Annotated in this window: 51 protein-coding genes, 9 tRNA genes, 2 rRNA genes and 2 pseudogenes (1 of these 64 running past the window's edge); 16 read left to right on the top strand and 48 right to left on the bottom strand. The window is 40.7% G+C overall.

Annotated elements, in window-relative coordinates; translation table 11 throughout:
- Together AC1DVK_RS14855 and AC1DVK_RS14850 are read left to right on the top strand one after the other, a co-directional pair.
- A protein-coding gene (locus AC1DVK_RS14855) for an MDR family MFS transporter (protein ID WP_089363928.1) crosses the window boundary here: on the top strand, positions 1 to 773 show its 3' portion. It extends 742 nt beyond the left edge of the window; 773 of the gene's 1,515 nt are visible here — the last part of the coding sequence; the start codon falls outside the window, past its left edge; its stop codon occupies positions 771 to 773.
- Between the two features lie 127 nt (positions 774 to 900).
- Positions 901 to 1,602, top strand: a complete 702-nt coding sequence (locus AC1DVK_RS14850; RefSeq protein ID WP_477626784.1) for an SGNH/GDSL hydrolase family protein — start codon at positions 901 to 903, stop codon at positions 1,600 to 1,602.
- Between the two features lie 45 nt (positions 1,603 to 1,647).
- Here the strand turns inward: AC1DVK_RS14850 and def are convergent, their stop codons facing one another.
- Complete coding sequence (gene def, locus AC1DVK_RS14845) at positions 1,648 to 2,226, bottom strand: peptide deformylase (RefSeq protein WP_089363926.1); 579 nt, start codon at positions 2,224 to 2,226, stop codon at positions 1,648 to 1,650.
- Positions 2,227 to 2,481: 255 nt separating this feature from the next.
- Here def and AC1DVK_RS14840 point away from each other — a divergent pair, with 255 nt between their 5' ends.
- Positions 2,482 to 4,215 carry an AAA family ATPase gene (locus AC1DVK_RS14840; RefSeq protein WP_089363925.1) on the top strand — a complete coding sequence of 578 codons (1,734 nt, stop codon included), beginning with the start codon at positions 2,482 to 2,484 and terminating at the stop codon, positions 4,213 to 4,215.
- A gap of 230 nt (positions 4,216 to 4,445) precedes the next feature.
- Here the strand turns inward: AC1DVK_RS14840 and nagE are convergent, their stop codons facing one another.
- Positions 4,446 to 6,356 (bottom strand): N-acetylglucosamine-specific PTS transporter subunit IIBC, encoded by a 1,911-nt coding sequence (nagE, locus tag AC1DVK_RS14835; RefSeq protein WP_317778534.1) that lies wholly within the window; start codon positions 6,354 to 6,356, stop codon positions 4,446 to 4,448.
- 303 nt (positions 6,357 to 6,659) lie between these two features.
- Here nagE and nagA point away from each other — a divergent pair, with 303 nt between their 5' ends.
- From nagA to AC1DVK_RS14815, 4 genes are all read left to right on the top strand, one after another.
- Positions 6,660 to 7,838, top strand: coding sequence for an N-acetylglucosamine-6-phosphate deacetylase (gene nagA, locus AC1DVK_RS14830; RefSeq protein ID WP_477626783.1), 1,179 nt, complete (start codon positions 6,660 to 6,662; stop codon positions 7,836 to 7,838).
- Complete coding sequence (gene nagB / locus AC1DVK_RS14825) at positions 7,838 to 8,572, top strand: glucosamine-6-phosphate deaminase (protein ID WP_427088328.1); 735 nt, start codon at positions 7,838 to 7,840, stop codon at positions 8,570 to 8,572. Before nagA ends, nagB begins: the two co-directional genes overlap by 1 nt.
- 15 nt (positions 8,573 to 8,587) lie before the next feature.
- Positions 8,588 to 9,310, top strand: coding sequence for a GntR family transcriptional regulator (locus tag AC1DVK_RS14820; RefSeq protein WP_410863004.1), 723 nt, complete (start codon positions 8,588 to 8,590; stop codon positions 9,308 to 9,310).
- A gap of 79 nt (positions 9,311 to 9,389) precedes the next feature.
- Positions 9,390 to 10,112, top strand: a complete 723-nt coding sequence (locus AC1DVK_RS14815; RefSeq protein ID WP_477626782.1) for an SIS domain-containing protein — start codon at positions 9,390 to 9,392, stop codon at positions 10,110 to 10,112.
- 113 nt (positions 10,113 to 10,225) lie between these two features.
- Here AC1DVK_RS14815 and AC1DVK_RS14810 read toward each other — a convergent pair.
- Positions 10,226 to 10,385, bottom strand: a pseudogene (locus AC1DVK_RS14810) (hypothetical protein); the annotation flags it as partial.
- Positions 10,386 to 10,621: 236 nt separating this feature from the next.
- On the opposite strand from AC1DVK_RS14810, the gene AC1DVK_RS14805 reads away from it, so the two are divergent.
- The gene (locus AC1DVK_RS14805; RefSeq protein WP_061461149.1) at positions 10,622 to 11,146 is read left to right on the top strand and encodes a hypothetical protein; all 525 of its coding nucleotides are present in this window, start codon (positions 10,622 to 10,624) and stop codon (positions 11,144 to 11,146) included.
- Between the two features lie 96 nt (positions 11,147 to 11,242).
- Here AC1DVK_RS14805 and AC1DVK_RS14800 read toward each other — a convergent pair.
- From AC1DVK_RS14800 to AC1DVK_RS14745, 12 genes and pseudogenes are all read right to left on the bottom strand, one after another.
- Positions 11,243 to 11,547: pseudogene (locus AC1DVK_RS14800) on the bottom strand (IS3 family transposase); the annotation flags it as partial.
- Positions 11,548 to 11,775: 228 nt separating this feature from the next.
- Positions 11,776 to 12,672, bottom strand: coding sequence for a peptidylprolyl isomerase (locus AC1DVK_RS14795; protein WP_477626781.1), 897 nt, complete (start codon positions 12,670 to 12,672; stop codon positions 11,776 to 11,778).
- Between the two features lie 296 nt (positions 12,673 to 12,968).
- Positions 12,969 to 14,042, bottom strand: a complete 1,074-nt coding sequence (locus AC1DVK_RS14790) for an ABC transporter substrate-binding protein (RefSeq protein ID WP_061461146.1) — start codon at positions 14,040 to 14,042, stop codon at positions 12,969 to 12,971.
- Positions 14,039 to 14,842, bottom strand: a complete 804-nt coding sequence (locus AC1DVK_RS14785; RefSeq protein WP_089363916.1) for an ABC transporter permease — start codon at positions 14,840 to 14,842, stop codon at positions 14,039 to 14,041. Before AC1DVK_RS14785 ends, AC1DVK_RS14790 begins: the two co-directional genes overlap by 4 nt.
- A 1-nt stretch (position 14,843) precedes the next feature.
- On the bottom strand, positions 14,844 to 15,647 hold the full coding sequence (locus AC1DVK_RS14780) for an ABC transporter permease (RefSeq protein ID WP_089363939.1): 804 nt from the start codon (positions 15,645 to 15,647) through the stop codon (positions 14,844 to 14,846).
- Positions 15,637 to 16,746 (bottom strand): ABC transporter ATP-binding protein, encoded by a 1,110-nt coding sequence (locus AC1DVK_RS14775; protein ID WP_061461144.1) that lies wholly within the window; start codon positions 16,744 to 16,746, stop codon positions 15,637 to 15,639. The genes AC1DVK_RS14780 and AC1DVK_RS14775 overlap by 11 nt, the downstream gene beginning before the upstream one ends.
- Positions 16,747 to 16,815: 69 nt before the next feature.
- The gene (locus AC1DVK_RS14770) at positions 16,816 to 17,358 is read right to left on the bottom strand and encodes a helix-turn-helix domain-containing protein (protein ID WP_477626780.1); all 543 of its coding nucleotides are present in this window, start codon (positions 17,356 to 17,358) and stop codon (positions 16,816 to 16,818) included.
- Between the two features lie 168 nt (positions 17,359 to 17,526).
- Positions 17,527 to 18,912 (bottom strand): protoporphyrinogen oxidase, encoded by a 1,386-nt coding sequence (locus AC1DVK_RS14765; protein WP_410863000.1) that lies wholly within the window; start codon positions 18,910 to 18,912, stop codon positions 17,527 to 17,529.
- Positions 18,913 to 19,084: 172 nt separating this feature from the next.
- Positions 19,085 to 19,618 carry a GNAT family N-acetyltransferase gene (locus AC1DVK_RS14760; RefSeq protein ID WP_410862998.1) on the bottom strand — a complete coding sequence of 178 codons (534 nt, stop codon included), beginning with the start codon at positions 19,616 to 19,618 and terminating at the stop codon, positions 19,085 to 19,087.
- Positions 19,619 to 19,736: 118 nt separating this feature from the next.
- Positions 19,737 to 21,770: a Na+/H+ antiporter gene (locus AC1DVK_RS14755; protein WP_477626779.1), complete on the bottom strand. Its 2,034-nt coding sequence runs from the start codon at positions 21,768 to 21,770 to the stop codon at positions 19,737 to 19,739.
- 284 nt (positions 21,771 to 22,054) lie between these two features.
- Positions 22,055 to 22,942 carry a diacylglycerol/lipid kinase family protein gene (locus AC1DVK_RS14750; protein WP_477626778.1) on the bottom strand — a complete coding sequence of 296 codons (888 nt, stop codon included), beginning with the start codon at positions 22,940 to 22,942 and terminating at the stop codon, positions 22,055 to 22,057.
- Between the two features lie 190 nt (positions 22,943 to 23,132).
- Positions 23,133 to 23,261, bottom strand: a complete 129-nt coding sequence (locus AC1DVK_RS14745) for a hypothetical protein (RefSeq protein WP_477626777.1) — start codon at positions 23,259 to 23,261, stop codon at positions 23,133 to 23,135.
- A 184-nt stretch (positions 23,262 to 23,445) separates the two neighbouring features.
- Between AC1DVK_RS14745 and AC1DVK_RS14740 the strand changes: the two genes are divergently transcribed.
- Genes AC1DVK_RS14740 through yhfH (AC1DVK_RS14725) form a run of 4 tightly spaced genes read left to right on the top strand, consistent with a single transcriptional unit; the run spans position 23,446 to position 24,098 of the window.
- Entirely contained in the window at positions 23,446 to 23,580 is a 135-nt protein-coding gene (locus AC1DVK_RS14740) for a hypothetical protein (RefSeq protein WP_317778391.1), read from the top strand.
- A gap of 44 nt (positions 23,581 to 23,624) precedes the next feature.
- Positions 23,625 to 23,762: a protein YhfH gene (gene yhfH, locus AC1DVK_RS14735; protein ID WP_081108660.1), complete on the top strand. Its 138-nt coding sequence runs from the start codon at positions 23,625 to 23,627 to the stop codon at positions 23,760 to 23,762.
- A gap of 29 nt (positions 23,763 to 23,791) precedes the next feature.
- The gene (gene yhfH / locus AC1DVK_RS14730; protein WP_081108659.1) at positions 23,792 to 23,929 is read left to right on the top strand and encodes a protein YhfH; all 138 of its coding nucleotides are present in this window, start codon (positions 23,792 to 23,794) and stop codon (positions 23,927 to 23,929) included.
- A 28-nt stretch (positions 23,930 to 23,957) separates the two neighbouring features.
- The gene (gene yhfH, locus AC1DVK_RS14725) at positions 23,958 to 24,098 is read left to right on the top strand and encodes a protein YhfH (RefSeq protein WP_081108658.1); all 141 of its coding nucleotides are present in this window, start codon (positions 23,958 to 23,960) and stop codon (positions 24,096 to 24,098) included.
- Between the two features lie 119 nt (positions 24,099 to 24,217).
- Here the strand turns inward: yhfH (AC1DVK_RS14725) and AC1DVK_RS14720 are convergent, their stop codons facing one another.
- From AC1DVK_RS14720 to AC1DVK_RS14665, 12 genes are all read right to left on the bottom strand, one after another.
- Positions 24,218 to 25,843: a PucR family transcriptional regulator gene (locus AC1DVK_RS14720; RefSeq protein WP_410862991.1), complete on the bottom strand. Its 1,626-nt coding sequence runs from the start codon at positions 25,841 to 25,843 to the stop codon at positions 24,218 to 24,220.
- Positions 25,844 to 26,111: 268 nt separating this feature from the next.
- Positions 26,112 to 26,327, bottom strand: coding sequence for a hypothetical protein (locus AC1DVK_RS14715; protein ID WP_061461137.1), 216 nt, complete (start codon positions 26,325 to 26,327; stop codon positions 26,112 to 26,114).
- Positions 26,328 to 26,343: 16 nt separating this feature from the next.
- Complete coding sequence (locus AC1DVK_RS14710) at positions 26,344 to 27,828, bottom strand: NCS1 family transporter (protein ID WP_477626776.1); 1,485 nt, start codon at positions 27,826 to 27,828, stop codon at positions 26,344 to 26,346.
- Between the two features lie 42 nt (positions 27,829 to 27,870).
- A complete protein-coding gene (hydA, locus tag AC1DVK_RS14705; RefSeq protein WP_477626775.1) occupies positions 27,871 to 29,289 on the bottom strand; it encodes a dihydropyrimidinase in 1,419 nt (472 codons plus the stop codon).
- A gap of 14 nt (positions 29,290 to 29,303) precedes the next feature.
- On the bottom strand, positions 29,304 to 30,590 hold the full coding sequence (gene preA, locus AC1DVK_RS14700) for an NAD-dependent dihydropyrimidine dehydrogenase subunit PreA (RefSeq protein ID WP_410862986.1): 1,287 nt from the start codon (positions 30,588 to 30,590) through the stop codon (positions 29,304 to 29,306).
- A 26-nt stretch (positions 30,591 to 30,616) separates the two neighbouring features.
- Positions 30,617 to 31,975, bottom strand: coding sequence for an NAD(P)-dependent oxidoreductase (locus tag AC1DVK_RS14695; RefSeq protein WP_477626790.1), 1,359 nt, complete (start codon positions 31,973 to 31,975; stop codon positions 30,617 to 30,619).
- A gap of 702 nt (positions 31,976 to 32,677) precedes the next feature.
- Positions 32,678 to 33,940, bottom strand: coding sequence for a GTPase HflX (hflX, locus tag AC1DVK_RS14690; RefSeq protein WP_089363907.1), 1,263 nt, complete (start codon positions 33,938 to 33,940; stop codon positions 32,678 to 32,680).
- A 409-nt stretch (positions 33,941 to 34,349) separates the two neighbouring features.
- The gene (locus AC1DVK_RS14685; protein WP_477626774.1) at positions 34,350 to 36,473 is read right to left on the bottom strand and encodes a heavy metal translocating P-type ATPase; all 2,124 of its coding nucleotides are present in this window, start codon (positions 36,471 to 36,473) and stop codon (positions 34,350 to 34,352) included.
- Positions 36,466 to 36,837 carry an ArsR/SmtB family transcription factor gene (locus tag AC1DVK_RS14680; RefSeq protein WP_061461131.1) on the bottom strand — a complete coding sequence of 124 codons (372 nt, stop codon included), beginning with the start codon at positions 36,835 to 36,837 and terminating at the stop codon, positions 36,466 to 36,468. The genes AC1DVK_RS14685 and AC1DVK_RS14680 overlap by 8 nt, the downstream gene beginning before the upstream one ends.
- Before the next feature lie 559 nt (positions 36,838 to 37,396).
- Positions 37,397 to 37,597 (bottom strand): cold-shock protein, encoded by a 201-nt coding sequence (locus AC1DVK_RS14675; protein WP_034304915.1) that lies wholly within the window; start codon positions 37,595 to 37,597, stop codon positions 37,397 to 37,399.
- 323 nt (positions 37,598 to 37,920) lie between these two features.
- Entirely contained in the window at positions 37,921 to 39,615 is a 1,695-nt protein-coding gene (locus AC1DVK_RS14670; RefSeq protein ID WP_477626773.1) for a methyl-accepting chemotaxis protein, read from the bottom strand.
- 13 nt (positions 39,616 to 39,628) lie between these two features.
- Positions 39,629 to 40,798, bottom strand: a complete 1,170-nt coding sequence (locus AC1DVK_RS14665; protein WP_477626772.1) for an ATP-grasp domain-containing protein — start codon at positions 40,796 to 40,798, stop codon at positions 39,629 to 39,631.
- Positions 40,799 to 41,181: 383 nt separating this feature from the next.
- On the opposite strand from AC1DVK_RS14665, the gene AC1DVK_RS14660 reads away from it, so the two are divergent.
- Genes AC1DVK_RS14660 through AC1DVK_RS14650 form a run of 3 tightly spaced genes read left to right on the top strand, consistent with a single transcriptional unit; the run spans position 41,182 to position 44,656 of the window.
- Positions 41,182 to 42,927, top strand: coding sequence for an ABC transporter ATP-binding protein (locus tag AC1DVK_RS14660; RefSeq protein ID WP_410862977.1), 1,746 nt, complete (start codon positions 41,182 to 41,184; stop codon positions 42,925 to 42,927).
- 23 nt (positions 42,928 to 42,950) lie between these two features.
- Positions 42,951 to 43,625, top strand: coding sequence for a response regulator (locus AC1DVK_RS14655; RefSeq protein ID WP_410862975.1), 675 nt, complete (start codon positions 42,951 to 42,953; stop codon positions 43,623 to 43,625).
- Entirely contained in the window at positions 43,622 to 44,656 is a 1,035-nt protein-coding gene (locus AC1DVK_RS14650) for a sensor histidine kinase (RefSeq protein ID WP_477626771.1), read from the top strand. The genes AC1DVK_RS14655 and AC1DVK_RS14650 overlap by 4 nt, the downstream gene beginning before the upstream one ends.
- A 324-nt stretch (positions 44,657 to 44,980) precedes the next feature.
- On the opposite strand, the gene AC1DVK_RS14645 is transcribed toward AC1DVK_RS14650, so the two are convergent.
- The 9 genes from AC1DVK_RS14645 to sigW all read right to left on the bottom strand — a co-directional run bounded on the left by AC1DVK_RS14645 (position 44,981) and on the right by sigW (position 54,694).
- Entirely contained in the window at positions 44,981 to 45,841 is an 861-nt protein-coding gene (locus AC1DVK_RS14645) for a lysostaphin resistance A-like protein (RefSeq protein WP_477626770.1), read from the bottom strand.
- 59 nt (positions 45,842 to 45,900) lie between these two features.
- On the bottom strand, positions 45,901 to 46,449 hold the full coding sequence (locus tag AC1DVK_RS14640; RefSeq protein ID WP_410862970.1) for a hypothetical protein: 549 nt from the start codon (positions 46,447 to 46,449) through the stop codon (positions 45,901 to 45,903).
- 331 nt (positions 46,450 to 46,780) lie between these two features.
- On the bottom strand, positions 46,781 to 47,152 hold the full coding sequence (locus AC1DVK_RS14635; RefSeq protein ID WP_336866357.1) for an iron chaperone: 372 nt from the start codon (positions 47,150 to 47,152) through the stop codon (positions 46,781 to 46,783).
- Between the two features lie 284 nt (positions 47,153 to 47,436).
- A complete protein-coding gene (gene glmS, locus AC1DVK_RS14630) occupies positions 47,437 to 49,239 on the bottom strand; it encodes a glutamine--fructose-6-phosphate transaminase (isomerizing) (RefSeq protein WP_089363897.1) in 1,803 nt (600 codons plus the stop codon).
- A gap of 465 nt (positions 49,240 to 49,704) precedes the next feature.
- A complete protein-coding gene (gene glmM / locus AC1DVK_RS14625; RefSeq protein ID WP_089363896.1) occupies positions 49,705 to 51,054 on the bottom strand; it encodes a phosphoglucosamine mutase in 1,350 nt (449 codons plus the stop codon).
- A 53-nt stretch (positions 51,055 to 51,107) separates the two neighbouring features.
- Complete coding sequence (locus AC1DVK_RS14620) at positions 51,108 to 52,454, bottom strand: CdaR family protein (protein ID WP_410862966.1); 1,347 nt, start codon at positions 52,452 to 52,454, stop codon at positions 51,108 to 51,110.
- Positions 52,447 to 53,271, bottom strand: a complete 825-nt coding sequence (gene cdaA, locus AC1DVK_RS14615) for a diadenylate cyclase CdaA (protein ID WP_061440410.1) — start codon at positions 53,269 to 53,271, stop codon at positions 52,447 to 52,449. The genes AC1DVK_RS14620 and cdaA overlap by 8 nt, the downstream gene beginning before the upstream one ends.
- Positions 53,272 to 53,490: 219 nt before the next feature.
- On the bottom strand, positions 53,491 to 54,114 hold the full coding sequence (locus AC1DVK_RS14610; protein WP_477626769.1) for an anti-sigma factor family protein: 624 nt from the start codon (positions 54,112 to 54,114) through the stop codon (positions 53,491 to 53,493).
- Between the two features lie 16 nt (positions 54,115 to 54,130).
- Positions 54,131 to 54,694: an RNA polymerase sigma factor SigW gene (gene sigW, locus AC1DVK_RS14605; RefSeq protein WP_410862964.1), complete on the bottom strand. Its 564-nt coding sequence runs from the start codon at positions 54,692 to 54,694 to the stop codon at positions 54,131 to 54,133.
- Between the two features lie 172 nt (positions 54,695 to 54,866).
- On the opposite strand from sigW, the gene AC1DVK_RS14600 reads away from it, so the two are divergent.
- The gene (locus AC1DVK_RS14600; protein ID WP_410862962.1) at positions 54,867 to 55,052 is read left to right on the top strand and encodes a Spo0E family sporulation regulatory protein-aspartic acid phosphatase; all 186 of its coding nucleotides are present in this window, start codon (positions 54,867 to 54,869) and stop codon (positions 55,050 to 55,052) included.
- A 137-nt stretch (positions 55,053 to 55,189) separates the two neighbouring features.
- On the opposite strand, the gene rocF is transcribed toward AC1DVK_RS14600, so the two are convergent.
- The 12 genes from rocF to AC1DVK_RS14540 all read right to left on the bottom strand — a co-directional run.
- Positions 55,190 to 56,092, bottom strand: coding sequence for an arginase (gene rocF, locus AC1DVK_RS14595; RefSeq protein ID WP_089363891.1), 903 nt, complete (start codon positions 56,090 to 56,092; stop codon positions 55,190 to 55,192).
- A 208-nt stretch (positions 56,093 to 56,300) separates the two neighbouring features.
- Positions 56,301 to 56,376: transfer RNA gene (locus tag AC1DVK_RS14590), tRNA-Ala, on the bottom strand.
- 19 nt (positions 56,377 to 56,395) lie between these two features.
- Positions 56,396 to 56,467 (bottom strand) — tRNA-Gly (locus AC1DVK_RS14585).
- A gap of 3 nt (positions 56,468 to 56,470) precedes the next feature.
- Positions 56,471 to 56,545 (bottom strand) — tRNA-Gln (locus AC1DVK_RS14580).
- Positions 56,546 to 56,649: 104 nt separating this feature from the next.
- Positions 56,650 to 56,733, bottom strand: a tRNA-Tyr gene (locus tag AC1DVK_RS14575).
- Between the two features lie 18 nt (positions 56,734 to 56,751).
- Positions 56,752 to 56,827: transfer RNA gene (locus AC1DVK_RS14570), tRNA-Thr, on the bottom strand.
- A gap of 14 nt (positions 56,828 to 56,841) precedes the next feature.
- Positions 56,842 to 56,917: transfer RNA gene (locus tag AC1DVK_RS14565), tRNA-Val, on the bottom strand.
- Positions 56,918 to 56,935: 18 nt separating this feature from the next.
- A tRNA-Glu gene (locus AC1DVK_RS14560) sits at positions 56,936 to 57,010 on the bottom strand.
- A 31-nt stretch (positions 57,011 to 57,041) separates the two neighbouring features.
- Positions 57,042 to 57,114 (bottom strand) — tRNA-Thr (locus tag AC1DVK_RS14555).
- 3 nt (positions 57,115 to 57,117) lie between these two features.
- Positions 57,118 to 57,192: transfer RNA gene (locus tag AC1DVK_RS14550), tRNA-Asn, on the bottom strand.
- A 45-nt stretch (positions 57,193 to 57,237) separates the two neighbouring features.
- A 5S ribosomal RNA gene (gene rrf, locus AC1DVK_RS14545) occupies positions 57,238 to 57,353 on the bottom strand.
- Between the two features lie 77 nt (positions 57,354 to 57,430).
- Positions 57,431 to 57,671, bottom strand: a 23S ribosomal RNA gene (locus AC1DVK_RS14540); the annotation flags it as partial.

Raw genomic sequence — 57,671 nt, 5'->3', positions numbered from 1 at the left:
AGGATCCAATCATCTCATTATGGCTGTTTAAAAGGCGATTATTTGCCACTTCTCAAATTTTAGCCATTCTTTATGGCGGTACATTCATTATTTTAACCGTTTATATTCCGATTTTCGTCCAAGCGGTTTACGGTGGTTCCGCAACAAATGCCGGATTGATCCTCACCCCTATGATGCTCGGTTCGGTATTCGGCAGTGCAATTGGCGGGATATTCAATACAAAGACAAGCTTTCGCAACTTAATGACGATTTCCGTCATCTGCTATTTTTCGGGTATGCTTTTATTAGGGACCATTACTCCTGATACCAGCAGGACTTTATTAACTTTATACATGATTCTGACGGGGTTTGGCATGGGCTTTTCCTTCTCCCTTTTGCCTATTGCCTCCATTCACAATTTGGAACCAAGATTCCGGGGGTCGGCCAACTCAACAAACTCATTTCTCCGTTCTTTTGGGATGACACTCGGTGTAACGATTTATGGAGCGATTCAGAACAATGTGTTCACAAGTAAAATGGCGGATGCATTTAAAGGAATGCAAGAAAGCCCGGATACAGCCGGATTAATCAAGGACCCACGTCAACTCTTCCAATCGGACGCACGTGCCGAGATTCCGGACTTTGTCCTGGATAAAATCGTTCATGCGATGTCCGATTCGATTTCACTAATATTCACCTTGGCCCTCATTCCGATTGGTCTTGCAGCAATCACTGTGTTCTTTATGGGAAAAACAAGAGTGGAAACAACTTCAAATGAGGAATCATTAAAATAAATAAAGGCGCTGGACTTCCAGCGCTTTTTATTTATTTTCATTCCTTCTATTTAGGAGGTGAAAATTACCGAAAAATCAGTCTACTACTAAAATATAAGTAACACATTCACATACCGAGGTGAGAAGTTTGAAGATTGTATGTTTTGGTGACAGTTTAACCAGAGGCATTTCTTATGTTAAGGGACGGCTTCGCATTATTAAAGAAAATTATCCGAACTCTTTAGCTAAGCTTACAGAATCATTGCCATTCGTGGAAGTTTTGAATAAAGGGGTTTTCAATGACAACTCCGACCTGTTGGTTAGCCGGATCGAGAAAGACGTGATGTCGGAAAATCCCGATATCGTATTAATAGAGGTCGGTGGAAACGACTGTAACTTCCATTGGGAAGAAGTAGCCAAGAATCCAGATGGTAACCATGAGCCCATCGTTCCAATCGAACGTTATCTGGAAAATATCACACAACTTGTCAAGCAGGTTCAGGACGAGCATGTAACACCTTTCCTTTTAACTCTCCCACCTTTGGACCCTGCCAGGTATTACAGATCCATCGCTGATAAATTCGGGCATTCGATCGGGCATTTCGTTTCCCATGTCGGAGGTATTGAACATTGGCATGGGATGTATAATCGCCAATTGAAAAACCTTGCAGAAGATCTTAAGGTGCCTTTGATTGATGTCCGTTCCCATATTAAATCCTCCGGCGACTTGGGTCTCTTGATTAGTGATGATGGCATCCACCTCACTTCCGAAGGGTATCAGCAAATGAGCATGGCCATATTCTATGATTTACAAAAGCATATGGCAGTGGAAATAGCTCCTCGGCCATAAAACAGAAAAAAAGGCAAAGCATGGCGCTTTGCCTTTTTTTGGTTTTTATAGACTTTTCACTTCCACGTTTTCCGGAAGCTTGAAAGGGTTCTCGGTATTGATCCTGTCATAAAACATCATCCCGTTCAAATGATCTAGCTCATGTTGAAAAACGATTGCAGCAAAGCCCTTCAGCCGCATCTCTATTTCCTCACCATTACCATCCACCGCTTTAATTTTAACCCGTTCATAACGCGGTACATATCCTTTAACATCACGATCGACAGAAAGGCAGCCCTCACTTTGCGGTAAATAGATCATTGTGGCAGAATGACTGATAATTTTCGGATTCACAAGGGCATATTCAAACAGCTTCCCCTTTTCGTCTGGAAAATACATGACGAACATGCGTTTATTCAAGCCTATCTGATTTGCAGACAACCCAACGCCTTCACGCAAGTTGTACTTCTTTTGGAGTTTTGGGTCCTGGCTATTTTTAAGGTATTGCATCATGCATTCCAACGTTTCACGATCTTCATCCGAAATCGGCAGGCTAACTTCATCCGTTACCTGACGCAGAATTGGATCTCCTTCTCTAACGATATCCTTCATCGTAATCATATAGTCTTTTATAAATTTACTCATAGAACTTCACACTCTTCTACCATTTTATTTTTTCATGACTTAGACCATTTCACTTTAGCATTTCGCATTTAAAAAGTCTAATAAGCAGGTTAGAATAAATTTACCTAAATCCTGGACTCCATTACTAAAATTTTCAATAATGAATTTCATTTCCTTACTCTAACATTATTTACCTTAACTTTAGGGTACAAAGACCTATATATTAAACGTTTAAAAATTCTATACTGAATATATATTCTTAAAGGAGATGAAAAATTGAATTCGAACTCTAAATTTGTTTCGAAGTTGCTGCCGTTCTTGACGGCTTTCATTGTGATAATTGCTGGAATCAGTTGGTATGTTGTTACACAGTCAAAGGAAATGGTCATTCCTTTTTCTTCTGTAGAAAAGACGATTAAAGCTCAAAATGGAGCCCCTGTCACCATTGAAGAAAAAAAGAATGGCACTCTTCACATCTCCACACCAGATGGAGAATACGTTTCTAGTATTCCTCCCAACAGTCAAATGATCAATAAACTTGTCGAAACATATAACGTTCAATATTCTTTTTCATCAACTAATAAATCAGCAATATGGATTCTAGGCGGATTGTTGGCGGCTCTCGTCGCAACCGGTGTCATTATACAGAAAAGATCAAAAGGTGGATTACGGATCGGCAGCAAGAAACAAAGCCTTTCCACCCCTAAGCCTCTACCAGAGATAACCATGGATGATGTAGGCGGTTTGCAAACCGAAATCAAACAGGAAATCCTACAGACGCTCACTACACTAAAAGAACCTGAACGTTCAGCAAAGATTGGAATTAAGCCGCCTCAAGGCATTTTATTATACGGCCCCCCTGGGACGGGGAAAACGTTGCTTGCCCAGGCAATCGCAAAAGAGCTTGGTTCAAACTTCTTCTCTACGAGCGGTTCGGCCTTCAACGAAATGTTTGTTGGAGTCGGTGCAGCCCGTGTCCGCAGTCTTTTCCAAAATGCACGTAAGCAATCGCCAGCTGTCATTTTCATCGATGAAGTGGATGCGTTGGCCGGCAAAAGGAAAGCTCATGGCGGGGAAGAAGGCGAAAAAACGTTAACTGAACTGCTTGTGCAATTGGACGGAGGCCATCCAAATGAAGGCATTTTATTCATCGCAGCGACCAACCGGAAAGATATGCTCGATGAGGCATTTCTACGTCCGGGCAGGATCGATTTCTCTTTCCAAGTTCCACTCCCAGATACACAAGGAAGAAAGGAAATCATCGATATCCATTCGAAGGGAAAGCATTTGGCAACGGATGTCCTTGCCTCCTTGGATGAATTGGCTGAAAGTACATCCGGTTTCTCCGGTGCTGACTTAAGTGCTCTATTCGATACTGCCTCACGTCATGCACTGAGGAATGAACAGGATATGATTCGTAAACAGGATCTTGATTATGCCATTGACCGTACGATACTTGGAGCCACATCACGTACTTTGAATGATGTGGATACGAAGCGGCGTGTGGCCATTCATGAAAGTGGACATGCCCTGATTGCAGCTTTGACAAAGCCTGGTTCTGTTCGAAAGGCGACCATCATTCCTCGTGGGGAAGCCCTTGGATATGTAGCGCCGATACCAAAAGAACTACATCTAGCTACAGCAAGCGAATTGCTTGATCAAGTCAAAATGATTTTAGCGGGCGGCGTGGCGGAAAGAATGTATTTAGGGGAACACAGTATTGGTGTAGGCGGAGATGTACAGCAGGCGAAACATCTACTTGAACAAATGGTCGATACGGGAATGCTTCAAGATGGATTTACCCTCACTTTCAATAAAGGTGAGAAGGAACAAAAGATGCAGGAATTATTCACCAAAGCGATTCAGGAAACGGAAATGTTGATTGATACGAATCGCCAACAGTATGATGAGCTCGTTGATGAGTTATTGAAAAAAGAGACACTCGATGGATCAGAAGTTCAGCGTATCGTTGATGCTTCAGAAATAACCAGCGTATGCTCGAATGCTTAACACTATTTTCTGCTGGAGTGTTTTAAAACCTACTCTGTGTTTGGGGCCTGTTTGAATCGAACAGGCTCTTTTTTTTGATCATATTCGGAGGCGACCCGTAAAGCTAAGAAGTGAGGAAAGGGGAAATTAACCAGAAGGAAATTCCGTCCACTCTCTGTGAGTGGATTTCAGCATATAAAAGGGCTGTCGACATTGTCGACAGCCCTTTTTCAAGGTTTGCACCTATCACTTTATAGTTTTTCCAACTGGATGATACCTGGTGTGTTTTGTTTCTGGATCCCTGCCTTTTGCAATTTCACTGCCGTTCCTTCTGGTAAGTTAGTGAATATGATAGGAGTGACCGTAGACGGAGCATTCCGTTTTATGAAATCTAAATCAATTTCCAAAAGAGGTGTTCCTTTTGTTATCTTTTGACCTTCTTGCACAAGAGATGTAAAGCCTTCTCCATTTAATTTAACTGTATCTAAGCCAACATGGATCAGAATTTCCAGTCCATTATTCATTTTCAATCCCAATGCATGATTTGTTGGGAAGATACTAAGCACTTCCCCATCGATTGGTGATACTAGTTTCCCATTGACTGGCTCGATAGCAAAGCCATCACCCATCATTTTCATCGCAAATACTTGATCGGGAACCTGCTCTATCGGCAAAACGGTTCCTTCGATTGGAAGGACAAAGTCATTTGCCCCCAAAGTTTGGTTTTCTTCCACTCTTTCCTCTGCCACTTGTGCAGATGGACCTGTTTTCACTTGAATTGGATCGACGCCATTCTTGACAAGTTGTTTCATCGCATTTGCCACAAATTCAACATTCGTTCCAACAATGACTTGCACACTTGATTTATTCAATTTCATTACACCGCGCGCACCATGCCTTTTTAAGGCGGCTTCATTCACATTACCTGTATCGGCAACTTCTAAACGTAAGCGTGTTGCACAGTTATCAATTAGCTTTATGTTTTCTTTACCGCCAAGATCTTGAATGAAAAGCGATCCCATATCGGTATATTTATCCCCTGTTTTCACAATAGTTTCTTCTTCCACATCTTCCTCATCATCTTCCCGGCCAGGTGTTTTTAAATCCATGATCTTGATGACAAAATAGAAAATCACGAAGTAAACGACAGCGTATACTAAGCCAATCGGTATTAACCATAGTGGTTTTTGCGCAATGCCAAAGTTCAAGAAATAATCAATGGCTCCTGCGGAGAATCCAAAACCGTGATGAATATCCAAAATAACAGCAAGTGCCAAAGAGACCCCGGTTAATAAGGCATGTATTACATATAACACTGGCGCGATGAACATGAACAGAAATTCAATCGGTTCAGTGATTCCTGTTAAGAACGAGGTGAAGGCTAACCCGAGCAGCATCCCCGTCACCAATTTACGTTTCTCTTTCTTAGCAGCTGCAATCATCGCTAATGCTGCAGCGGGAAGGCCGAACATCATGATTGGGAAAAAACCAGTCATGAAAGGTCCAGCAGTTGGATCACCTGCGAAGAAACGGTTTATATCACCGGTCGCTCCATTGTATTCACCAAATACGAACCATACCATACTATTCAGGACGTGATGCAAACCTACTGGAAGCAATAAGCGATTCAATACGCCAAATACTCCTGCACCTAAAGCTCCTGCACCTGTAATCCAGTCTCCGACGTTATTGATTAGATCTTGAATAGGAGGCCATACAAAACCGAATATTCCCGCAAGTAAAATCATCGCCAGAGATGTGATAATCGGAACAAATCGTTTCCCTGAAAAGAATCCAAGCCATTCAGGGAGTTTTATTTCAGAGTATCTATTATATAGGAAGGCAGCAACTATACCTGATATAATACCTCCTAATACAGCCATGTCGATATCTTTATTAATCGCTTGTGTACCATTCGTCAAAACAAAGTAACCAACAAGACCAGCTAATGCCGCAGCACCGCTCCCATCTTTGGATAATCCAATCGCTATACCTAAAGCGAACAGTATGGCAAGGTTATCAAAAATTGCTTTTCCCGAGGCAGCCATAAATGCAATATCAAGTAAATCCGGTTGCCCTAACCGAAGCAATAAAGCTGCTGCTGGTAAAACAGCAATTGGCAACATCAAAGCTTTCCCAATTTTTTGTAGAAAATTTAACATCTAACTCATCTCCCTTGTTCCTAACATCTTTTGATTCAGCAGAATGACAAGACATATAAAGCGTTTTCATTTTGTCAATAGAATAATTTTTCTTTGGCTTATACTAGCACAGAAAAGATATAGATGTCTATACCAATTTATCTGGAAATATACTATATTCTTAGAATATAAGAGAAAAATATCATCATTTACCCCTTAACTGGTCTAGACAACTATTAATAAAAACGATAAAATGAGGGCAAAATACAAGAGACCAATTCATGACTCATTCATTAAGTTTTACTTTCACAAAGGAGATTATGTATGAAAACATTCATTATTAATGATCTGATTGTTCATAGCGAAAACGAAACATACAAAAATGGGTACATTAAGGTCGTGGATGGAAAAATTGCCGAAGTTGGGCCAGTAAACCAATACAAACATGACGATGATGTTAAAGTAATCACTCTTTCATCAGATTACCAGGTAATTCCCGGTGCCATCGACATTCATATCCACGGGGCATCCAATTCCGATGCAATGGATGCCACACATGAAGCATTATCTACAATGGCAGAGACTCTTCCCAAAGAAGGAACCACCAGCTTTCTGGCCACTACAATGACTCAAACTACCGAAGCCATTGAATCAGCACTACTTAATGCTGGTAAATATATCGAAAGTCAATCTCAAGAACACGCTGAAATAATTGGAATCCATTTAGAAGGTCCTTTCATTTCACCGGTCCGTAAAGGAGCACAGCCTGAAGAGCATATCGTTGACCCTGATGTCACTCTATTTAAAAGGTGGCAGGAAATGGCCGAAAATCAAATCAAGCTTGTAACGCTTGCTCCTGAACAACCAAACGGATTAGATCTTGCCGCTCACTTAAAGGCAACTGGTGTCGTCGCTTCCATTGGACATTCAGATGCAACATATGACCAAATCTATGAAGCAATCCAAGCAGGGACTACCCACGTTACACATCTTTATAATGGGATGCGGGGACTCCATCACCGTGAACCTGGTGTTTTGGGAGCTGCTTATCTTCGAGACGAGCTATATGTTGAACTTATTGCTGACGGCATTCACTGCAGGCCGGAAATGATCAAGCTGGCATATAACCAAATTACCAGCGAACGAATGATCTTGATAACGGATTCGCTTCGTGCCAAATGGCTTGAAAAGGGAACCTATGATTTAGGTGGTCAGCCTGTGTATGTTAACGAAACGAAAGCAACGCTTTCAGATGGTACACTAGCCGGCAGTATATTGAAAATGAACGATGCCATCAAGAACACAATGGAATATACCGATTGTTCCATGACTGACATTATAAAAATGACGGCGGAAAACCCTGCCAAACAACTTCGGATTTTTGACAGAAAAGGAAGCATCCAGGTCGGCAAAGACGCCGATCTTGTAATATTGAATGACCGCTTGGACGTTGAAATGACGTTCTGCAGAGGAAATTTAGCTTTTAAAAAGGAGAATGTATAATGAATATCATACAAGTGCAGGACTACATGGAAATGAGCCGGACAGCCGCAGAAATAGTGATCGGAAAAGTCAAAGGAAATCCTGATATCAAATTGGGCCTTGCAACAGGCGGTACCCCTAAAGGAATGTACGATAATTTGATTGAAGATCATGTGCGCAATCATACTTCTTATGAACATGTAACGTCTTTTAATCTTGACGAGTATATCGGCTTAAAACCAAATGATCCAAACAGTTATCATTATTATATGAATGACTCCCTATTCACTCACATCAATATAAATAAAGAGCGCACTCACCTGCCAAATGGCACAGCAGATGACACCAACGGAGAATGTAAACGGTATGATGAAATGATTGATTCCGTCGGAGGGATCGATCTTCAGATACTTGGCATTGGGCAAAATGGCCATATTGGTTTTAATGAACCTGGAACTTCCTTCACATCAGGTACACATGTCGTGACACTCGAAGAATCCACGCGTCAAGCGAATGCACGTTATTTCGATTCCATAGACGAAGTTCCTACACATGCCGTTACGATGGGCATTTCAACAATCATGAAAAGCAAAGAAATTCTGCTGTTGATATCTGGTGAAGAAAAAGCCGAAACCTTGAAGAAATTGATACACGGTGACATTTCAGAGGAATTCCCTGCATCTATCCTAAAAAAACATAATAATGTTACAATTATCGCAGACCAAAAAGCGTTATCCGGAGTGATAATACCCTAAAAGGAGCGAAAGTCGATGATTGATAAAAACTCACCTCTTCCGATTTATTTTCAAATCGAAGAACAAATAAAAAGACAAATAGAAAACGGTGAGTTCCAAGCGCACGATGCCCTTCCATCTGAACGCGAATATGCCGAGCAATTCGGAATTAGCCGGATGACCGTCCGGCAAGCCATAAATAATTTGGTGAATGACGGATACTTATACCGTCAAAAAGGAAGGGGAACCTTTGTCGCCGATAAGAAGTTGGAGCAGCAGCTCAATGGGCTGACCAGCTTTACAGAGGATATGAAAGCCAGGGGGTTAAATCCAAGCAGTAAGCTGCTGAGCTTTGAAATCATTCCGGCTAATAAGAAAATTGCCAGTGAATTGCACATTTCCCTTCATGCTCCCGTTTATGAAATAAAACGCATTCGCTTGGCAGATGATGTTCCAATGGCACTCGAGACCGTGTACATGTCTGCTAATTTAATTAAAGGACTAACGGAAGAAATCATTAACCTTTCCCTTTACCAGTATGTGGAGAATTACATTAAACTTAAAATAGACTATGCTTCACAAACATTGGAATCAGCGATTGCTTCTGAATTGGAAGTGACCCATTTAGCGATCCCAAAGGACTCACCCATATTATTCATTCAAAGGAATACATTTTTAATAGATGGAACTCCTCTTGAATATGTTAAATCGGCTTATCGTGCAGACAGGTATAAGTTCACTATCACTATATCCAGATAATCTTAAATATTTTTGATATACAGAAGGGCCAATCACTAGAGTCTATTAATTGCTAAAGGTAATGGAGGGTGGCACATATATGAATTCATACTTTGAAGAAGTTCAGGCTTTACTCAAAATTGTGGGAGAACAGGAAAAGCAATCAATTAAGGAATCTGTGGAACATATCTCGAAAGCAGTGGTGTCGGATGGAGTCATTCATCTATTCGGAAGCGGACATTCTCATATTTTGACGGAAGAGGTATTTTACCGGGCAGGTGGGTTAGCCGCCATTCATCCTATTTTCGTTGAAGATTTGATGCTTTTTAAGGGAGCATCTAGGTCATCACAACTCGAAAGGCAAAATGACCTATCTGAGAAATTCATGCTTGATGAGGATATCCGTCCTGGCGATGTCTGTATTGTCATTTCATCGTCTGGTGTGAATCCCGTTCCCATCGATGTAGCTATAATCGCAAAAGAAAAGGGCGCCTTTGTCATTGGCCTTACATCACCGGAGTATGCAAACAGTTGTCCTTCACGGCATAAAAAGAAGCTTTATCTCCACGATGTCGTTGATATGGTCATAGACAATCATATTTCCAAAGGTGACACATTGCTGAAATCAAATAATATATCCTTTGGTTCCGGATCGACCGTAATCGGGGCCGTCCTTCTCAATATGATTTTCACACAAGTCATTGAAACGATTATTGAATCAGGAGTGACCCCTCCCGTATTTCTAAGCAGTAATATCGAAGGGGCAGATGAACACAATCAAAAGATTATCGCGAAATATAAAACAAGAATCCCCCAATTGTGAATCGGTATAGCCAAAAAGGCATACATAAGCTTTTATGTTCCACATGATGAAATAATAAAGAAGGCATCCATTCGAATGCCTTCTTTATTTTATAGTCCCTTTTAATCCTTTTTTTAAAAAAACAGCCACCAATTCGCGTTTCCAAACGTTGCAACCATTACTGAACAACGGCAAGATGACAAACGCGTATAAAGCAAGCCCCACCAATATTAACGTGGCAATCTCCAAGAGTGATAAAACCCCAGCCGGCATCATCGCAGCAAAAGTTCCCCCATCTTATTGACCTAGAAGAAAACTTCCATATACCGATCAATCAAACCAGAAAATTTTTCATTTGTCATCGTTGCACCTCTCAAAAGGTAGCTCAATCATTAAACTATTTGTAGCTTACTACTGTTTTATTTAACATATCAATCCCATAATAGTTTATTATTCCTAGTTTAACTCATGGTAAATAAGGGAAAACCAAAGTAAGCAAACAATCTACTATTCTAAGGGAGGAAATATAAATGACTCAAACAACTATCGAAACTCAAACGAATAGCAAACTGTTAAAAGGGATTCTAATTGGAGGACTTGTTGGCGGTGCGTTAACCTTGCTTGACTCCAATACAAGAAATAAAGTAAAGCGTTCAGCCGTCCTTTTAAAAGACAACTCCATGAATATGATTGAACAGGTCAAGGAGAATCCGGGCGAAATGAAGGAACAAATGGTATCAGGAGTCAAAGGCGCAACAGAGACGATTAAAGAGGCAATCAATGACGTTGAAACCTTATATGAAACCGTCAATGAAGACGTGGTGGGTAAAGTATCCGAAGTAAAGGATATCTCCACTAACGCCCTTGGTACAGCTAAGGACGCAACAAATGAATTAAAGGACATCAGCTCAAAAGTGGTCGTTGCCGGTAAACAACTGAAGGAAACACCAACACAATCATTGAAGTCAGATAATAAAAAAAGTGAAAAAGAGAGCGATGACGTCGTTACAAAATCAGGATTATCCAATCAAAAATCAATTTCATCGAACTTCTAATATATAAAAAAGCTGAGGCATTATGAATCGACCCTTTGTAAAGGACATTTTAAAAAAAGCTAGGCAACTTGAAGGAGATGCTGTCTGTATTTTGCAGGCGGCATCTTTAATGGTCGACAAATAAGCACGTTTGCCGTGATGGTAAGTTAAGTAAGTGATGTCCGTTAATAATACTTTGCCTGCGACACCTTGTTTGAATGGACGCTGTAGGAGGTTTGGATAAGTACGGTGTTCGTGTGTCACTTTTGCCATTCGGCGATATGGATTCGCTTTTCAGATCGGGCAGATCCTATTAAATTTATTCATAATGCGACGAATTCTTTTAAGTTGTAAGTGATTTGATACTGATTTTCTAACGTCATTTTAATTTGACACGCACCTTTTTTTCTTCGACGAAAATGATCTGTGTACGTGATGGCCTTGTCACTAAGAGCTTGAACATGAGGATTACATTTTAGTTGTGCTTGTTCTTTCTCCGTTGGTCATCTTAGTTCACTCCGACGTGTTTTTTCTTATCATAAACAAAAGTACCCTACAGGATAGACTTTTTTCAAAGTGTCTATTCTATAGGGTACTTTTTATTACGCCCCAGCTTTTTGTTGTTCCATATATCATTTCACTTGATAATCTTATTCAGAACCCTCTATTTTATTCGTAATCTCATGATCTTTTTTCACTTCAGCTAACCAAGCTGGATATTCCTCTTGTAATCTTTCAGAAAGAAGCGTTTCCTTGATTTCCTCTTTACTGTCTTCTAAATTAGCTTCTTTTGCTTCCTTTTTACCGGTTACTTTTATGATGTGATAACCATAATCGGATTTGACTGGATCACTGACTTTGCCTATATCAAGATCAAAGGCAACATCTTCAAACTCATCCACCATATTCCCTTTCTCAAAGTATCCTAAGCTTCCACCGTTATCCGCCGTTTCTGTATCAGTGGAATATTCAGCTGCCAATTTAGCGAAATCACCGCCCTCTGCAATTTCCTTCTCAACCTTTTTAGCCGTTTTTTCGTCTTCGACTAAAATGTGACTGGCTTCCACTTGTTCAGCTTGTGCAAATGTATCTTTATTATCTTCAAAATACGTACTGATTTCATCGTCTGTAACGGTAATTCTCGGTTCAATCAGTTTTTTCGTTTGCAGATAAACCACGATATCATTTTTCAAGGCTTCCATGGACGAACCGCTTGCTTCCAATTGCTCTTTTAACGACTTTTCATCGCCATAGGACTCAGCCATGGTATCTATTTCTTTTTGGATTTCTTCATCCTTAATTTTAATTCCTTCTTTTTCCGCTTCCAATTCAACCAATTTATTCGTAATTAACAGGTCTAAAGTATCTGCTCCGTACTCTGCAACAAGCGCGTCATACAGCTCATCCTTACTGATTTTCTCGCCATCGATACTTGCCATTGTCTTATTCTTTTCCGTAGACGAAATCATCGCAAATGCCATGATCCCGGCAATGATTAAAGTGCTCCCTGCCCAAACATATGCCTTCGTGCTTCTTAATAGGTTCATGAATGCTCTCCCTTAATTTTTCTATTATGATAGTTTGGAAATATTAGTCAGTCCTTAAAATATTAGTTCCACCTGTGGTATTTCCCATCATTATACTAACATACTTATATCCCTACTGATATTTTAGAGCATTTTCTGGCCTACTAACATTTTACATTGCTATAAATTCATTATTACAAAGATCTAATGACTTTTGATATATAGGTAATGGTTGCGAAGCATCGGAGATCATACGTCAAAAACTCAGAAAAAAGCATGGTATAAGGGGGATACCTTTACACCATGCTTTTCTTGTATTATTTACGATGCATCTTAAACTCAAGGAAGAGTTCGTTGTAATGGGCCAAGTTTTTCTTCCCAAGGTTTTCGTACACTTCCAGCTTCTCTGTCAGTTCTGGTGATGGATAGAAACGTTCATCCTTCACCACTTCTTCAGGCATATATTTCAGTGCTTCTTTATTAGGGGTCGAGTAGCTTACATATTCGGCATTCTGTGCCGCAACTTTTGGGTCCAGCATGAAGTTGATGAACTGGTGAGCCGCATCGGCATTTTTGGTTGTTTTCGGGATGACCATATTATCAAACCATAAATTGGACCCCTCTTTAGGGACCACATATTCGAGATCTTCATTTTCAGCCATGATTTCAGAAGCCACTCCGGACCAAACAAGCCCAATCGCCGCTTCCTGGGTTTCCAATAGCATGCGGCTTTCATCTCCAACGATCGCTTTAATATTTGGAGTGAGTGCATCAAGCTTGGACTTTGCCTCTTGAAGGTGTTCTTCATCTATATCATTCAATGAATAATTCAAAGAGTTCAGGCCCATGCCCATCACTTCTCTAGCCCCATCCGTCAAAAGTATTTCATTTTTTAAATCTTTATCCCATAAATCCGCCCAAGCCGTTATTTCTTTGCCACCAAGCATCTTGGAGTTGTAAACAATTCCAACTGTTCCCCAGAAATAAGGCACGGAATATTTATTCTCCGGATCGAATGGCAGATTGATGAACCGCTCGTCGATATTTTTCAAGTTTGGTAGCTTGGAATGATCCAGGGGAACCAATAAGTCTTCTTGTCTCATCTTATCAATCATATACTCAGAGGGTATGGCAATATCATAAGTCGTACCGCCCTGCTCGATTTTAGTCATCATTGCCTCATTTGAATCGAACGTCTCATAAATGACCTTTATACCCGTTTCTTCTTCAAAACGGTCGATTAGATCCGTATCGATGTAATCGCCCCAATTATAGATGGTAAGCGTATTATTGCTCGTAAACCCCTGTGATGAGTTCAATCTTGAAATCGCATATAGCAGCAAGGCGGATACGAGGGAAATGATTAAAAACATTTGAACCAGTCTTTTCATCGTTTCCCCCCCATTCCCGTTTGCCTTACACGTTGAGTTATAAAGTAATAAACGACAACCAACAATAGTGTCAAGGCGAACAGCAGTGTCGATAGTGCATTGATATTCAATGAAATACCACGGCGGGCCAATGAATAAATTTCCACTGATAGAGTGGAGAAGCCATTACCGGTCACAAAGAACGTAACCGCAAAATCATCAAGTGAATAAGTCAAAGCCATAAAAAAACCAGCAAAGATACCTGGTAAGATGTATGGTAGGATGACCTTCGTCAATACATCCCAACGGCTTGCCCCTAAATCCCGGGCCGCATCAATTAAGGTAGGGCTCATTTCCTGAAGTTTCGGAAGGACAAGCAGCACAACGATCGGGATGCTGAAGGCGATATGCGACAACAGTACTGAGTAGAATCCAAGCTTGATCCCAGCCATTGTGAATAGAATGAGGAAGGAAGCACCGATAATCACATCGGGACTGACAATCAATACATTATTCAATGACAATACCGTATTCCTAGCTTTACTGCTCGTAAAGGAACGAATTCCAATGGCTCCAATCACCCCAATGATCGTGGCGATCAGTGCAGATAATAAAGCGATCACAAGCGTATTCAATACAATGATCAACAGCCTTGTATCTTGGAACAGCTCCTTGTACCACTCCATGGTGAACCCTTTAAAGTCATACATCGTTCCACCGCTGTTAAACGAGTAAAAGACTAAAAAGAAAATCGGTGCATAGAGTATGAGAAAAATCAAAACGAGAAACCCTTTTGATATTGGTGATAACTTACTACCCAATTTACACACCCTGCTTTCGGTTACCCGTTACAAACATAATCAGGAACATTATAATAATCAAAAATACCGCGATTGTGGAACCCATTCCCCAATCCTGTGTCACAAGGAAGTGCTGCTCGATAGCCGTACCAAGCGTAATGACTCGATTACCGGCAATCAGTCTTGTAAGCATGAACAATGAAAGTGCCGGGATGAAGACTACCTGGCATCCCGTCTTTACACCATCTATCGTCAAAGGAAAAATGACGCGGCGGAATGTCATCCACCGGGACGCTCCCAAGTCATTGGCCGCATCCAAAAGGGTTGGATTCATTTCATCCAGCGCATTGAATATCGGTAAGATCATAAACGGGATGAATATATAAACCGAAACGAATATGAAGCTGAAATCCGTAAAGAGAATTTGCTGCTTTCCGATTCCTACTGCCTCCAGAAAACCATTGGCCACACCATACGTGCCAAAAATGCCAATAAAGGCATAAGCCTTTAAGAGTAAATTAATCCAGGAAGGCACGATTATCAGCAAAAGCCACAACTGCTTATGCTTGGTTTTCGTTAACAAATATGCGGTAGGGTAAGCCACTAAAAGGGATATTCCCGTAATGAGGAAAGCATACCAAAATGAGCTTAAAGTCATTTTTAAATATACTGGTGTAAAGAACTTTTGATAGTTAATCAAAGAAAGATTACCTTCAATGTCGAAGAAGGAATAGTAAAGGATTAACAAAATGGGTGCGACAACGAATAAAGCAATCCATAAGACATAGGGTATGAAATAAATATTCCGTGATAGTTTATTCTGCATGACTTTCCCCATCATGATACGCTTCCAAACGCTTATCGAATTCCTCTTCCGTTTCACCCAATCGCATGACATGAATCGCTTCGGGATCGAAATAAAGACCTATTTCATCTCCAACTGTTGCCTTTTTCGTTGATTGGACAAGCCACTCATTCCCATCATGATCATAGCAGCTGATTTCATAATGCACACCGCGAAATAGCTGAGAGTCCACCCGAACTTGCAGTTTCCCGCGATTGACGGAAGTAATCTCTAAATCTTCCGGGCGGATGACAATATCAACAGCTTCATCGCTGTTCAAACCTTGGTCTACACATTCGAACTGTCTGCCGACGAATTCCACTAGGTAATCTTCAATCATTTTTCCTTTTACAATGTTCGACTCACCAATGAAATCAGCAACGAATCGATTCAGCGGTTCATCATAAATATCCGTAGGGGGCCCACTTTGCTGAATTTTCCCTTTGTTAAGGACAAAAATCTCATCTGACATCGCTAATGCTTCCTCTTGGTCATGAGTGACGAAGATGAACGTGATTCCAAGTCTTTGTTGTAGCTCCCGCAATTCATATTGCATTTCTGTACGCAATTTCAAATCAAGGGCAGATAGCGGTTCATCCAGCAGGATGACTTCCGGTTCATTAACTATCGCCCTGGCAATCGCTACACGTTGCCGCTGACCGCCGGACATTTCCCTGATCTCCCGTTTTTCATAACCCTCCAAATTAACAAAGCTGAGGGCTTCCTTCACCTTTATTTCCACTTCGGTATTTTTCATTTTTTTGATGCGAAGACCGAATGCTACATTTTCAAAAACATTTAAATGTGGAAAAAGTGCATAATCTTGAAATACCGTATTTACTTGCCTTTTATTGGCTGGCACATCATTGATCTTTTTTCCCTCAAAGTAAATATCACCCTTGGAGGCCTCCGTAAATCCGGCAATCAAGCGAAGGATCGTTGTCTTCCCACAGCCTGAAGGACCCAGAAGCGTATAGAACTTCCCTCTCTCGATTTCAAAACTAACATTATCGAGAACTACCGTATCATCATCGAATTGCTTCGTAACCTGATCGAAGTGTATTATATTCTCGTTTGCCATAGCCACTTCCCTCTTTCCATTACCTTACTTCATCCGTCTTTACATAGACGATAGCAATTGCTTTGAATTCTATAAGTATGATTCCGTCACCACAAGCAATAACTCGGATGGACCCCCAAAATCATTGATGATTTGGTGTTCATCGGAAGCATGAAAATAAATTGATTCACCTGCCTTGACGAAATACGTATGTGTACCAAGCTTTACAATGACTCTTCCGCTTATTACAAAACCGAATGTTTCCGACAAGGATGGTTCAAATTGTTTGAATTCCCCTTTTTCCTGAAGGGTCAGGCGAATCGGTTCCATTTCCTTCTCATTCGATTCAGGCACAAGCCACTGAATTTGATACCCTCGTTCCTCATCGATAAAAAATGTTTGTGCTTCTTCTTCATACACTACTTTTTGGACCTGATCCTCTTCATCGAAGAATTGCTTCGGCTTGCAGCCGAGTACTTCTAATATATTGAAAAGAGTTTCAATGGAAGGGGAACTAAGATCCCTTTCTAACTGTGAAATATATCCTTTGCTTAAATCCGTTCTTTCTCCCAATTCTTCCTGGGTCAATCCTTTTTTCAAGCGAAGGTTTTTTATTTTTTTTCCAATTTGCATCCTATTTACCCTCAATTAGTTTACTTATAGTAAACCTACAGTAGATAAAGTTTTATATAAGTAAACTTTCAGTTTAATTTTACGAATATCATTATACAGGAAATGCTGGAAACTTCAAACGGAATTTCCAGTCATGCAAAAAAGGACTGCCACCTGGCAGTCCCCCTTTTACAAATTCAGACATATCTCTTGCGCTTTCTTTTCCCCATCAGCAATACAGTCCGGTATTCCGACACCATTGTATGAACATCCCGCAAGTAAAACATTCGGATAATTCTCGGAGATTTTCGCCTCCAGTGATTGAACGATTTGAGGATGTTTAATATGGTAGTTCGGCATTTCTTCATGCCATTTCGTCACTTCACTTGTAATTGGAGTCCCAGAAATACTTAAACTGCTTTTAATGTCTCGTAAAGCCACCTGGATTAATTCCTGATTTGTAAGGGACCGTAACCGTTCATAGTCCGGAATTGAGCTTTTATAAAAAAGCCTTACTAAAAGCTGACTGTTTTCAGAAGTATGCTCCCATTTCCGGCTAGTCCACGTACATGCATTGCAGATCAAATCACTATTATCACCTGCAATGAAACCCGTCCCATCATTAGGAAGCATGCTGTCCGGGATATCGAATCCAAGGTAAACGCTTATCATTGAACTATTGATCAAGCCAGCGAAGTCTTGATCCAACTCCCTATCACCCAATAGTTTCTGGGCAATTGTATGCGGTGTACTCAATACGATGAAGTCCGTTTCCAGCGATTCACCGTTTGCCAATGAAATTATATACCTCTCATCATTCTTTCTGATTTTTTCCGCCTTGACCCCTTTAATAATTTCCACTATATCGAGGCTTTCCTCAATACGTTCAATCAATACCGATAAGCCATTTTTAAACGAAAGGAACTTCTTATTTCCCTTGCTTTGATATTTCTGCTTATTTTCCGATAGACCGCGTATGATACTGCCATATTCATTTTTATAATCCAGCATCTCCGGCAGTGTTTTAGCAATGGTCAATTCATTTAGTTTTCCTGAATAAACACCCGATAGGACAGGTGATATCTGTTTTTGTACCAATTCCTTACCTAAGAAACTTTCAAGAAATAAACCGATTGAGTCGTTTTTCGTAAACGTCTCATTCTTTGTATAGAAATCCTTTAAGGCATCGACCTTTCCTTGTGCAGAAACCAGATCACTTTTCACCAGGGACTCCAGGCTCATTGGAATTCCGAATAGGGCATCTTCAGGGATTCCCTTTAGCACGCCATCGGTATAGATAAATGATTTTCCCGTCGCATTATAGACAACTTGATCCTCAAGGTTCAATTCTTTAAGAAATGGTTTTATATTTTGTTTCCTGGCGACAATCGAATCGGCACCCGCTTCGATTTTAAATGGACCATCATGCACTGTCCTGATTTTACCGCCTAGTTTCTCATTTCCTTCTATTAATATTAATCGTACGGAGAGACTGTTCGCTTTAGCAGCTTTTTGTAAATAATACATGGTTGATAAACCCGTAATGCCTCCACCTACCACTACGACCGTTTTCATTAGAATACACCTCGATTAACGAAATTTACATTAAGTAAAGTGTACCATAAGGCAGCAGCATTATTAAAAGTGACCCTTTAATTCATTAGTTTCGTAATGAAACCTGTAACAAATTGGACAAAAAAAAGACCTTCTCTCATTCGAAAAGTCTAAATGCCCTCATATTGATACTCTATATCTCATTTCTTTTTTCCATATCCATGTTCATTTTATCTAATCTATATTCCATTATCTCCATCAACCCGCTTCTTCCTTCTTTATGAATTCCTGTATCCTGATACCCCGATTTCGTATAAAGAGTTTTGGCAATCATATTCTTGACGTCCACTGCCAGTACAATCGAATCCTTGTTTGGAAAAATCCCTTTTGCGAATTCCGGAAGGATTTGCAAGGCTTTCTTCGCAATCCGTTTCCCTTGATGCTTTTGATCAACAAGAAATCCACGGAGTAATATCGCTTTTTTATTGCTGGTGAAAGGGCTGATGTTCTCCCCAATGTGTAAAACGAAAAACCCGACCGGAATACCCGCAGCCAAAATAACGAAAGGGTGTCTGTCAACATCCTTTCGGCAATATTTCAGTGACTCTTCCGGCAGAGCCGAAAAAGGGGTTTGTGTCTCCGGTAAATAAAACTGTGACAGCTGGTGATGATGTTCCGGTAAATAATGCGTTAAGGTGATGATCCCGATTTCCTTGTCCTGTTTCATTTGGCACACCGCTTTCATCAATTATTGGATACCTTAATGATTCGATGCGTCACCTTAAAATCCCTCCACTAAATGAAAGAAGCACTGCCGAATATATCGGCAGCGCTCTTTAAAATAATCAATGGGTGCTTTCATTGATTGTCAGTGCTTCTCGTAAATTGATTTGCTTGCGGAGTATATTGGCAACCTCGCGGGAAATTTGTCGTTTTTCAAACATATCCTGCACTTCGTCCCGTTCTGCCTGGATCGCTTTATAGAATAGCTCCCTTTCATAATCGACCATTTTACTAGGGATACGGCCTCTATTTTCACGTTTGCATTTTAATATCAACACTTTATACTCTTCTATGATCATCGAAGACGTCTCATGATTTTCAGAAGTGATACCCGCTTGTATCTCTTGGATGGCGGCTTTGTACATCCTGATTTTAAGGTCTCTCACCTTTTCCAATCTCTCTATATTGATCCTTCTTATTTCACTTTTATTAGGGAAAAATAATTTAAAAACCCTCAGCATACTTCTTCTGAAAAGCGTTACGGACCTGAAAAAACGGAATTTCATCCGGTTTGTGACCGCGCCTTCCATACGCTGGATATATTCTTTACATATAAATGCCGTTTCCCGGTCCACTTTCTCATCCTTAATAAGTTTATCAAGAAACCTTTGCTCTGCTTCAAGGGCTTTAAAGCGAAGAACTTTTTCTTCTTCCCTTAATGCAGCTGGCTCTTTCTCCTGTTCTACATAGGACAGTGCATTGATCTTGGTGCAGTACCTCGAAATGATCGATAAAGCCGCTTCCCGGTTTTCATCTGTCATTTGGGATTCTATAACTTTAATCGCCGCTTGATGTGTGTGAATGGCAGCCGCTTTCGTTTTATCAGCCTGCTTATCCACGATTTCCTCTTCTTCTGCCCGTGCTATGATTGGCAGAAAAACACTGGCAACGATCAAAGTCAGCAATATGACACCTGCTGCAATGAAGATGATTAACGAACGCTCCGGAAAAGGACTTCCATCTGCCAACACATACGGAATCGAGAACGAACCCGCTAACGTTACAGCTCCGCGAACACCGGAAATGGTAATGATTCCAGCTGCTTTGAAGTCTGGTTTTTGGGCGCCTGCTTTTTTCGTCATCCAGCCAATCGACCAGGCAGCAGTAAGCCAAATGAATCGTAAAGCAAAGAGGAAAAGTGTAATGACCACGATATATAGGATGACTTGCCCATTATTGAAGACTGGATCTTGAAAGATAATTTTCAAAACGCTTGGAATTTGCAAACCTAGCAAAACGAATACAAGACCATTCAATACATATAAAATGACGGACCATGTACTCTTTGAAACGACCTGAAGTTCTACAGTTGGTGATATTTCCCGATCTCGTTCAATGGCATGGACAATCCCCCCAGCCACGACCGCTAAAATCCCAGAAAGGTGGAAATGTTCCACAGCGAGGAAAATAATAAAAGGAGTCAGGATCTGGATTAACATGTGCATCGTAACATCTTCCATTCCTAAACGGCGAAGAAATACACGGAGCCTGATAATGATGAAGGCAACAATTGCTCCTCCTACAAAACCACCAATCGAAATCCATATGAAACTGAACGTTGCATCCACTAATGAGAAAACACCAGTGACTGTAGCTGCAACGGCAAATTTAAAGGCAACTAGACCTGAGGCATCATTCATGAGCCCTTCTCCTTCAAGAAGGTGCATGATGCTCTTAGGTAACTTAACTCGACTCGCCAAAGCGCTTACTGCCACTACATCTGTAGGGGACAAAATGGCTGCTAAGGCGAATGCTGCTGGCAATGGAATCGAAGGAATCATCCAATTAATTAAATACCCGCCTGCCCAAACCGTTATGAATACCAGGCCTAGTGCAAGCATGAGAATGGGTGCTCTCAACTTCCAAAGTGCAGTGCGGGGCACATTTTTGCCATCATTGAATAAAAGAGGGGTGATGAATAACAGTAAAAACAATTCCGTCTCCATCTCAACATGCATACCCAGGGGTAAAAGTGCCAGTATGACACCCAGTGCTATTTGTATTAATGGTACAGGTATAAAGGGTACAAAGTGGTTAATTACATTAGACACTCCAATCAATATAAGAAGGGCTAATATAACAAGAAAAAACTCCATTCAAACATCAAACTTCCTCTCTCATCTATTCTCATAACTATAATCGTAACATATTCAGACCCATCCATTCATGCATTTACTATTCTAACCTAGAATACTCCTGAATAATTATACCTTTTGCGTGATGGATCACCATGAAAATTGAGGTGATTGAATGAATACAAAATCGACTCAAATCAGCATCGGATTTCAAAGAAAAAAGCTGATTGGCTTACCCTAATCAGCATTTTGTGAAAAGACTAACCCACAGAACAAGTCGGCACTGCTTTATGTTAAAACACCATTTAGTTCCCCGGGACAAAGAGACGAAGGTGTTTGTGCAGTACATTTGATTGAAATGGAAGGGGCAAGCCTTCATCTCCATCGATATTGACTGCAAGTTCGTCTGTTGTGGATAAATTGAGCTTGGATGTTTGAATATATTCAATTTCGTCATGTCCCTTGATCTCTCCTTTCATTAAACTGGGAATGATCTTGACGATAAAAGGAAGTGATAAATCCTTAATGATGAATGTGTGCAGCTTTCCATCATTCACTTCCGCCTCGGGTGCAAGTTGTTCGAAACCGCCGACAGAGTTAGTCATTGTTGCAATCAGTAAATGAGCCTCACCCATCCAGCTTCCCTGATCATGTTCAACCGTTAAAGGAAACGGATTCTTTTTAATCATCGCTTTTGCTCCTTCAATGAAATATGCAAAAGACCCCAGACGGGTTTTTTGGTCTACGGATACATTATAGGTGGCCTCAGCGATCGCCCCTACTGCCAACACATTCATGAAATAACGGTCATTGATCTTCCCTATGTCCGATTCCTTAATATGCATGTCCTTTAATATCTCAATGGCCGTATTGGGATTCAAGGGTATGCCCAAAGATCTAGCGAAATCATTAACGGTTCCTAGTGGGATGATCCCGAAAATTGGCCGATGCTGCTGCTCGCCCAGCCCATTCACTATCTCGTTCACCGTTCCATCCCCACCCATGGAAATGACAGCATCGAACCTCTCTTCACAGGCCTCCTTGGCAAAATCCGTAGCATCCCCCTCTCCTTCGGTTTGACGGACGGACACCTCATCATATATATCACCAAGTGCCTTTTCCGCTTTCGGCAAAATCTTTCCTGCCTTTTCCCTACCTGAAGATGGATTTATGATAATCATCACTTTCGACATATGCTACCTCCCTTTATTGTATATCTACTAGCAAGTTACCTCTTTACTGAAGTAATAAAACCACACGGACAATTTTTCCGATTGTTGAATAAAGAAGTTTGGCAGGAACTTTCATAATTGCTGCCGCTTGACGGTTTGCTGACATTTTGAACAGCTCTTATATGTTCATGGACTGTGAAACAGGTAATCATCACCCCTGAACCTCCTGTTCCTCTTCTGTTACAGTAATACCTATTCTAATCAACTGAAAATTGCCTGTCCCTTTCTCCCCCCTTTGTTTTTCCCCCTTTATAAAACCCATTTTTTCTTCATTTTCCAAGCTGCCGTGAAAAGAAATACAAAAAAAAGTTAAAAAAACTCCCTATCTATAAGGTTTTCAGACTCTTTTTGAAATAAATTTCAAATTTTCTGTTAAATACCTATACATTTTCCAAATTCGGGTATATACTGTATTATAACAACAAACAAACAATAACAACTGTACTATAAGGAGGGCGCGAGCCATGCAAGCAAATCAATCGGATACATTCATAATCGATACGTTTATACATTGCCCAGAATGTGGTGAAACACATGTGGATCACTCAGATTCCTATCTGTTGGAGTGCGATCGCTGCCTTTCCAAACGTGAGGAATAAATCGATCGAAAAAATAATAAAACATTATAAAGGAGGAAATCTTCATGCAAATGAAAAAATCCATTGAATTTTTTAACAATATCCCTGCTAAACATTGTCCCGAGTGCGGTGACCATATTATTGAACAAGCTGAATCCTACTTAATGGAATGTGACCGCTGCCTTTCCAAACGTGAAGACTAATTAACCCAAATCAAAAAGGAGGAACCATCATGCAAACTAAAAACCCATTGGAATTCTTCAGGACACTTCCGCCTAAACAATGTACAGAGTGCGGAACCCATATCACTGAACAAGCTGAATCCTACCTCTTGGAATGTGACCACTGCCTTTCCAAACGCGAAGAATAACTAAACCAAATCATAAGGAGGAATCATCATGCAAACTAAAAACCCATTGGAATTCTTCAGGACACTGCCACCTAAACAATGTACGGAATGCGGTACTCCTATTATTGAACAAGCTGAATCCTACCTCTTGGAATGTGACCACTGCCTTTCCAAAAAAAATGAATATTAATAAAAGATGCTGACATCAAGAAGCTCTATAGGTTTGATGTCAGCATTAACCTTGTATTAGCTTCCCTTTCTACATTCAAAAAAGGATGTCCTCGGGACACCCTTCATTCGTACTATTTTTTACTTCCCAATATATTTATATTTTCCACTGACTTTCCTGCTGCTGTACTGTAAGAAGTCCAAAGCAAAAATCATGAATTCAAGTCCTAGACGCTTATCTGAACGCATAAAATCCGAACCTAACAGTTTTTCTAATTTTTCAAGCCTATGATATAGCGTTTGCCGGACAATGAATAGTTGTTTTGAGGTTTCCTGTTTAGAACCGTTACAAGCAAGATAGGTCTTCAGGGTAGGCATTAACTCACCATTGTTTTGCTTGTCGTATTCAATGACAGGACCTAAATATTCGTGCACCGTTTCCTCCAGATTACCATGTTTATTTATGAGCGAAATCATGCGATGCATATGTAAATCCTGATAAAAGAAGCTCCTGTTATCCTCTGGTAATGTATCCTGAAGCAGCAGAGTCTCACGGGCCGTTTCATAACTTTTATAAATCTCGCTTAACCCTCGAACATGCTTTCCAAAACCAATGGAGAGCAAACCCATTCGATTGCGCCCGCTAACATCCATTTTCATGATTCGATCCACTGCGCTTGTCACCCTTGATTTCCAATCTTCAGATGAACGATTATCACCTAAAATAAAAACTAGATGCTGATTAATTTCCATAGAAAATATCTGAAAGCCGTACTGTTCAAAAACTGTCTTAAACATTATTTTAAAATAGGTTCCATCTAATTTTGCAGAACTTCTATTATACCTTGGGTGTTGTTTGCAAATGCAAACAATACCGCCATCCAACTGCATTTTCGGATCAATATAGGAAAGCCTCTCCCGGATTGCTTCGTCACTATACTCACCTTCAATCCAATTTGTAAGCCATTTACTCTCTTCCGACATTTTCTTTTCTTCAATATATAACTCCCTTAATAGATGCTGTGCCAAAGCGGTAGCCGTTCGATCCAAAATCAGTGAATCAAAGTCCGTCAACTCTCTGTCGTTGCTGAAAATGAGCAGTTCCGCATAATTTTCACCGAGCACTTGAATTGTCTGTCTATGAATGGTTTTATCGAATTTCGATTCTTCGTATATGTCCGATACCATTTGATAGGTTATTTTTTTCTTCGTTTTGGGAATGCTGGCTATATCGTTTTCATTAAAGATAAGAATAACCTGTACATTTAAATAGCTGTGGAGAAATTTTAGAATTGGTTCATAATGGTCAATTTCGAGGAGATTTTTATTTAACTGCTGGGAGTAGTTTTCTAAGTTGGAGATCATTTGATATTGTTTATTAATGATAAGGGAATGAATATCCTGAGTGATTTCTACGAAAGGGACTTCCTCATGAAATAGGATGATAGGGAATTGCTGTTCATTTGCTAGATCAATGGCACATTGCGGCACTGCCATGGTGTTGGCGCCAATCTCTATACAGAGTCCAGCTGCATTGCATTCAATTAACTGTTTTAAGTAGGATAGAAATGTTTCATCGCAATCTTTCCACCCTAAACCGGTAGTCAGAATCAGTTCATTTCCATTTAACAAATGGCTGATTTGAGTGACTTCCATGCAGTGGACCCACTTCACTTGACGCTTTATCCCACTGCTACCTGCAATTATATCCGTCAGATTAAAATGCTTGCGTGTTAGAATTTCCTCGATTGTAATCGACGTATTCATCCATCCACATCCTTTTATAAAACTGCTTTAAAATCTATTATAAACGGACAATCCTTAAATCTCCAGACACTTGTTAGAAAATCTAACGTCAAAATTCTACAAAAAATTCGACCCTTTCCACTCACAAGGCTGCCGGGAAAACAAAAACTCATAGATTACCTATTCATTCACTTTCAGCATCTATCGTTTCCTCTTAGAATGTTAAAATCTAAACATGCACAAGAAAAAGGACCCATTCATGAGGAATAGGCCCGGTCCATAACTAATTTTAATTTAACTTCTTGTAAAGCAACGTAGAGAAATATTTTCTTCCTTCCGGGGTTTTAATGTTCAATTGCTTCCATTCCTGCTTCGTTCCTTCAATCAGTTCAAAATCGAGAAAAGCTCCGCTTAAATTTTCTGAAACCCGGGTGATTCGATATCCTTTTTCAAGTAAATAATCGATTTGTTCCCTTTCTAAGCGATAGTCTTGATATTCGGACATTCCCATTCCCCCTTTTTTATAGGTTCTCCTTGCCAGCTGAAACCGTAAAAACCGTCTCTTCTTCTAGTTCTAGACCCTTTTCGATTTTCCAATCCCTTCCGACGGAAATACCCAAATATTTCTCATCGCTGGGATCAATGATTTCAGCCTGTTCATATTTCTTGAACCACCAATACTTAGCCAATATATAATAACTTGCACTGCCAAGAACAAAGCCAATAATAAACGAATAATTCGAAAAAACCGTTGCACCAATTCCTCCAATCACCCAAGAAATGATTCCTGCCCAATTCACTCCATTCAAGTATTTATACTGGCCTTCACTCTCATAGAGTTCTTGTACATTAACCCGCCGTTTACGGAGAAAATAATAATCTGCTACCAGGATGCCGACAATGGATGCCAGGATTCCACCTATTATTAATAAAACTTCTATTATTATGCCGAACAGGCTCCATGGCTGAACCACTATCCCAATGACCCCCGCTACAACGACTCCCATCCAAAACGGCAATTTAGGACCCAGGATATTGGAGAAAATGGTAGCTGCGGGAATAACATTGGCCGTAGTATTCGTCGACCATTGAGCAAATACGATCATGATTAAAAGGACGCCGAGAGCAACCCCACTTGCTGATTCCTGTATAGCAACTACGGGATCATAATTGGAAACAGCCATATAGGAAACCGCACCGATAATGACCATGAACGTCTGAGTGATGGGATAGGTGATAATATTCCCAATTATCTGCCCCTTATTGCGCTTGAACCAGTTTTTTTCATTTTTTGGTGCTTTTATATAGCGGGAGAGGGTAGGCATATCTGCAGTCAATGTGCCCCAAAACCCCATATTTGCCATAATGACGACCATGAAAGCCGTAGCGGCAGCCCCGCCAGTGACCGGACTTTCAATCCAGGACCATACATCTCTTCCTTGGGCCACAACTTTATCGGAAAGGGTAAAATACATCCAGCCAGAAATTAAAATGATAACAGGCGCTGCCAAGTCGGCAAAACGTTCTATCGATTTTATTCCCATTGCCGTGTTGACCAATTGTAAAACGGCAAAAATGAGGAAGCAGGTAAACCAATTATCAAAATCAAAAAGGGTTGTAAAGATAGCATTCATTGCAGTAGCTCCAAAGTAAGTGTTAAGACCAAACCAGCATGAAGCTACAAACCCCCGTACAACCGAAGGGATATGGGTTCCTATCGTACCGAACGGCGCCCTCATATAGACTGGGAATGATATTCCATGTTCAACACCAATATCCCCTGTCATTGTCATCAAAAATCCGAGAACCACACAGGCAATGACCGTTGCAAGAACGACCCAGCCTAAGGATAAACTTTGAACACCATTCCCGCCAATCGCGAAGGCAGCCAATACTACAGCCATGCCCACCCAAATGAAACCAAATCCGGCTGCACTTATGTTTTTCTCACTATGAGGTATAGGCAGCAAATCGGGAGACTTTAAATAATCTTTCTTCTCACTCATATAAAATCCCCCTATATTAATTTGCAAGATTCCTTACCGAAGTTATACTGAAAGCTTTTTCCCTGTATCCTGCTTCAGCGCCGCATTATATTTTGCCCGTTTCAAGAATTGCCCTTTTCCAGCTTCGCCTACAAATTGTTTGTCTTTAATGACGAATTGACCTCTGGATAGGACGGAAACCGGTTCACCTGTAATTTCCATACCTTCAAACGCATTATAATCCACAGCCATGTGATGATTATCTGCAGAAATGGTTCTTTCAACTTCCGGGTCAAAAATGACAATATCAGCATCCGAACCTACTGCAATCGTCCCTTTCTTAGGGAATAATCCAAATAGTTTGGCCGCACGCGTAGAGGTCATGTCGACAAATTGATTCAAGGTAATGCGCTCTTTCATGACCCCTTCAGAAAAGAGGATACTCATGCGGTCCTCAATCGTTGGGCCGCCGTTTGGTATTTTCGTGAAATCTTCACGTCCAAGGTCCTTCTGACCCTTAAAATCAAAAGAGCATTGATCTGAGCCGATCGTTTGCAATTGTCCCATTTTTAAAGCATTCCATAGCACTTCCTGGTTTTTCTTCTCCCTTAATGGTGGGGACCATACATACTTAGATCCTTCGAAATGGGGCTTTTCAAGATAAGACTGGTCAAGGACCAAATATTGCGGACAGGTCTCCCCCCAAATATCCACCCCTTTATTTCTTGCCTCGATAATCTTTTCAACTGCATCTTCACAGGTGACATGAACGACATAGAGCTGACCGTTTGCCATTTCCGTCAGTTTAGCTGCCCTTCCGGTTGCTTCACCTTCAAGCTCCGGCGGTCTTGTTAACGCATGGTAAATTGGATCGGTGTTACCTTCAGCAAGCGCCTTCTTTGTAAGATAATCGATGACATCACCATTTTCGGCGTGAACCATGACTAGTGCCCCAAGTTCCTTTGCTTGCAACAAAGTGCGGAATAGTGTGGCATCATCTGCTTGAAAAACATTCTTGTAGGCCATGAACACTTTAAAGGAGGAAATCCCTTCATTATCGATGATACTTGGCAACTCAGCCAATACATCATCATTAATCTCACTGATCATTAAATGAAAACCATAATCTATGGCGGCCTTTTCGTTTGCCTTTTCATGCCATGTTTCAATCGCGTTCTTTAACGGCACCCCTTTTTCGGTCAAACAAAAGTCGATGATCGTTGTCGTTCCTCCATATGCAGCGGCAATCGTACCTGTTTCATAATCATCCTTTGTGGTTGTCCCGCCAAACGGCATATCGAGATGGGTATGTGGGTCAATGCCCCCCGGAAAAATATAAGCTCCTTTTGCATCAATGATTTCAGCCCCCTCAGCAGGCAGGTCCTTGCCAATCATTGCAATCTTCTCATTTTCAATTAATATATCTGCTTGATACGTATCTGCAGCCGTTGCAATCGTTCCATTTTTAATGATTTTCTTCAAATTCGATCCCTCCATCATTTTACGAAATCAACACTTTCACTGCCGATGCCCCCAAGTAATGATTGGCGTTCATTCCACGTCATTGGCGGTAATTCATTTGTCAATTCAATCATATCGATTGCCCCATCGACAGGACATACGATCGAGCAAAGATTACATCCTACGCACTCTTCTTCGCGCACCCTCAAGTAGGAGCTGCCTGATGTGTCCTTTAACATATCTATACATTGATGAGAAGTATCTTCACAGGCAATATGGCATTTGTTGCAGTTAATGCACACATCATTATTAATGCGCGCAACTACCTTATAATTAAGATCTAAATTCCCCCAATCGGAATAGCGCGGTACAGACTTACCGACAATATCCATCACAGACGATATCCCTTTTTCATCAAGGTAATTGGACAGGCCATCAATCATGTCCTCCACTATCCTAAAACCGTGATGCATGGCAGCCGTACAAATTTGCACTCCGGTTGAACCCATCAGTAAAAATTCCACTGTATCCTGCCAATTTGAAATGCCGCCTATTCCTGAGATGGGAACATTAATCATTGGATTCCTTGCACACTCTGCCACCATGTTCAATGCGATTGGCTTCACAGCAGGACCACAATACCCTCCATGAGCCCCCTTGCCGCCTACATGGGGAATCGTATTCCATGAATGAATATCCACTCCCGCTAAGCTGTTAATCGTATTGATCATGCTTATTGCATCCGCACCGCCGCGCACCGCCGCTTCAGCCGTAACCGTAATGTCGGTTATATTCGGTGTAAGCTTGACGATGACAGGTTTGGATGCTGCTTCCTTCGCCCAATATGTTTGCTTTTCCACAAGTTCGGGAACCTGTCCCGAAGCAGCTCCCATCCCACGCTCTGCCATACCGTGCGGGCAGCCAAAGTTCAACTCGTAACCATCGACACCTACATCTTCTATACGCTTGATGATTTCATGCCACTTGTCCTGTTGCGGCTCCACCATAACTGATGCAATGATTGCATGATCAGGGAACCTCTTCTTCGTTTCATATATTTCTTTCAAATTCACTTCAAGCGGCCTATCCGTAATTAATTCTATATTGTTGAACCCGGCGACTCTTTGTCCATTAAAACTGACCGCTGCAAAACGTGATGAGACATTCAGGATGGGGTCACCCAATGTCTTCCATACAGCTCCTCCCCAGCCAGCTTCAAATGCACGCTGAACTTGATAGCCCGAATTAGTAGGTGGTGCTGAAGCAAGCCAAAAAGGATTGGGAGATTTAATACCTGCAAGATCAATTGATAAATCAGCCATGATAAGCCTCCTAATTTTCATTATTATTAAGCAATATCCACCGCTCCGCCCATCAAAATCGAGTCAATTTCATAGGCTGTCTTTTTCCCTTGCTGGGCAGCTGAAACAACCATTGCCTCACCTTGGCCTTTTCCGAAAATCACATCACCGCACGCAAAAACTTTTTCATTCGATGTTCTGTAGGAGGATCCTTCCAAAGTAACTACACCACCATCATGTTGTATGCCAAACTGTTCAATCAATCCTACATACCTCGATTGGCCTATAGCGCGAATGACCCCATCGACAGGTATGACGAACTCTGATCCGGAAATTGTGACTGGACGGCGCCGGCCATCTTCCCCAGCCTCGCTAAGCATCATTTTCACACACTCGATGCCCGTTACCTGACCGCTTTCATCCGACAGGATTCTGGAAGGGTTAGTCAGCCAGTGAAACCCGACACCCTCTTGTTTGGCAAACTCATATTCAAAATCATAAGCTGTCATTTCCTTTTGGGTACGACGATATATAATACTCACTTGCTCGGCACCTAGGCGTACAGAACAGGTCGCGGCATCGATCGCCGTATTTCCGGCCCCAATTACCGCCATCTTCTTCCCAATGAATTTATCAGTGATGCCCTCCGTTTTCGTTGCCTTGACGAAATCGATTGCATCATAAACCTCAGCCAAATCCTCTCCTTCTATTCCAAGCTTAGGAACAGCGGACATGCCAATAGCTAAAATGACCGCATCATAGTCGGCAGTCAGCTGATTTACGGAAACATCAACCCCGACCTGTGTATTCGTTTTAATTTCTACATCCAGACTCTTTACTTGTTCGACCTCCCAATAAGAAATGCTCTGAGGCAAACGGAACGATACAATTCCGTAAGTATTTAATCCGCCTGGATTTTTTTCAGCTTCGAAAATGGTTACACTGTAGCCAAGCAAGGCTAATTCTCTTGCTGCAGATAAGCCCGCTGGACCGCTTCCTACAATGGCAACTTTTTTGCCATTCTTCTTCCCGGTCTTAAAAAGGGCTTGTTTATTTTGGATGGCCCAATCTGTGGAATAACGCTGGAGGTCGCCAATCATGATTGGCTTTGTAGAATGGTTCAGGACACATGCCCCCTCACATAACTCTTCAGTCGGACATACCCGCGCGCAGCTGGCACCGACGGGATTGGCCGTCATAATCGTCTTGGCCGACCCTTTAAAATTACCTGAAGCTATCTTCTTGATAAAACTCGGAATATCTATCCCTGTCGGACAGGCTTGGATACATGGGGCGTCATAGCAGTATAAACATCGATTCGATTCTTCCAAAGCTTCCCTTGGGGACAGCCCCCTCTCCGCTTCCTGAAAGTTAATCTCTAGGCCACCTTTTAACGGGCTCGTCATACTCATCTACTATTCTCCTTCCAAAAATTTATTTTTTCGAAAAATAAAAAGGGAGGAATTGCATGCATTTCTCTAATAATACAATCCTCACATTTAAAGGATTGAAACATTGCAACATGGTTTTTCATCAATTTATTCAACAGACAGTAATGGCGATTTCCTTGCCAAAATTCTCACGTACATTTTATTATTTTCTCACTGGCCACGCCTGGTCCCTTCCTTCGGCATAAAAAGAAGCCCCCCCTACTAATCTTAAAAACTCAAATCCTGATGATTGATCTGAGAAATGAGTTATTCTCTATTTTATAGTGTTAAAAAGTAAGTTACATTATACAAAGTGTAAAGTATTGCCAGCTGTCAGATATGCAATCTGTAATATCCATGTTATATTCCCTAACAACAAATGATAAACATCGTCATTTTTCTACATTCAAACTTAATATTCATCATATTTTCTGATATTCTTTGATGATTTGTTCAGAAAACCTATTTATCAACACCTTGTCCACATAAAAAAAAGCCCAGGAACTTTATTCAAGTTTTCCTGGGCTTATTATTTTTATCCACAACTTATACACATAACATATTGCTTTATTCTCTTTATTTTTGCGGAACAAAAGCATTACAACCAAAGTTATCCACATAATTAAATTTATTCCCCCACTTATCAACAAGCTGTTAACAACTTATCAACAGGAAGGTTCATTCTGGATGAATAACGTAACGATTATATTTTTCATAATCCGTTTTCTTGCACTCAAGCTTAATTCGATATCCGTTTTCCTCATATTCAGTTTCCGTTATATGACCATTTTCATTGAAATAAGAAACCAGCTGTCCTTGATCAAATGGAATAAGCATTTCACAATGAGTATAGTCGACAAAAATATGTCCGCGAATTTGATTGATCAATTCCTCAATGCCGACTTTGTTTTTTGCGGACATATATACAGATCCACGATTCACCTGCGGAATTTCCAAATCGGTAAGGTCCGCTTTATTATAGGCAAAAACCGTTGGAATCCCTTTAATGCCTATCTCTTCTAAAGTCTTATCAGTTATCTCTATTTGCTGCTCATGATTAGGGTTGGAAAAATCGACAACATGGATCAACAGATCCGCTTCTACCACTTCTTCTAATGTGGATCGGAATGCTTTCACAAGGTGATGGGGCAATTTAGACACAAAGCCCACCGTGTCCGTCAATAAGAATTCCTTTTTATCCGGAAGCGGAATGTTTCGAACGGATGTCTCAAGAGTAGCGAACAGCATATCCTTTTCCAAAACCTGCTTCTCGGCTGTTGGATGGAACATCCCGATCAGGGCATTCATGATCGAAGATTTCCCTGCATTGGTATACCCTACTAAGGATACAACAGGGATGGAATTCTTTTTCCGCTGTTTTCTCTGCGTTTGCCGGTGAGCAACAAGCTCTTCCAATTCTTTATTCAAAACACTTATATTTTCCTCGATTCTCCTACGGTCAAGCTCTAACTGCTTTTCACCTGCCCCTTTGTTTGTGCCGACTCCACCACTTTGACGCCCTAATGACTCCCTTAAACCAACAAGGCGCGGGAGCATGTACTGAAGCTTTGCCACTTCTACCTGAAGCTGCGCTTCCTTCGTTTTCGCCCGGTGCGCGAAGATGTCAAGAATCAAGATTGTCCGATCGATAACCTTGCAATCCATGTCCCTCTCCAGGTTCCGAAGTTGCGAAGGTGAGAGCTGATCATTAAAAATGACGACGTTAGCTTCTTTATACTCAACGAGACTTTTTACTTCCTCAATCTTCCCGGTACCGATAAAATGTGATGAGTTCACCCGATGCAAATTTTGTGTGATGGCCCCTGCAACCTCTACCTCACATGCTTCCGTTAAATTGGCCAATTCTTCCATTGAATACTCAAAATCCTTTTGACCGTTGAGATTAACTCCAACCAAGATAGCCCTCTGCTGTAATTCCATCCTTTCAAATCCCTTCCTACATACCGTACTCCCTATAACCTTACACATAGCCATACCTATCATACTGCACTAAAAGTCAGCCACATTGTAGCATACTGCCCATCACTTGCATAACGATTGCTTAGCCAAGCAAAATGTTCTTATTAGAATTCCTTTTACTAATAAATAAATTCAACTATAAATAACATGACTAAATATGACCTATCATGCTATATATCCTATTGATATTATTACTTTGGTTGACTAACATGATTTCCCTTGGACACCGTTAACACTTTCCCTGTTCAAATCTATTTACGTTTTCAAAGGAATATGGATGCATATTTTCCAAGTTTCACATGAAACAATCGGAAAGTGCATAACAAAGGCTCCCCAGCACCTTAAAATGCACCAGGGAGCCCATATTCTTTTATTCTTTTATTCTCAGTAATCTTAGGCTGTTCAATGTAACTAATAATGTTGCACCCATGTCGGCAAAAATCGCCATCCAGAGTGTTAACCAGCCCGGCGCTATCAATAATAAGGCCAGGATTTTAATCACCAATGAAAACGTGATGTTCTGCTTAATGATTTTTAATGTTTTGCGACTTAAGCGGATTGTATAAGGCAGCTTCGATAAGTCATCACCCATTAAGGCAATGTCGGCTGTTTCAAGGGCCGTATCAGTACCTGCCCCGCCCATGGCAATCCCTACCGTGGAAGCTGCCAAGGCAGGCGCATCATTGACACCATCGCCCACCATGGCCACTCGATCATATTTTTGTTTCCATCGTTTGATGATGGTCAGTTTATCTTGTGGCAATAGCTCCGCCTCAATCTCCTGAACCCCAGCTGCAGCTCCAATTACTTTTGCTGTTCCGATATTATCCCCGGTCAGCATTATCGTTTTTTCAATGCCCAATGCATGCAGTTTCCGAATTGCTTCCTTACTGCTTTCCCTTATTTCATCAGCCACCGCAATGAGTGCCAGGAGCTTCATTTGATCACCTAGCACCATCACTGTTTTCCCTGCACTTTGAAAGCCGGTGATCAGTTTTAGGACATCATTAGGGAAAACTATACCTGCCACTTCTTCAAGAAGATGGGGTTTACCAATGTAATAGATTTCTTGATTGATTTTCCCTTTTATACCTTTACCGGTGATTGCTGTAAAATCCTCGATCAATAAAGAATGATAGTCCACGTCATTTTGTTCCGCCTTTTGAAGAATGGCCGTGGCAAGGGGGTGCTGTGATCTGCTTTCTAAAGCGGCAGCGATCGCTAGCACGTCCTGTTCATTCAACACATCAGACAATACTGTGAAATCAGTCACTTCAGGTACACCCTTTGTTAAAGTACCCGTTTTATCAAACGCAATCGCCTTTAAGGCTCCTGCTTCCTCCAAATAGACCCCGCCTTTAATCAGCACACCATGTTTAGCAGCATTTCCGATTGCTGTCACAATGGCGATGGGCGTTGAAATGACCAAAGCACAAGGACAACCGACAACCAGTACAGCCAATCCCCGGTAAATCCATTCACTCCAATCTCCATTGTTCACAAGCGGGGGTAACACGGCAATGACCAAGGCAATGAGCATAATAGCCGGCGTATAAAATTTTGCGAACTTATCCACGAAAGCTTGGGAAGGGGCCTTTTCTGCCTGTGCTTCTTCAACAAGGTGGATGATTTTTGCAATCGTCGTATCCTCGACCCGCTTCGTGACCTCCACTTCGAGCAGCCCTTCCCCATTTAAGGTTCCAGCAAATACTTCACCCTCAACCGTTTTGAAAACCGGCTCGGATTCCCCTGTAATGGCTGCTTGATTAAGTGTCGAGGCCCCTTTCATGATCCTGCCATCCATGGCAATCTTTTGGCCGGGTTTAACGATCATGATATCGCCCACTTCAATCTCACCAACAGCAACCATCATTTCGTGATGCCCTCTTAGGATCAAGGCTTCTTTAGGTGCGATATTCATTAAGGATTCTATGGAATTACGTGCTTTATCCATTGAATATTTTTCCAGCGCTTCACTTATTGCAAATAGAATGACGACAGTTGCCCCCTCGCCCCATTCACCCAGCACGGCCGCTCCGATGATGGCAACCGTCATAAGGGTGTGCATATCAAAACGAAGTCTGGCAAGATTTTTCAACCCATTGAAAAATAATGAATATCCTCCAACTATGATTGCAGCCGCATAACCGATTATCGGCATGATGCCTCCATTAACATATTGCTTATCCAATATCCAACTGATTAGCAGAAGGATAACCGAGAACACCACTTTAATATTTTCTTTTTGCTTCCAAATTGGTTCCCTTTGCGTCACCTGTTCCTGTTCATCCCGGATTCTCAGGTTATCAAATGCCCCCGCCTTTTCAATCTCTTCAATTGTCGCGCTTCCCTGTATAGAAATTTTTGAAGCACCAAAGTTAATTTTGGCTTCCTTCACACCCTCCAGATCACGGACATTGTTTTCAAATTTAGCAGCACAATTCGTGCAGGATAGACCCTGAATACGATACGTTTTTAATGGGGACTCAGCCATCGACCTTTACCTCCTGCTGATGTTCTAATGCAATGAGAATCAATTGCTTTATATGGTGATCATCCAAAGAATAAAAAGCTAGCTTTCCTTCTTTTCGGTATTTTACGATTGCATGTTTATAAAGTGTACGAAGATGATGTGACGTTGTCGCCATCGAAGCACCAATGATATTGGCCAGATCGCACACACACAATTCTTCGTCCGTACAGAGCGCATAAGCTATCTTCGCCCTATTTTCATCACCTATTACCTTAAACAGCTTCGACATGCTGGATATATTCACCTGGCTCATCTCTTCTTGTATGCGATTAACCTTCACTTCATCATGCAGGTGGACATCACATACATCTTTCAGTTCCGTCACCTTCTCACACCTCTCATTCAAATCTGCGTTTGATTATAATATAACATAATTCCCCGAATATTCAAATCCATATTGGAATGTTTAAGAATCTTTCCCCTTCCTCCAACGGCATAGTGAAAGTACCCTATATGTCTTTATATGTGGGTATCACTTTTTTGTTTCACATCCACGATTTTGCTCGCCCCCCTAGAATGTTGCTGAACAAAAAAAAGACAGGCCCAGAATATCCGCCTGTCCTCTTTTTTAGGAACCCATCCATCCTTCTCGAATCGCGTGAACCGAAACTTTTATCTGCCAGTGACAAAAAAAATAAAGTCCTTCACGCCCCTTCAATCCAATGATTTCAGTAATTCCCTATCCGTACCTTGATAAGTATAATATATTTAATTTAGTATTTTCTTGAAGAACTATGATATACTTAGTCAAACCTTTTTAAGCGTTTTACTTTACTTGTACCATTTACCCTGCTCATCATTGAGCAGGGTTTTTTGTTATATATTTTCACAAAACAAAAAAGACAGACCCTATAACTAGGATCTGTCTTTATTTGTTTTTGAAATTATGCTTTTTGAACGTTAGAAGCTTGAGGTCCACGTTGACCTTGTTCTACTTCAAAAGTAACTTCTTGGCCTTCGTCTAAAGATTTGAAACCTTCGCTTTGGATAGCTGAGAAATGTACGAATACGTCGTCTCCGTTTTCGCGTTCGATGAATCCAAAACCTTTTTCTGCGTTAAACCATTTCACTTTACCTTGTTCCATTGTTGTTGCCTCCTAGTGCATTTAAGCACATTGTATTACTATCCTTGCTCTAAGTCATCATCGAAAACGAAAAGTAGTACTTTTAGTATCCTTAGTACCGAACAAAAATAATTAAGACTAAGCATAACATTAAATGGCAGCGATTGCAAATAGTTTGGGCAAACTTTTTTCAAGCAATTTTTAATACTCTTTAAATTCATCAAATAAGCATGAATGGACTCTATGTGTTATAGCTTACTGGCCCAGATGACATCTCACATACATTTCACAAACAAAAACATCCCGTAACGGGATGTTTTTTGTAGATGCTCACATCAAAAAAATTATTTTTTCGTAATAAACTTTTCTACCATCTCTTCTAATATGGCCGCTTCGTTTGCTAACTCTTCGTTTTGCTCTTTCAATCCAGTCATTATGGAGCTTTGTTGAATTGCAGCCGCAGAGATTTGCTCCGTTGTTGCGACTCCCTCTTCTGAAATCGCTGCTATTTCCTGAATGGATGCCAGACTTTCATCCGAGGACTCGTTGATTTTTTTCGAATGGGTCGCTAATTGTTCTGTGCCTTCCAACAATTTCTCTACGGATTCGAATATCTTATTGAAAATCTCGCCATTGTTTTCCACTAAGGAAACACCATTTAAGATATCCTGGAAACTTCCATCGTTATTTTGGATGACTTTGGCTGTTTGTTCATTAATCCGCTTGATCGATTCTGAAATGATATCAATGGATTCATCTGTTTGCACAGCCAATTTTTGCACCTCTTGAGCGACTACAGCAAAACCTCTGCCGGCATCCCCCGCCCGTGCCGCTTCTATGGAAGCATTAAGGGATAGCAGGTTCATTTGAGAAGCAATGACCCTTATTAAACCTATCACTTCATTTATCTTCACTACATCCTCTTCCAGGCTCACCAAATTGACTTTATTCGCTTGGCCATTTTCCAAGATTTTATCCATCTGGCTCGTTACATCCTGCACTTGTTTACTTCCTTGTTCTGCAAGTGTATTCGCATGCATGGTAAATTCATTCATTTTATTCGTTTGCTCGCTCATTAAACGGATTGTATCCGTTAAGTCACTGATCATATTGGAAATTCGGTCAATATGATGGGCACGTTCTTCTGAAGCTTTTGCCTCTTCCGTTGTCCCCGTTACTATCTGGCCATAGGATTCCACCATCTCTTCAAAGGATTGGTGAATGGACACTGTCGTTTGATTCATCTTTTGAGCATGTTCACGGACATTCTGAATTATATGGGACAAACTTAATCTCATTTCTTCGAATCCATATGACAGATCGCCAATCTCATCCTGTCTGCCAATGGGAATCGATTTACTTAAGTCCCCTTCTGCCATTTCATTCGTGTAACCAACAAGCTCATTGACGGGTCCCGAGATCTTTTTACCGATGACAACGGCGCATAGCACGCCTAATATAATGGCACTTGCAAGAAATAAGATATTATAGAATATCATTGTGCTTTTCAATTCATCAATGAATTTTGCATCCATATCGATTCCGACAATCGCGTCCGTTCCCTTGATTGGCGTAAAGTACGACTTGTGTGTTCCCCACTTATCTTTATATATTTCACTCAAGACGTCTTCGCTTCCATTTATCGATTTTGCCTGTTCCGGCGTGAAAGGGGATTCAACCATGAAGTCCTCGCTGCCGTTCAGGGCTACAATCATTTCGGCATCATTCTCCCGCTTCAGTACATAAACATATTCAATACCCTTTTTATCTTCAACAAAGGCATCTAATTTCCGCTTAATTTCTTCTCCCCGTACCGAAGCATTGTTTATCAAAGTGGGATTGAGGCTTGCTGCTAAACTGTGGGCATTTTCAGAAAGACGCTCATCGAATTGCGGAAGGACATTCTCATTGATCATTTTATTAGTAATATAGGAAAAGCAAAGGCCCATGGCCCCTGCGAAAAGTACGAATGGAATAACATAAAACGAGAATAGTTTTGCCAGCAAAGATTTTTTAGGATTTAGCTTTGAAAATCTCATTTCCGTTCCCCCCTTAGATGAAAACCAGGTGTTTTATAGTCAAATATGGTATTAAGTCCAAATGAAGCAATTGGAGATTTTCATTCAAATCCTCACTTCTATAAAAGATGATGGCCATGCTCCGGTCATTTCGGAAAGGAAGCTGCCTATATTCCAATACATGTTCGAATTCATGACGAAGTCCATCATGATCAATACATGAAACATCCTCCAGATTTATTTCCAGTGGAACCTCTGCAAAGAAAAAGCTATATATATGATTGTCCATCTCTTCCAATATCCGATTCCAATCGGGTTTCGTTCCTGAAAAATAGTGCCCATACATATTCATTCCATAGGCATGGTAACCTAGATCCGTTGTACCCGCCCCAGCAAAACGCAGGGGATTGATTTCGATGGGTATCACCCGGTCTCCCTTTTTGCGAATTTCAAAGTGTATAGGATAATTCCTAAGTGGAAGGACCGTTTGGGTATTCTTCATGAACTTTAGTGCATCATGATAGATTTCATTGATGGCCAACTTCGAAGTATAATAAATTCGATCGGAAGTATCGTAATCATCCTTGAATAATCGTTTGAAGACATTCAAAATGACCGGTTCACCATCTTGATTGTAATAGCCATCAATGGCATACTCTTCACCCTGAATCCACTCTTCTATTAAAACGGTATGGGAATCGACCACTTGTGAATCATATAATCCACCCGAATGAAGTACATCCGCTTTAAGCTGGTTCACGGCTATTTCCCAATCCTGCTCATTCTTGACTTTGTGCACCCCTACACTTGAATAGCCAATATTGGGTTTGATAACTACTGGATACGGTAGTTGATTTTTATCCAGGTCACCTATTATGGATAAATCGATATCTTGGAAATAGAAATCAGGATATAAAGATTTCGTCAAATTTCGCACCTGACTCTTATCCTTCAATAACTTTGACCAAATGTATTCATTGCTATTTGGTTGAAAATGACCTAATACTGTTATGCCATTTTCAGAGTTTGTAAGAATTCTTTTTTCCTTTTCCATGGACTTGAAAAATTCTATATCTTTTTGAATGTTTAGCTTTTCCGATGTTAAAGTGTCTCCCCATTGCCCTTGTTCCAGTACTGGAATTTGCTGTTTCTCTAACACCTTTAGAAGAATTGGCGACACAATGGACTCATTCAAAATAATCATTCTTTTCACCTAACTTATCTGTTTTTTGTATCTCCATATTTAATCGGTTAAAAGCGGTAAGTATTTAGCTTATGTAGGTATTTATTATTAAAAATGCATGAAAAATCAAGATATCAATATATCTTTTTACCTATCCCATCAGATCTAGCCTTGAGGTCCTTACACATACCATCGAATATTTAATTTTCTTGAATCTCATTAAAAAAGGCCGACACTATTTTAAGTGTCCGCCATATTTTTTCAAATTTATCATTCAGAAAAAGTTCACCAGTAATTTCGTGGAATAACTAAGACTAAATAGAAAAATACTTAGGAGTTCATATTCAATTCATAACTTTTTTATATACTTGCCCTATGAAGATCAAGAAAGGATGTATTAACATATGTCAGAAGAGAAAAAACAAAAAGGATGGCGCCAGTTCATTCGGTTAGTTCAACAAACGAAGCCTTCTAAACTAATGATAGGGATTGCATTGGCCTTAAGCCTAGGTACAACAGGTGTAGGTTTACTAGTCCCTTTATTCACAAAAAATCTAATTAATGATTTTTCGATCAGCTCACTAAGCACTGAACGGATCACCCTTCTCGTTCTTGCCATCATTGTTCAAGCATTGGCCAGTGGATTTTCCATCTATTTATTAAATCGAATCGGTCAATCTGTAGTGGCGGGTATCCGCGATCAGCTATGGAAAAAATTACTCGTATTACCCGTGAGTTATTTTGATGAGCATCCATCGGGTGAAACGGTCAGTCGAATGACAAATGATACAACTGTAGTGAAGGGATTAATCTCTGAACACCTCTCTAATTTCGTTACAGGCATCATTTCCATCGTTGGCTCCATGATCGTGTTATTTGTCCTGGATTGGAAAATGACATTGTTGATGTTCATTGCCATCCCACTCTCTGTTTTGATATTAATGCCACTAGGGAAAAAAATGCATAAAATTTCAAAAGGGATGCAGGACGAAACAGCAAGCTTCACCGCAGTCCTTCAGCAGGTGCTAACGGAAATCCGTCTTGTTAAAGCATCGAATGCAGAAGCCTTGGAATATCAAAATGGAAAAAAAGGAATCAACAAATTATTTCAATTTGGATTAAAAGAAGCAAAAATCCAAGCTTTGATTGCGCCGCTAATGAGTTTTGTCATGATGGCCTTACTCGTACTGATTTTAGGTTATGGGGGAATGCGTGTCTCTTCAGGAGCCCTGACAGCTGGAGCTTTAGTTGCATTCATTATGTACCTTTTCCAAATAATCATGCCAATGGCTCAATTAGCCAGCTTCTTTACGCAATTCCAAAAAGCTACGGGTGCAACAGAGCGCATCATTTCCATTTTGGATTCAGCAGAAGAAGAAGACGCGAAGCAGCCAGTTCAAAATATAAGTCAATCAATCAGCGTGGATCACCTGAACTATAGTTACAATAATGGAGAACAGGTACTTAAAGATATAAGCTTTAACGTTGAAGCTGGTAAGGTCACTGCAATTGTCGGACCAAGCGGCAGCGGAAAAACGACACTTTTCTCTTTATTCGAGCGTTTCTACAAACCACAGCAAGGCTCCATTTCCATAGGCGGGAAGTCCATAAATGATTTCACGCTCCTTTCATGGAGAAGCCAGATTGGTTATGTTTCACAGGAAAGTCCAATTGTATCAGGCACAATTCGAGATAATATTTGTTATGGAATGTATCGGGATATAACGGATGAGGAATTAAATCAAGTCGCTAAAATGGCGTATGCAGATCAGTTTATTTCCGAGCTTCCCAACGGATTTGATACAGAGGTTGGTGAAAGGGGCATGAAATTATCAGGCGGCCAAAGACAAAGAATTGCAATCGCTCGTGCATTTTTAAGAAACCCTAAAATATTAATGCTTGATGAAGCCACCTCCAGCCTAGACAGCAAATCGGAAAATGTCGTTCAACAGGCATTGAATGATTTAATGAAAGGCCGAACAACAATAGTTATCGCCCACCGCCTATCGACCGTTATCGGTTCAGATCAAATCATCTTCCTTGAAAAAGGGAGAATAACAGGCAGCGGTACACATAAAGAGCTGTATAATACGCATTCATTATATCGCGAATTTGCCCAACAGCAGTTGCACAAACTTGAACTGGCCTAATTCACCGAAAGGAAGGAAGAAGGATGACAAAGATATTAATTGTAGATGATGATGCCCATATTCGCGAACTTATAAAACTCTTGTTAAGAAAAGAAGGATTTGATTTATATGAAGCCTCGGATGGACTGCAAGCATTGAAATTAATGGAGAAAGTGAAAATCGATTTGGCAGTCATCGACATTATGATGCCTAACATGGATGGATGGCAATTATGCAAAGAGTTAAGGGAATTTAGTGATATCCCCATTTTAATGCTGACTGCAAAAGGGGAAACAACACAAAAAGTAAAAGGATTCGGTCTTGGGGCAGATGATTATCTTGTAAAGCCATTTGAACCGATCGAATTGGTTCTTAGAATAAGAGCATTATTAAAACGGTATAAAATCACTATTTCACAAACATTAAATATCGGCGAATTGAAGATGAATCGCAACACGCATGAAATGTCATTCAAAGACCAGGAATATACAATTCCATTAAAAGAATTCGAATTGTTGTTTAAATTAGCAAGCTATCCTGGAAAAACTTTTTCCAGGGAAGATCTTATTGAAGACATTTGGGGCTATGATTATGAAGGTGATGAACGAACTGTCGATGTTCATATTAAAAGAGTGAGAGAACGGTTTCCGGAATCGGAATTCCCCTTCCGGATTAAAACGATTTGGGGATTGGGCTACCGTTTGGAGATAACGAGATGAGAAGCGATCGATTTTTCAAACAAACACTTGGCATACTGTTTTTTCTTACGTTTATTTCAATTTGCTTTTCGGCCGGTTACTATATCATTCAGCTATTGCCATTAAGGTTACCCGATTATGTTCGGTTTCTGGCCACTATCATGACAAGCATCGCAATCATGATATCCATCGGTTATCTTATCCGCGCTATCCATCACAATAAACGGGTAAATATTTACCTCGAAATCATAGATGCCTTAAGGAAAATAGCAAATGGCGATTATAATGTACAATTGGATTTTAAAATGGAAAAGAAAAACGAAATGACCGATATCATTAACCACTTCAATCACATGGCCAAGCAATTGAAGCAAATGGAAGAAATGCGGCAGGAATTCATCTCTAACGTCTCACACGAAATACAGTCGCCCCTAACCTCCATTGTAGGATTTGCCCAAGCTCTTCAATTTAATAAGCTGACAACCGAAGAACGAAATCATTATCTTCATATAATAGAGACAGAGAGCAGGAGATTATCTAAATTAAGTGATAACCTTCTAAAGCTTACATCCCTTGAATCCGAGCATCATCCTTTTGAAAGGACGGATTTCTGGCTGGATCATCAAATACGAACCATTATTTTGGCTTGTGAACCTACGTGGTTGGAAAAGGAACTCGAATTGCATATATCTTTAGAAAAGATTCGAATTTTTGCAGACCAAGATTTAATGAGCCAAGTATGGACAAATTTAATACACAATAGTATCAAATTCACCCGCCATCGTGGAAAAATCACGATTCGATTACAACAGATTGATGACCTGGCATCCATAACGATATCCGACAATGGAATTGGCATATCCGAAACGGACCAGTTTCACATTTTCGAGCGATTCTATAAAGCCGACCTGGCAAGGGAACGTACAAAAAGCGGCAGCGGCTTAGGTCTGTCCATCGTGAAAAGAATTATAGAGATGCATGAAGGGACCATATCCGTGGAAAGTGAACTCGAAAAGGGAACTACTTTTACGATTCTGCTTCCTATTTCGTGAGGGTTTTGTGATTGTTAAAAACTTTTTTAAATCATTAATGCTGCCTGCTATTTTTAAAAACACTGCCCGTTCGTTGATGATTATATTGTAATATCAACACTCTACTAAAGATTGTTTGAAATTTCGGAGAAACTTCCTTAAAAGACCGAAATAGGAATTGGATAATTTAAACATATTAATATTACTTATATTATAAACGTTGGGTACAAAAAGCGAATTTGATACCCAACGATTAACAAGCCGGAAAAATTGTTGTTGGCAATAAATATGGACATTCCGCTTAAATGAAATCGTTATAATACCTGTATTATCTTTGATTAAAATTTATGTTATTGTCAGGAAAATAACATACATCAAAAACAACAAAATAATATATCCATCAAAGAATTTAACTTTTCCACTTTGAAAATGGTTATTTTTTCTTACCTTTACAAATAAGAAAATCAATATAGATAGAAAAAGTATTAAGCCAGTTATGGTGGTAATTGGAGAAACCATTACCTTAAAATAAGTTTCAGTAACCTTATCCGAGAAATGCATGATGATCCTCATTATTTCATTCACCAAAAAGTGAAAAAAGATAGCCGGGACGATACTCCCAGTATAGATGGATAATAGTGCAAGAGAAATGCCCATTACAAATGCAAAAACAAAATTTCCTAACGTCATATGATAAATGCTAAAAATAAGAGCACTTAAAATTATGGCCGATTTTATGTTCATTCTCTGATATTGTTTTAATAATATACCCCTAAAAAGAATTTCTTCACTAATTGCCACTGAAAAGCCAATCATCATAATGCTGTAAAAACTTATGTTTTTACTACTCTCCATAAGTGTACCAACAATTTTTTCAGCAGTAAGCCATTCGCCCGTTAGTAGATAATGTTGGCTCCTCCCAAAAAACACAGTTAGCATATGGGCTATACTCCCCATTAAAATACCAAGAAGAATATATTTTATATGTACCTTATTAAGCCTAATGCTCGATAAGGTTATTTTTTTCTTTTTTAAGAAAAGAAAAAGAACATAGATAATAACCAGTTTACTTAAAAAGAAAAATAATTGTTTGTTTATTTGCAAAAAAAGTTCTTGTAATGTAAGTTGGACAAAAGGAAAAATAATCATAATTAGTATAGTTATATATAATATAAAGCGATGTGTTTGCTTAATATCAGTATCCATTCTTACCCCTTTATTATACAATAATTTCAAAGAAGCCATGTATTTGTGCTTTTTTCAACTTATTTTATTGCCACTTTTTTATATTTAATGTAAGTTGCATTTCTTTGCTCTGTTTTTATCAAATTACCAGTTGGACTATATGTTTTTAGAGTTCCAGTCACTTTCCATGTTTCTTTGTATTGGTTCCATTTTTTCGTTGCCGAATATACCTTTTCTCCGCCACCAGAAATAACTAATTTACCAGCTATCTCCACCCTGAAGGTAAGGTTAAGACTCCAGTTTGTAGTATCAGTCACTTTTTTGTGAAAGACACTTGATTGTCGTTTATCTGTGGCTGTTTTCCAAGTATACCGATTACAAGTAGCACACACAGGAGATATACCAATTCTATTATTCGTGATTTCTCCTGTTTTTTCATCTACAAGTATAGGTATTTCTTGACCTAAAAGTACATCAGAACCTGATAGAGTTGTATATTCTGTCAGAAACTCACCTGATTGGCTTTCCTCTTTTAATTCAGTTGGAGAACTTGCAAAGGTTGATATGGGATTAAATCCAAACCAAAATACAGGAATTATTAATATAAAAAGGTATAATAACTTCTTCATCTCTTCACCCCACCTAATATTTTTTCCTTAGATTCCCCTTATGAATTTTTGATTTAATATCTTAAGTAGTTTGGTTGTAATATTTGTTAATTCGATTTTATCAAAAAACAAAAGCACAGGCAGTTCCAAATTTGGAATTCCTTGTGCTTTATTTGAACTTAAACTATATAGAGTCGCAACCGTAAAGGTAGGTCATTAAGGAAGGAGCATATGCCTTTTTGCCTATGGGGAGCTTATAACCTCAGGACCACATCGTTTCACTTCTAATATGGAACAGAACCCCGAATAATGGACACTTTAATAGAGATTCAGCCACCCTCCGATTTTTTATTTATTTCCGCCAAAAAGTTGAACAGTCTGCCTTATCAAAAATATTATACTCGATCATTTTCTCAAGTAATGAGTAATCAACCGGACTGTCCCACTTGATACGTACCAACTGCTTGGTGTGATCATAGCCAGCCTGCACGATTGCATCAGAGAAATGATCGATCCCTGCCTTTTCAGGGGCAACAGCCAAATGATGTTTGGCTACACTAAAGCCAATAATATATGTGTCATGATCGGTAAACATAGGCTGATTCCACGCAATCTTCGGCATTAGATTTGGAAATTTCTTAGTTACCCAAGCCAGGACTTCTTCCGTTCGTTCCCTATGTTGCGGGTTATCAATATTCGTTAAAAACTCTGCAAAGACTTCCATGTCATTCTCTCCTAAATTAAAAAAATTTTATGAAGACTTCATTTTCAACAATGCACCATAGGAAGATCATTAACATTGCTCTAATGGATGCCATGACTACCTACTGATGGATTTGATAGATTGCATTACACTGCACACCGATTCTTATTACCTCGGTCTTCTAATCCACTTGTCAACTTGAGAGGTTCTCGTTGTTTTAAACATAAAAATACCCCTTTGGCTAATCATAGCCAAAGGGGTAAAGCTTCGCAACTTTTTATAATCTACATTGCATTCATTCAAACTTACTCAACCGTTACACTTTTCGCAAGATTACGCGGTTTATCCACGTCACATTCGCGGTGCAAGGCTGCATAGTAAGCAATGAGCTGCAGCGGGATAACAGAGATAAGGGGTGTTAATAGTTCATTCACTTCCGGGATGACGAAACGGTCATCCTCTTCTTCAAGCCCCTTCATGGAAATGATGCAAGGGTTGGCGCCTCGGGCAACCACTTCTTTTACATTACCACGTATGCTTAGGTTGACGCCTGCTTGTGTTGCTAGGGCTATGACAGGTGTACCTTCTTCAATCAAGGCGATCGTTCCGTGTTTAAGCTCGCCGCCAGCAAAGCCTTCCGCCTGAATGTATGAAATTTCCTTCAGCTTAAGCGCCCCTTCAAGAACAACATAGTAGTCAAGGGAACGGCCAATGAAGAAGGCATTTCTAGTAACGGACAAATATTCACGGGCGATGTCTTCCATCTCTTCTTTCGAATCACATAGGGCTTCCATTGCTGTCGCAACGATTCCAAGCTCTTTTACAAGGTCGAAATCATACTCCATGTTACGGAATTGGCCAGTTACATTTGCTAATATGGCCAAGACCGCCACTTGAGCTGTGTAGGCCTTTGTTGAGGCAACGGCAATTTCAGGACCAGCATGCAGCAAGAGCGTATAATCCGCTTCACGTGACAATGTAGAGCCAGGTACGTTCGTGATGGTCAAGGCTTTATGACCAAGCGCTTTGATGGACACTAACACGGCACGGCTATCTGCAGTTTCACCACTTTGTGAAATGAAGATGAATAGCGGTTTTTTCGATAATAACGGCATATTGTAAGTGAATTCCGATGCCACATGGACCTCAACCGGTATTTCCGTCATTTTTTCGATGAATTGCTTACCAATCAACCCTGCATGATAGCTAGTTCCGCAAGCGATGATATAAATACGGTCAGCCTCACTTACGGCTTCAGTAATGCTATAATCGATTGCAAGTTTACCTTCTTCATTTTGGTATGCTTGAATGATTTTACGTATGACAGCTGGCTGCTCGTCGACTTCTTTGAGCATATAGTGCGGATACGTACCTTTTTCAATATCACTTGCATCCAGTTCAGCAGTGTATGGAGCACGCATAACTTCTTCGTTGGAAAGGTTCTTGATCGTTACCTTTTCTTTGGTCACGATAACCATTTCCTTATCCATCAGTTCAAGGAATTGATCTGTGACTTGCAACATGGCCATTGCATCCGAAGCGACAACGTTAAAGTCTTTTCCGACACCGATTAGCAGCGGGCTTTTATTTTTTGCGACTAAGATGGTTTCATCATTTTCAGCATCCAATAGGGCAATGGCATATGAACCCTCCAAAAGAGTGAGTGTTTGACGGAACGCCTCTTCCACTTCCATGCCCTCGTTTACGAACTTCTCTATGAGTTGAACGATGACTTCCGTATCCGTTTCACTTTTAAAGGCAACATCCTTCAAATATTCACGTTTTAGAATCGCATAGTTTTCAATGACCCCATTATGAACTAAAGTCAATCGACCTGAATTACTTTGGTGAGGATGAGCATTTTCACGGCTTGGCACACCATGGGTTGCCCAGCGTGTATGTCCTATTCCAGTATGTGCCATAGTATTTTCATCCACGGCTCCGCGTAAGTCCGCAATTCTTCCCTTTTCCTTAAAGATTGTCACGCCTGCTTCATTTCTCACAGCAATCCCTGAAGAGTCATAACCGCGGTATTCAAGTTTTTCAAGACCTTTTAATAAAATTTCCTTTGCATCGTTAAGTCCAATATATCCAACAATTCCACACATAATTTCTGTTCCTCCAACCGATTCGAGGGAACAGGAATGCACGGGGGCATCCCTGCCCCCTCATCTCTGATATATATTTTTTATAAAGGAAATGCCTTAAAGCACTTTTTCCCTTTGTGCATTTCCAACCCTTTGTGCAATAAGTTGCCCTACTGTTTTAAGATTGGAATTACTGCGGCTGTGCACTTCAGCCGGGAGGTATCCGCCGATCATTCGATAAACCTCCTCCTCGTCAACTAAGCCTTTTTCGACCAGACTTAGTTCAGGCGCTTTTGTAAATCAGTTTCTCCTTGCCTACCCTCCTTTTTTGAAACAACCATTTTCAGAAAATGAGTTGTAAATCAGGATAATCATACCTTAAACAAGGGACATAGGTCAATTCTTTATTACCAAGACCTACAAAAAAGAACTTCTTTATAAAAATATGCATAAAAGGAAATTTCGTTCCTTTTATGCATACGAGTGTTATTCGTTTATTCCCATTTCCGTTCTTACAACTGAGACGATGCGATCTACATAATTAGTGCATTCCTCAGCAGTCGGTGCTTCAGCCATAACACGGACTAGCGGTTCCGTACCGGATGGTCTCACCAAAATACGACCGTTTCCGGCCATTTCCCCTTCGACTGCCTTAATGACTTCCTGTACCTTTTCATTATCAGTTACACCGTGCTTATCGGTAACTCTGACATTGATGAGTGTCTGTGGATATTTCTTCATCTCGCCAGCTAGCTCCGATAAGGTTTTTTGGGTGTCACTCATGATGTTCACAAGCTGTAAGCCCGTCAATAAGCCATCTCCCGTTGTGTTATAGTCCAGAAAAATGATATGTCCGGATTGTTCACCGCCAAGGTTATAGCCGCCTTTTCGCATCTCTTCCACCACATAGCGATCCCCCACTGCCGTTTGGGCACTTTGTATACCATGCTCTTCAAGACCTTTATAAAAACCAAGGTTGCTCATGATCGTAGAAACCACTGTTCCCTGTTTCAGACGGTTATTTTCTTTCAAGTATTTCGCACATATATACATGATCTGGTCGCCGTCCACTATATTTCCTTTTTCATCTATGGCAATGACGCGGTCTCCGTCACCATCGAAAGCAAGTCCAACATCAGCACCTTTTTCTTTTAAGAATTCAGCAAGTGCTTCAGGGTGTGTGGAACCTACCTTGTCATTAATGTTCAATCCATTAGGCGATGCCCCCATTGTAGAGATGTCTGCATCAAGATCGGCAAACAAATGCATGGCCAAGGCCGATGTCGCCCCATGTGCGCAATCAAGCGCAACATGAATGCCCGTAAAGTCTTCATCCACTGATTGTTTCAAATACTGGAGATACTTTTGCCCTCCTTCGAAATAATCATTCAAATGGCCCAAATCGCCGCCAACCGGGCGAGGAAGTTCATCCTTTTCCAAATCTAACAGTGTTTCAATTTCCGCTTCTTGATCATCGGATAGCTTAAACCCATCCGGTCCAAAGAATTTAATGCCATTATCCGCTACCGGATTATGCGAAGCCGAAATCATGACACCTGCTTCAGCACTTAAAGCCTTTGTTAAATATGCAACTCCCGGTGTCGAAATTACACCCAGGCGCATCACTTCAGCCCCAATGGATAATAGACCGGCAACAAGTGCACCTTCCAGCATTTCACCAGAAATACGTGTATCGCGCCCTATCAGCACTTTGGGTTTTTCTGTATTTCTAGTAAGAACGTAACCACCTAAACGGCCTAGTTTAAATGCCAACTCCGGTGTTAATTCGCTATTCGCTATACCCCTAACTCCGTCTGTTCCAAAATATTTACCCATCTTTATCGCTCCTTCTTCGAATCGTTACTGAATTAAATGATGTTAAAGGAAGGTCATGTCTCTTCGTCTTTTTGAGTAATGGTGACCGAAGCCGTTTTAGATTCCAGTTCCCAGGTCACTCCCTCAGGCGCGTTTACCACCAGTTCTACATCATGCGTACCTTCATCTAAATTACTTACATCTACTGTAAGATTAATGTCTTCTTTAGTTATTTTCTTCAAGTCATCCGCTTCACCAAGCAAGGTGATGCTTGTTACATCGTTTTCCAATTCGGCGTCTTGGTCATCCTTCATGCCCACAGGCACTATTTTTATATTGCTGAATGTTTTAGACTCAATGGCAGCCGGTTCATCTTTATCGACTACCTTTTCTTCTTGTTTTTGTTCAGTTTCCGGTTTTTTCTCTTCTTCAACTGGATCTACATTCGCTTCATCCACATCCACTTTCTCTGTGCGAATCTTGACCTTTGCTTTACCCAAGGACATTTTTTGTACACTTTCGGGTTTAGTGAGATCGAGTTCCAGGTCTGTATCACCGTCAATTTTCGAGATATTTACAGGAAGATTTACTTCACTTATTTTCCCCAGGCTCGTTTCTGACCCGAATAAGGTGACCTCATTTGGATCGACACTTATACTCTTGATCCTGATGCCATCCTTTGCCTTCCCAGTTTGTTTCGGGGTTATCGACACCGTCTTGGAAGGAATGCTCACTTTTAAGGAAACGGCAACTGAAGCGGGCTCGATCGTCACGTCCAACTTATTCAAGTCCCGGTCAAGGGCTTTAACAGTTGCCTTTCCGTTCACCGTTTCGTTAAGTCCCTTACTTATTTCAAGGTTTGCCTTTACATAGGAAATTTGATCAATCGTATCTTTAGCACCCGTTATTTTGACAGTTTTCGGGCTAACTGTTGGCTGGTCAGCAGTATATCCCTCTTCAAGTAAAGAGTTGTTATACTCGGCTTCAACGGGGAATTCCTTCGTCACCCGTTCCTGAACATTGACTTCCGCATATTCAGGATCGACCGTCGCCACTAACCTTTCATTCAAATCACTTATTTTAAATGTGACAGTTCTGTTCCCCATTGAGATTTCAGGATCCGAAAGGTCCACATAAACTTTAAAGTCCCTTTGGTTTTTCGCATTTATCAATAGACTTTTTGCTCCCTTTAGAGTTACATCCACCGTTTCAGGGACTCCGCTCACCACTAGATTCTCACGGTCATAGTACACTTCAACCGGTACATTTTCGATGGTCTCCGTACTGATTTCAGGGGCGGTCGATAAACCAAGGGATTTTTTATCCGACTCCATCTCAAAGTTAATGGAAATGAACAAAAGTGCTGCCAAGGCAAAAGCTACGATTCTCATAAACCAAGCGCTATTGGTGTATTTATCCATTCTTTTTCCCCCTCCAGTTCCAGATGCCTGAGGAAGTTGATTTGATGTTCTCCACTACCAGTTCACTAGTAAGCATGGCCCTAAATGATTCTTGATTCAAATCCCGGTAAAGCTCCCCGTTTTTAGTGACGGATATCCCTCCCGTTTCTTCTGAAACAACAATCGTAAGACTATCCGTTACTTCACTCATGCCGATGGCTGCCCTATGCCGCGTGCCAAGTTCTTTTGATATGAATGGACTTTCTGATAAAGGTAGGTAGCAAGCTGCGGCCGCAACCTGGTTATTTTGTAAAATAACTGCGCCATCATGGAGCGGCGTATTGGGGATAAAGATATTAATGAGCAGTTCTGAAGAAATATAGGATCTTAGAGGAATCCCCGTTTCAACATAATCCCCAAGCTCCGTACCTTTTTCTATCGTAATCAAGGCTCCAATCCGCCTTTTCGCCATATAAGTGGACGCCTTTAGAATTTCTTCGACTAAACGCTCTTGCTGGTTCTCTTCTGGAACGGTGCCCCTTGCAAAGAGCTTCCCGCGTCCTAATTGTTCAAGTGCCCTTCTCAGTTCAGGTTGAAAAATGACAAGAATCGCCAATACTCCCCAATTCATGACTTGTGCCATTAACCATCCAAGTGTATTGAAACCAAACAGGTTGCTTAAGCTTTTTACAATGACAATTACAAAAATTCCTTTTAGCAGCTGAATAGCCTTCGTGCCTCGAATAATAGTTAACAATTTATATATCACAAACCATACAAGGAGAATATCAATGAAATTTACTACATAGTCCCAAACAGTCAAATTGGATAAAGACATGTTGTTTCCTCCAGTCAGTATTACTCCAAATACCAATTACAATCGTTGTGTAATAACCTTAATAGTATACCATTTTTTAAATGATACATCTAAAAACTAGTGTGAGAAATTTACATGGTAAGGACGAATCATGCAAAATGGTTCCCTTTCCCTCTAAAAAATAAAGCTGAGCGAAGTCACCGTATATGAAAACGATGCCCTTCTCCCAGCTTATATACCTTATTCCTTTTTTTCCTCTTTAGCAGGAACCAACGAGGTTGCAGTGTCCTTTACTTTATACCACATCCACTCAAAAGCTTGGTCAATAACATTGATGCTCCCAGTCACATTCCCTGCCTTAGACATATATTTATGTCCATTTATGACTGTAACATCTCCTTCTACATCACCATCTATTTGAATGTTACCATTTTGAACTACCACATTTCCTTTGATTGTCTCACCTGCAGGCACAATCACCGTTTCACCTTCGACCACTAAGTTAGGCTGCTTTGACACTGAAAAATGTTCGTCCTGATTATAAGTGGAAAAAATAGATCCTGTCATCAATAAGATGAACATCGCTGCCGCTGTCATGAAGGGATGGCTTTTGAACCAACGTTTGGCGCCCGTTGTTTTCGTTTCCTTTGGCAATTGAGCCATAACCTTTGCTGTAAAGTCATCCGGGGCCTTAATATGTGAAGTGCTTTGTACAAGCGCGACCGCCTTTTTCATTTCATGAAAGTAATCCCGGCATTCAGCACAATTATGCAAGTGCTCCCGTAATACTTCTTTGTGCTCAGGTTTGATGTCCTCATCTAAATAATCATGCATATATTCAATGATTTCCTCATGGCAGTTCATTTTTCTCACCTTCTTTTTATAAATGGCGTAGTTGTTTACGCAAGGCTTCCCGACCACGATGTATTCTCGTCTTAACCGTACCGACTGGCAAATCGAGTATTTCACTGATTTCCTTTAAAGATAACTCTTCAATATACTTCAATACGATTACCGATCGGTATTTCTCGGGTAATTTCATTATTTCAACTTGAATGGTTTCCTGTAGTTCTAAAGATTCAACCTCTTCCTCGGGTTTCGCCATATCTGATGCAACATGGGAATACATATTCAATCCTTCTGTTCCTGCCACCTCTGCATCTAGATAGTAATCCGGTTTTTTCTTGCGAAGTCGGTCAATACAAAGGTTAGTAGCAATCCGGTATAACCATGTCGAAAATTTCATTTGTATATTGAAACTGCGAATATTCACGAAGGCCCTTACAAAGGCCTCTTGTGCCAAATCTTCTGCTTCTTGCCTGTTTCCGATCATCCTGAAACATATCTGGAAAACTTTGTCCTTGTAAATTTCGACAATTTCCCCAAATGCATTATGATCTCCCTTTAATACTTGATTAATTCTCTCTTTAATGAGTGCATCCATTTTCCGGTTTTACCCCCGCTCATGCGGCTATACGATTATTACGAATCGTAAGCTAAAAGGTTTCAAAAATTTATTACATTAATTTTAACAAAGTTTTACATTTTATGTTTAAGAAAAAAAAAACAGGGCTATATAGTAAGAAATTGTGAAATTCAAGGGAGTGAATCTCTACATGACTGCTGAACAAATTTTAGACCATATTGAACAATACAGACAGAAAATGATGGTTTTGGCTTCCCGTTCTTCGATGGTTGATAATGAAGTTGTTGAAGTTAGCAGCAAACTGGACTCTTTAATCAACCAATACATCCATTTAACTAAAAATGGATGTCTCCCAGACCGACGTGCTCTTAAGTGAATATGGATAGGCGATTGCAACCATCTATTTATGGATATGTTCCGTTATATACACCCTGGATAATAAGCCTACGTCTTCTAGCATATAAAAAACAGTAACCCATTACAAGCCAGTTACTGTTTCTTTTATTTTTTCAGTTATAATAACTTTTCTCCAAATAACGAACCCATTAGAGCCACAGCAACGATCGCAGTTTTATTTCGCTCATCTAAAATGGGGTTGACTTCAACGAATTCAGCTGATGTTATCAAGTTGGATTCCGCGAGCATTTCCATGGCCAAATGACTTTCACGATAACTTATGCCACCAATCACCGGTGTCCCCACTCCAGGTGCATCTGCTGGGTCAACTCCATCCAAATCCAATGAAAGGTGGACACCATCAGTTCTTTCCCTTAAATAATCTATGCACTCTTCCATGACCCTTGTCATTCCCATACGATCTATTTCATGCATCGTAAATACTTTAATCCCTTTATCACGTATAAGTTCTTTTTCCCCTTCATCCAATGACCTTGCCCCAATGATTACGATGTTTTCTGGTTTCACTTTTGGAGCGGAACCATGAATATTGATTAGATCGGGATGTCCAAGCCCAATACTGACAGCAAGCGGCATACCATGGATATTTCCTGATGGCGAAGTATCTTCCGTATTTAAATCCCCATGTGCGTCATACCAAATCACACCTACATTTTCATAGTGCTTTGCGACTCCTGCCAGTGTTCCTATAGCAATTGAATGGTCTCCACCCAATACAAGTGGAAAAGAACCGCCTTCTATTATTTCATCAACTCTTGTTGCTAATAGGGTGTTCCCCTTTGCAACAAGCGGTAAGTTTTTCAGATTTGTCCCAGGCTTATTTGCATTTCCAGGTCGTCCTACAATGATATCTCCTAAATCCTCTACTTCGATATTTAACTGTTCAAGACGCTCGAAAATCCCTGCGCAGCGAATGGCACTAGGTCCCATATCCACCCCTCGCCTTGCTTGACCAAGGTCCATAGGCAATCCAATGACGGATATTTTCTGAATAGACATACAACTCCCCCTTTCCACCATTTTACATCGTATATGACAAGTGGTTCAACTAAACATTTACATTTATAAAGATGCACCACTCTTTCCTATCTCATACTTTTTCTATAAAAAAAGCTTCTAGGGGTTGGTTACCCCAACAATGCGTATAAACAAAAAAAAGTCTTAAACCATTTTGGCTTAAGACGTAAATTTTGGTGTATGTAGTTGATGGTGGAGCCTAGCGGGATCGAACCGCTGACCTCCTGCGTGCAAGGCAGGCGCTCTCCCAGCTGAGCTAAGGCCCCTAAGGGTTTAAAATAATTAAGCGGAAGACGGGATTCGAACCCGCGACCCCAACCTTGGCAAGGTTGTATTCTACCACTGAACTACTTCCGCAAATGGCTGGGCTAGAAGGGATCGAACCTTCGCATGACGGAATCAAAATCCGTTGCCTTACCGCTTGGCTATAGCCCAATATATGATATGTAATAATTAATATTCAACAAAATAAAAAGGTGGTAATCATATATTTCCCTATTAAAGAGAATATATAACTGATCCACAGGATTTTATTAAAATGGTGGAGGGGGGCAGATTCGAACTGCCGAACCCGAAGGAGCGGATTTACAGTCCGCCGCGTTTAGCCACTTCGCTACCCCTCCGCAATATATGGTTGTAAATGGTGCCGGCAAGAGGACTTGAACCCCCAACCTACTGATTACAAGTCAGTTGCTCTACCAGTTGAGCTACACCGGCAAATAAGGTTAAAATGGTGGAGGATGACGGGATCGAACCGCCGACCCTCTGCTTGTAAGGCAGATGCTCTCCCAGCTGAGCTAATCCTCCGGATTAATGAATTAAGAATGGTGACCCGTACGGGATTCGAACCCGTGTTACCGCCGTGAAAGGGCGGTGTCTTAACCGCTTGACCAACGGGCCGGATTATTTTCTGTTCATAGATAGATTGGGAAGCTCCCAAGCGGATTCGAACCGCTGACCTCTTCCTTACCATGGAAGTGCTCTACCTACTGAGCTATGGAAGCATATGGCTCCGCAGGTAGGACTCGAACCTACGACCGTTCGGTTAACAGCCGAATGCTCTACCACTGAGCTACTGCGGAATAATATAATGTTTCCTAAAACCCATTTAAAGATTTAAATGAATGGCCTGGCAACGTCCTACTCTCACAGGGGGAAACCCCCAACTACCATCGGCGCTGAAGAACTTAACTTCCGTGTTCGGAATGGGAACGGGTGTGACCTCTTCGCCATCATTGCCAGACTATATTCATTTTTGAAGAATTTTCATTCCTTCAAAACTAGATAATATAAGAAGGTATTTCATTTTTTAAAAAAGCGTTGGTTAAGTCCTCGATCTATTAGTATCAGTCAGCTCCACATGTCGCCACGCTTCCACCTCTGACCTATCAACCTGATCATCTTTCAGGGATCTTACTAGCTTGCGCCATGGGAAATCTCATCTTGAGGGGGGCTTCATGCTTAGATGCTTTCAGCACTTATCCCGTCCGCACGTAGCTACCCAGCTATGCCTTTGGCAAGACAACTGGTACACCAGCGGTGCGTCCATCCCGGTCCTCTC

This window comes from Peribacillus sp. P4_B1 (assembly GCF_056402395.1).
Note: the sequence above shows the minus strand (reverse complement) of the source record. Positions and strands in the feature narration are given on the sequence as shown.

What these genes read in the sequence shown, in the direction of transcription:
- def (WP_089363926.1), bottom strand. Translation starts at nt 2,226, where the DNA reads ATGAGTAAATTTATAAAAGACTATATGATTACGATGAAGGATATCGTT.
- nagE (WP_317778534.1), bottom strand. Translation starts at nt 6,356, where the DNA reads ATGTTAAATTTTCTACAAAAAATTGGGAAAGCTTTGATGTTGCCAATT.
- nagA (WP_477626783.1), top strand. Translation starts at nt 6,660, where the DNA reads ATGAAAACATTCATTATTAATGATCTGATTGTTCATAGCGAAAACGAA.
- nagB (WP_427088328.1), top strand. Translation starts at nt 7,838, where the DNA reads ATGAATATCATACAAGTGCAGGACTACATGGAAATGAGCCGGACAGCC.
- AC1DVK_RS14820 (WP_410863004.1), top strand. Translation starts at nt 8,588, where the DNA reads ATGATTGATAAAAACTCACCTCTTCCGATTTATTTTCAAATCGAAGAA.
- AC1DVK_RS14815 (WP_477626782.1), top strand. Translation starts at nt 9,390, where the DNA reads ATGAATTCATACTTTGAAGAAGTTCAGGCTTTACTCAAAATTGTGGGA.
- AC1DVK_RS14805 (WP_061461149.1), top strand. Translation starts at nt 10,622, where the DNA reads ATGACTCAAACAACTATCGAAACTCAAACGAATAGCAAACTGTTAAAA.
- AC1DVK_RS14795 (WP_477626781.1), bottom strand. Translation starts at nt 12,672, where the DNA reads ATGAACCTATTAAGAAGCACGAAGGCATATGTTTGGGCAGGGAGCACT.
- AC1DVK_RS14790 (WP_061461146.1), bottom strand. Translation starts at nt 14,042, where the DNA reads ATGAAAAGACTGGTTCAAATGTTTTTAATCATTTCCCTCGTATCCGCC.
- AC1DVK_RS14780 (WP_089363939.1), bottom strand. Translation starts at nt 15,647, where the DNA reads ATGCAGAATAAACTATCACGGAATATTTATTTCATACCCTATGTCTTA.
- AC1DVK_RS14775 (WP_061461144.1), bottom strand. Translation starts at nt 16,746, where the DNA reads ATGGCAAACGAGAATATAATACACTTCGATCAGGTTACGAAGCAATTC.
- AC1DVK_RS14770 (WP_477626780.1), bottom strand. Translation starts at nt 17,358, where the DNA reads ATGCAAATTGGAAAAAAAATAAAAAACCTTCGCTTGAAAAAAGGATTG.
- AC1DVK_RS14765 (WP_410863000.1), bottom strand. Translation starts at nt 18,912, where the DNA reads ATGAAAACGGTCGTAGTGGTAGGTGGAGGCATTACGGGTTTATCAACC.
- AC1DVK_RS14760 (WP_410862998.1), bottom strand. Translation starts at nt 19,618, where the DNA reads ATGAAACAGGACAAGGAAATCGGGATCATCACCTTAACGCATTATTTA.
- AC1DVK_RS14755 (WP_477626779.1), bottom strand. Translation starts at nt 21,770, where the DNA reads ATGGAGTTTTTTCTTGTTATATTAGCCCTTCTTATATTGATTGGAGTG.
- AC1DVK_RS14750 (WP_477626778.1), bottom strand. Translation starts at nt 22,942, where the DNA reads ATGTCGAAAGTGATGATTATCATAAATCCATCTTCAGGTAGGGAAAAG.
- AC1DVK_RS14740 (WP_317778391.1), top strand. Translation starts at nt 23,446, where the DNA reads ATGCAAGCAAATCAATCGGATACATTCATAATCGATACGTTTATACAT.
- yhfH (WP_081108660.1), top strand. Translation starts at nt 23,625, where the DNA reads ATGCAAATGAAAAAATCCATTGAATTTTTTAACAATATCCCTGCTAAA.
- yhfH (WP_081108659.1), top strand. Translation starts at nt 23,792, where the DNA reads ATGCAAACTAAAAACCCATTGGAATTCTTCAGGACACTTCCGCCTAAA.
- yhfH (WP_081108658.1), top strand. Translation starts at nt 23,958, where the DNA reads ATGCAAACTAAAAACCCATTGGAATTCTTCAGGACACTGCCACCTAAA.
- AC1DVK_RS14720 (WP_410862991.1), bottom strand. Translation starts at nt 25,843, where the DNA reads ATGAATACGTCGATTACAATCGAGGAAATTCTAACACGCAAGCATTTT.
- AC1DVK_RS14715 (WP_061461137.1), bottom strand. Translation starts at nt 26,327, where the DNA reads ATGTCCGAATATCAAGACTATCGCTTAGAAAGGGAACAAATCGATTAT.
- AC1DVK_RS14710 (WP_477626776.1), bottom strand. Translation starts at nt 27,828, where the DNA reads ATGAGTGAGAAGAAAGATTATTTAAAGTCTCCCGATTTGCTGCCTATA.
- preA (WP_410862986.1), bottom strand. Translation starts at nt 30,590, where the DNA reads ATGGCTGATTTATCAATTGATCTTGCAGGTATTAAATCTCCCAATCCT.
- AC1DVK_RS14695 (WP_477626790.1), bottom strand. Translation starts at nt 31,975, where the DNA reads ATGACGAGCCCGTTAAAAGGTGGCCTAGAGATTAACTTTCAGGAAGCG.
- hflX (WP_089363907.1), bottom strand. Translation starts at nt 33,940, where the DNA reads ATGGAATTACAGCAGAGGGCTATCTTGGTTGGAGTTAATCTCAACGGT.
- AC1DVK_RS14685 (WP_477626774.1), bottom strand. Translation starts at nt 36,473, where the DNA reads ATGGCTGAGTCCCCATTAAAAACGTATCGTATTCAGGGTCTATCCTGC.
- AC1DVK_RS14675 (WP_034304915.1), bottom strand. Translation starts at nt 37,597, where the DNA reads ATGGAACAAGGTAAAGTGAAATGGTTTAACGCAGAAAAAGGTTTTGGA.
- AC1DVK_RS14670 (WP_477626773.1), bottom strand. Translation starts at nt 39,615, where the DNA reads ATGAGATTTTCAAAGCTAAATCCTAAAAAATCTTTGCTGGCAAAACTA.
- AC1DVK_RS14665 (WP_477626772.1), bottom strand. Translation starts at nt 40,798, where the DNA reads ATGATTATTTTGAATGAGTCCATTGTGTCGCCAATTCTTCTAAAGGTG.
- AC1DVK_RS14660 (WP_410862977.1), top strand. Translation starts at nt 41,182, where the DNA reads ATGTCAGAAGAGAAAAAACAAAAAGGATGGCGCCAGTTCATTCGGTTA.
- AC1DVK_RS14655 (WP_410862975.1), top strand. Translation starts at nt 42,951, where the DNA reads ATGACAAAGATATTAATTGTAGATGATGATGCCCATATTCGCGAACTT.
- AC1DVK_RS14650 (WP_477626771.1), top strand. Translation starts at nt 43,622, where the DNA reads ATGAGAAGCGATCGATTTTTCAAACAAACACTTGGCATACTGTTTTTT.
- AC1DVK_RS14645 (WP_477626770.1), bottom strand. Translation starts at nt 45,841, where the DNA reads ATGGATACTGATATTAAGCAAACACATCGCTTTATATTATATATAACT.
- AC1DVK_RS14640 (WP_410862970.1), bottom strand. Translation starts at nt 46,449, where the DNA reads ATGAAGAAGTTATTATACCTTTTTATATTAATAATTCCTGTATTTTGG.
- AC1DVK_RS14635 (WP_336866357.1), bottom strand. Translation starts at nt 47,152, where the DNA reads ATGGAAGTCTTTGCAGAGTTTTTAACGAATATTGATAACCCGCAACAT.
- glmS (WP_089363897.1), bottom strand. Translation starts at nt 49,239, where the DNA reads ATGTGTGGAATTGTTGGATATATTGGACTTAACGATGCAAAGGAAATT.
- glmM (WP_089363896.1), bottom strand. Translation starts at nt 51,054, where the DNA reads ATGGGTAAATATTTTGGAACAGACGGAGTTAGGGGTATAGCGAATAGC.
- AC1DVK_RS14620 (WP_410862966.1), bottom strand. Translation starts at nt 52,454, where the DNA reads ATGGATAAATACACCAATAGCGCTTGGTTTATGAGAATCGTAGCTTTT.
- cdaA (WP_061440410.1), bottom strand. Translation starts at nt 53,271, where the DNA reads ATGTCTTTATCCAATTTGACTGTTTGGGACTATGTAGTAAATTTCATT.
- AC1DVK_RS14610 (WP_477626769.1), bottom strand. Translation starts at nt 54,114, where the DNA reads ATGAACTGCCATGAGGAAATCATTGAATATATGCATGATTATTTAGAT.
- sigW (WP_410862964.1), bottom strand. Translation starts at nt 54,694, where the DNA reads ATGGATGCACTCATTAAAGAGAGAATTAATCAAGTATTAAAGGGAGAT.
- AC1DVK_RS14600 (WP_410862962.1), top strand. Translation starts at nt 54,867, where the DNA reads ATGACTGCTGAACAAATTTTAGACCATATTGAACAATACAGACAGAAA.
- rocF (WP_089363891.1), bottom strand. Translation starts at nt 56,092, where the DNA reads ATGTCTATTCAGAAAATATCCGTCATTGGATTGCCTATGGACCTTGGT.